General features: G+C 41.5%; 53 protein-coding genes, 2 tRNA genes and 2 pseudogenes (1 of these 57 running past the window's edge). 38 read left to right on the top strand and 19 right to left on the bottom strand.

Annotated elements, in window-relative coordinates:
- The 11 genes and pseudogenes from PSI23_RS05455 to PSI23_RS05405 form a co-directional block, all read left to right on the top strand.
- A pseudogene (locus PSI23_RS05455) lies at positions 1–226 on the top strand (hypothetical protein); the annotation flags it as partial.
- Positions 223–558 (top strand): ANR family transcriptional regulator, encoded by a 336-nt coding sequence (locus tag PSI23_RS05450; RefSeq protein ID WP_273554129.1) that lies wholly within the window; start codon positions 223–225, stop codon positions 556–558. The pseudogene PSI23_RS05455 and the gene PSI23_RS05450, both read left to right, overlap by 4 nt.
- A complete protein-coding gene (locus PSI23_RS05445) occupies positions 551–919 on the top strand; it encodes an ORF6N domain-containing protein (RefSeq protein ID WP_273554128.1) in 369 nt (122 codons plus the stop codon). The genes PSI23_RS05450 and PSI23_RS05445 overlap by 8 nt, the downstream gene beginning before the upstream one ends.
- Positions 912–1,130 (top strand): hypothetical protein, encoded by a 219-nt coding sequence (locus PSI23_RS05440; RefSeq protein ID WP_273554127.1) that lies wholly within the window; start codon positions 912–914, stop codon positions 1,128–1,130. The genes PSI23_RS05445 and PSI23_RS05440 overlap by 8 nt, the downstream gene beginning before the upstream one ends.
- Positions 1,130–1,891, top strand: a complete 762-nt coding sequence (locus PSI23_RS05435; RefSeq protein ID WP_273554126.1) for an ORF6N domain-containing protein — start codon at positions 1,130–1,132, stop codon at positions 1,889–1,891. The genes PSI23_RS05440 and PSI23_RS05435 overlap by 1 nt, the downstream gene beginning before the upstream one ends.
- Positions 1,891–2,490: a hypothetical protein gene (locus PSI23_RS05430; protein ID WP_273554125.1), complete on the top strand. Its 600-nt coding sequence runs from the start codon at positions 1,891–1,893 to the stop codon at positions 2,488–2,490. Before PSI23_RS05435 ends, PSI23_RS05430 begins: the two co-directional genes overlap by 1 nt.
- Positions 2,491–2,502: 12 nt before the next feature.
- Positions 2,503–2,847, top strand: a complete 345-nt coding sequence (locus PSI23_RS05425; RefSeq protein ID WP_273554124.1) for a hypothetical protein — start codon at positions 2,503–2,505, stop codon at positions 2,845–2,847.
- Complete coding sequence (locus PSI23_RS05420) at positions 2,844–3,077, top strand: hypothetical protein (RefSeq protein WP_273554123.1); 234 nt, start codon at positions 2,844–2,846, stop codon at positions 3,075–3,077. Before PSI23_RS05425 ends, PSI23_RS05420 begins: the two co-directional genes overlap by 4 nt.
- Positions 3,077–3,425, top strand: a pseudogene (locus PSI23_RS23155) (KilA-N domain-containing protein); the annotation flags it as partial. The gene PSI23_RS05420 and the pseudogene PSI23_RS23155, both read left to right, overlap by 1 nt.
- Positions 3,426–3,666: 241 nt before the next feature.
- Positions 3,667–3,939, top strand: a complete 273-nt coding sequence (locus tag PSI23_RS05410) for a hypothetical protein (RefSeq protein ID WP_273554121.1) — start codon at positions 3,667–3,669, stop codon at positions 3,937–3,939.
- The gene (locus PSI23_RS05405; protein WP_273554120.1) at positions 3,929–4,246 is read left to right on the top strand and encodes a hypothetical protein; all 318 of its coding nucleotides are present in this window, start codon (positions 3,929–3,931) and stop codon (positions 4,244–4,246) included. Before PSI23_RS05410 ends, PSI23_RS05405 begins: the two co-directional genes overlap by 11 nt.
- Before the next feature lie 138 nt (positions 4,247–4,384).
- Here the strand turns inward: PSI23_RS05405 and PSI23_RS05400 are convergent, their stop codons facing one another.
- The 6 genes from PSI23_RS05400 to pspA all read right to left on the bottom strand — a co-directional run bounded on the left by PSI23_RS05400 (position 4,385) and on the right by pspA (position 9,690).
- Positions 4,385–5,644 carry a tyrosine-type recombinase/integrase gene (locus PSI23_RS05400; protein WP_273554119.1) on the bottom strand — a complete coding sequence of 420 codons (1,260 nt, stop codon included), beginning with the start codon at positions 5,642–5,644 and terminating at the stop codon, positions 4,385–4,387.
- A 196-nt stretch (positions 5,645–5,840) separates the two neighbouring features.
- A complete protein-coding gene (locus PSI23_RS05395) occupies positions 5,841–6,878 on the bottom strand; it encodes a YcjF family protein (RefSeq protein WP_273554118.1) in 1,038 nt (345 codons plus the stop codon).
- Positions 6,875–8,272, bottom strand: a complete 1,398-nt coding sequence (locus tag PSI23_RS05390; RefSeq protein ID WP_273554117.1) for a YcjX family GTP-binding protein — start codon at positions 8,270–8,272, stop codon at positions 6,875–6,877. Before PSI23_RS05390 ends, PSI23_RS05395 begins: the two co-directional genes overlap by 4 nt.
- Positions 8,273–8,396: 124 nt before the next feature.
- The gene (gene pspC / locus PSI23_RS05385; RefSeq protein WP_273554116.1) at positions 8,397–8,759 is read right to left on the bottom strand and encodes an envelope stress response membrane protein PspC; all 363 of its coding nucleotides are present in this window, start codon (positions 8,757–8,759) and stop codon (positions 8,397–8,399) included.
- Positions 8,759–8,986 carry an envelope stress response membrane protein PspB gene (gene pspB, locus PSI23_RS05380; RefSeq protein ID WP_273554115.1) on the bottom strand — a complete coding sequence of 76 codons (228 nt, stop codon included), beginning with the start codon at positions 8,984–8,986 and terminating at the stop codon, positions 8,759–8,761. The genes pspC and pspB overlap by 1 nt, the downstream gene beginning before the upstream one ends.
- Positions 8,987–9,018: 32 nt before the next feature.
- Entirely contained in the window at positions 9,019–9,690 is a 672-nt protein-coding gene (gene pspA, locus PSI23_RS05375) for a phage shock protein PspA (protein ID WP_273554114.1), read from the bottom strand.
- Positions 9,691–9,908: 218 nt separating this feature from the next.
- Here pspA and pspF point away from each other — a divergent pair, with 218 nt between their 5' ends.
- From pspF to fabI, 7 genes are all read left to right on the top strand, one after another.
- Complete coding sequence (gene pspF, locus PSI23_RS05370; protein WP_273554113.1) at positions 9,909–10,913, top strand: phage shock protein operon transcriptional activator; 1,005 nt, start codon at positions 9,909–9,911, stop codon at positions 10,911–10,913.
- Between the two features lie 315 nt (positions 10,914–11,228).
- Entirely contained in the window at positions 11,229–12,947 is a 1,719-nt protein-coding gene (sapA, locus tag PSI23_RS05365; protein WP_273554112.1) for an ABC transporter substrate-binding protein SapA, read from the top strand.
- Positions 12,944–13,909: a putrescine export ABC transporter permease SapB gene (gene sapB / locus PSI23_RS05360; RefSeq protein ID WP_273554111.1), complete on the top strand. Its 966-nt coding sequence runs from the start codon at positions 12,944–12,946 to the stop codon at positions 13,907–13,909. Before sapA ends, sapB begins: the two co-directional genes overlap by 4 nt.
- Positions 13,896–14,783, top strand: coding sequence for a putrescine export ABC transporter permease SapC (sapC, locus tag PSI23_RS05355; protein WP_273554110.1), 888 nt, complete (start codon positions 13,896–13,898; stop codon positions 14,781–14,783). The genes sapB and sapC overlap by 14 nt, the downstream gene beginning before the upstream one ends.
- Positions 14,783–15,775 (top strand): putrescine export ABC transporter ATP-binding protein SapD, encoded by a 993-nt coding sequence (sapD, locus tag PSI23_RS05350; protein WP_273554109.1) that lies wholly within the window; start codon positions 14,783–14,785, stop codon positions 15,773–15,775. The genes sapC and sapD overlap by 1 nt, the downstream gene beginning before the upstream one ends.
- On the top strand, positions 15,776–16,585 hold the full coding sequence (gene sapF, locus PSI23_RS05345; RefSeq protein WP_273554108.1) for a putrescine export ABC transporter ATP-binding protein SapF: 810 nt from the start codon (positions 15,776–15,778) through the stop codon (positions 16,583–16,585).
- Positions 16,586–16,782: 197 nt separating this feature from the next.
- Positions 16,783–17,571, top strand: coding sequence for an enoyl-ACP reductase FabI (fabI, locus tag PSI23_RS05340; RefSeq protein ID WP_273554107.1), 789 nt, complete (start codon positions 16,783–16,785; stop codon positions 17,569–17,571).
- 156 nt (positions 17,572–17,727) lie between these two features.
- Here the strand turns inward: fabI and pdxY are convergent, their stop codons facing one another.
- The 4 genes from pdxY to anmK all read right to left on the bottom strand — a co-directional run bounded on the left by pdxY (position 17,728) and on the right by anmK (position 22,223).
- A complete protein-coding gene (gene pdxY, locus PSI23_RS05335) occupies positions 17,728–18,606 on the bottom strand; it encodes a pyridoxal kinase PdxY (RefSeq protein ID WP_273554106.1) in 879 nt (292 codons plus the stop codon).
- 197 nt (positions 18,607–18,803) lie between these two features.
- Positions 18,804–20,075, bottom strand: a complete 1,272-nt coding sequence (tyrS, locus tag PSI23_RS05330; protein ID WP_273554105.1) for a tyrosine--tRNA ligase — start codon at positions 20,073–20,075, stop codon at positions 18,804–18,806.
- A gap of 280 nt (positions 20,076–20,355) precedes the next feature.
- Entirely contained in the window at positions 20,356–21,009 is a 654-nt protein-coding gene (pdxH, locus tag PSI23_RS05325; protein ID WP_273554104.1) for a pyridoxamine 5'-phosphate oxidase, read from the bottom strand.
- A gap of 104 nt (positions 21,010–21,113) precedes the next feature.
- Positions 21,114–22,223, bottom strand: coding sequence for an anhydro-N-acetylmuramic acid kinase (gene anmK, locus PSI23_RS05320; protein WP_273554103.1), 1,110 nt, complete (start codon positions 22,221–22,223; stop codon positions 21,114–21,116).
- Positions 22,224–22,540: 317 nt separating this feature from the next.
- Between anmK and PSI23_RS05315 the strand changes: the two genes are divergently transcribed.
- Positions 22,541–23,014: an outer membrane lipoprotein gene (locus PSI23_RS05315; RefSeq protein WP_273554102.1), complete on the top strand. Its 474-nt coding sequence runs from the start codon at positions 22,541–22,543 to the stop codon at positions 23,012–23,014.
- Between the two features lie 82 nt (positions 23,015–23,096).
- Here the strand turns inward: PSI23_RS05315 and slyA are convergent, their stop codons facing one another.
- Both slyA and PSI23_RS05305 read right to left on the bottom strand, forming a co-directional pair.
- Positions 23,097–23,534, bottom strand: a complete 438-nt coding sequence (gene slyA, locus PSI23_RS05310) for a transcriptional regulator SlyA (RefSeq protein ID WP_069316026.1) — start codon at positions 23,532–23,534, stop codon at positions 23,097–23,099.
- 676 nt (positions 23,535–24,210) lie between these two features.
- Positions 24,211–24,450: a DUF1289 domain-containing protein gene (locus PSI23_RS05305; RefSeq protein WP_273554101.1), complete on the bottom strand. Its 240-nt coding sequence runs from the start codon at positions 24,448–24,450 to the stop codon at positions 24,211–24,213.
- Positions 24,451–24,697: 247 nt separating this feature from the next.
- Between PSI23_RS05305 and gloA the strand changes: the two genes are divergently transcribed.
- Both gloA and rnt read left to right on the top strand, forming a co-directional pair.
- On the top strand, positions 24,698–25,105 hold the full coding sequence (gene gloA / locus PSI23_RS05300; RefSeq protein WP_273554100.1) for a lactoylglutathione lyase: 408 nt from the start codon (positions 24,698–24,700) through the stop codon (positions 25,103–25,105).
- A gap of 184 nt (positions 25,106–25,289) precedes the next feature.
- Entirely contained in the window at positions 25,290–25,949 is a 660-nt protein-coding gene (rnt, locus tag PSI23_RS05295) for a ribonuclease T (RefSeq protein ID WP_273554099.1), read from the top strand.
- A 64-nt stretch (positions 25,950–26,013) separates the two neighbouring features.
- Here the strand turns inward: rnt and PSI23_RS05290 are convergent, their stop codons facing one another.
- A complete protein-coding gene (locus PSI23_RS05290; RefSeq protein ID WP_273554098.1) occupies positions 26,014–26,403 on the bottom strand; it encodes a Grx4 family monothiol glutaredoxin in 390 nt (129 codons plus the stop codon).
- A 364-nt stretch (positions 26,404–26,767) separates the two neighbouring features.
- Here PSI23_RS05290 and sodB point away from each other — a divergent pair, with 364 nt between their 5' ends.
- Together sodB and purR are read left to right on the top strand one after the other, a co-directional pair.
- A complete protein-coding gene (gene sodB / locus PSI23_RS05285) occupies positions 26,768–27,346 on the top strand; it encodes a superoxide dismutase [Fe] (RefSeq protein WP_273554097.1) in 579 nt (192 codons plus the stop codon).
- Between the two features lie 598 nt (positions 27,347–27,944).
- Positions 27,945–28,970 (top strand): HTH-type transcriptional repressor PurR, encoded by a 1,026-nt coding sequence (gene purR / locus PSI23_RS05280; RefSeq protein WP_273554096.1) that lies wholly within the window; start codon positions 27,945–27,947, stop codon positions 28,968–28,970.
- 3 nt (positions 28,971–28,973) lie between these two features.
- Here the strand turns inward: purR and punR are convergent, their stop codons facing one another.
- The gene (gene punR / locus PSI23_RS05275) at positions 28,974–29,882 is read right to left on the bottom strand and encodes a DNA-binding transcriptional activator PunR (RefSeq protein ID WP_273554095.1); all 909 of its coding nucleotides are present in this window, start codon (positions 29,880–29,882) and stop codon (positions 28,974–28,976) included.
- Between the two features lie 123 nt (positions 29,883–30,005).
- On the opposite strand from punR, the gene punC reads away from it, so the two are divergent.
- On the top strand, positions 30,006–31,178 hold the full coding sequence (punC, locus tag PSI23_RS05270) for a purine nucleoside transporter PunC (RefSeq protein WP_273554094.1): 1,173 nt from the start codon (positions 30,006–30,008) through the stop codon (positions 31,176–31,178).
- A gap of 291 nt (positions 31,179–31,469) precedes the next feature.
- Positions 31,470–32,621, top strand: a complete 1,152-nt coding sequence (cfa, locus tag PSI23_RS05265; protein ID WP_273554093.1) for a cyclopropane fatty acyl phospholipid synthase — start codon at positions 31,470–31,472, stop codon at positions 32,619–32,621.
- Positions 32,622–32,717: 96 nt separating this feature from the next.
- Here cfa and PSI23_RS05260 read toward each other — a convergent pair whose 3' ends face one another.
- Positions 32,718–33,362 (bottom strand): riboflavin synthase subunit alpha, encoded by a 645-nt coding sequence (locus tag PSI23_RS05260; protein WP_273554092.1) that lies wholly within the window; start codon positions 33,360–33,362, stop codon positions 32,718–32,720.
- A gap of 365 nt (positions 33,363–33,727) precedes the next feature.
- Here PSI23_RS05260 and PSI23_RS05255 point away from each other — a divergent pair, with 365 nt between their 5' ends.
- The 5 genes from PSI23_RS05255 (at position 33,728) to PSI23_RS05235 (ending at position 38,457) form a co-directional block, all read left to right on the top strand.
- Positions 33,728–35,101, top strand: a complete 1,374-nt coding sequence (locus PSI23_RS05255) for an MATE family efflux transporter (RefSeq protein ID WP_273554091.1) — start codon at positions 33,728–33,730, stop codon at positions 35,099–35,101.
- A gap of 170 nt (positions 35,102–35,271) precedes the next feature.
- A tRNA-Val gene (locus PSI23_RS05250) sits at positions 35,272–35,348 on the top strand.
- 33 nt (positions 35,349–35,381) lie between these two features.
- A tRNA-Val gene (locus PSI23_RS05245) sits at positions 35,382–35,458 on the top strand.
- Positions 35,459–35,974: 516 nt separating this feature from the next.
- On the top strand, positions 35,975–37,384 hold the full coding sequence (pykF, locus tag PSI23_RS05240; protein WP_273554090.1) for a pyruvate kinase PykF: 1,410 nt from the start codon (positions 35,975–35,977) through the stop codon (positions 37,382–37,384).
- 836 nt (positions 37,385–38,220) lie between these two features.
- The gene (locus tag PSI23_RS05235) at positions 38,221–38,457 is read left to right on the top strand and encodes a major outer membrane lipoprotein (RefSeq protein WP_273554089.1); all 237 of its coding nucleotides are present in this window, start codon (positions 38,221–38,223) and stop codon (positions 38,455–38,457) included.
- A gap of 127 nt (positions 38,458–38,584) precedes the next feature.
- On the opposite strand, the gene PSI23_RS05230 is transcribed toward PSI23_RS05235, so the two are convergent.
- The 3 genes from PSI23_RS05230 to ydiJ form a co-directional block, all read right to left on the bottom strand.
- Positions 38,585–39,520, bottom strand: a complete 936-nt coding sequence (locus PSI23_RS05230; RefSeq protein WP_373567283.1) for a L,D-transpeptidase family protein — start codon at positions 39,518–39,520, stop codon at positions 38,585–38,587.
- 260 nt (positions 39,521–39,780) lie between these two features.
- Complete coding sequence (locus tag PSI23_RS05225) at positions 39,781–40,194, bottom strand: hotdog fold thioesterase (RefSeq protein WP_273554088.1); 414 nt, start codon at positions 40,192–40,194, stop codon at positions 39,781–39,783.
- Entirely contained in the window at positions 40,191–43,262 is a 3,072-nt protein-coding gene (gene ydiJ / locus PSI23_RS05220) for a D-2-hydroxyglutarate dehydrogenase YdiJ (RefSeq protein WP_273554087.1), read from the bottom strand. The genes PSI23_RS05225 and ydiJ overlap by 4 nt, the downstream gene beginning before the upstream one ends.
- Before the next feature lie 215 nt (positions 43,263–43,477).
- Here ydiJ and ydiK point away from each other — a divergent pair, with 215 nt between their 5' ends.
- A complete protein-coding gene (gene ydiK, locus PSI23_RS05215; protein ID WP_273554086.1) occupies positions 43,478–44,560 on the top strand; it encodes an AI-2E family transporter YdiK in 1,083 nt (360 codons plus the stop codon).
- Positions 44,561–45,049: 489 nt separating this feature from the next.
- Here ydiK and ppsA read toward each other — a convergent pair whose 3' ends face one another.
- Positions 45,050–47,428: a phosphoenolpyruvate synthase gene (ppsA, locus tag PSI23_RS05210; protein ID WP_273554085.1), complete on the bottom strand. Its 2,379-nt coding sequence runs from the start codon at positions 47,426–47,428 to the stop codon at positions 45,050–45,052.
- Positions 47,429–47,849: 421 nt separating this feature from the next.
- Here ppsA and ppsR point away from each other — a divergent pair, with 421 nt between their 5' ends.
- The 7 genes from ppsR to PSI23_RS05175 all read left to right on the top strand — a co-directional run.
- Positions 47,850–48,713 (top strand): posphoenolpyruvate synthetase regulatory kinase/phosphorylase PpsR, encoded by an 864-nt coding sequence (gene ppsR / locus PSI23_RS05205; RefSeq protein ID WP_273554084.1) that lies wholly within the window; start codon positions 47,850–47,852, stop codon positions 48,711–48,713.
- Between the two features lie 154 nt (positions 48,714–48,867).
- Positions 48,868–49,914, top strand: a complete 1,047-nt coding sequence (locus PSI23_RS05200) for a 3-deoxy-7-phosphoheptulonate synthase (RefSeq protein ID WP_273554083.1) — start codon at positions 48,868–48,870, stop codon at positions 49,912–49,914.
- Between the two features lie 177 nt (positions 49,915–50,091).
- A complete protein-coding gene (locus tag PSI23_RS05195; protein ID WP_273554082.1) occupies positions 50,092–50,340 on the top strand; it encodes a hypothetical protein in 249 nt (82 codons plus the stop codon).
- 63 nt (positions 50,341–50,403) lie between these two features.
- A complete protein-coding gene (locus tag PSI23_RS05190; protein ID WP_273554081.1) occupies positions 50,404–52,455 on the top strand; it encodes a TonB-dependent hemoglobin/transferrin/lactoferrin family receptor in 2,052 nt (683 codons plus the stop codon).
- A 124-nt stretch (positions 52,456–52,579) separates the two neighbouring features.
- Positions 52,580–53,653: a hemin-degrading factor gene (locus PSI23_RS05185; RefSeq protein ID WP_273554080.1), complete on the top strand. Its 1,074-nt coding sequence runs from the start codon at positions 52,580–52,582 to the stop codon at positions 53,651–53,653.
- A complete protein-coding gene (locus PSI23_RS05180; protein ID WP_273554079.1) occupies positions 53,650–54,468 on the top strand; it encodes a heme/hemin ABC transporter substrate-binding protein in 819 nt (272 codons plus the stop codon). Before PSI23_RS05185 ends, PSI23_RS05180 begins: the two co-directional genes overlap by 4 nt.
- A protein-coding gene (locus PSI23_RS05175) for a FecCD family ABC transporter permease (protein WP_273554078.1) crosses the window boundary here: on the top strand, positions 54,465–54,697 show its beginning. It continues 769 nt past the right edge of the window; the window shows 233 of its 1,002 coding nt (coding positions 1–233); its start codon is at positions 54,465–54,467; its stop codon lies off the right edge, out of view. The genes PSI23_RS05180 and PSI23_RS05175 overlap by 4 nt, the downstream gene beginning before the upstream one ends.

Below are 54,697 nucleotides of genomic sequence, written 5' to 3'. Positions count from 1 at the left end.
AGTGAATAGAACTAATTGCAGGCTGGATTTAGATGAGGAAATATTGACTCTCGCTTTAATTAAGTTCTTTGAAGATGGACTTGGCGAGCATCAACATAAATCACATGAACTTATAAGTACATATGACAGCTTTTACAACAAGCACGGAAATTTAACCGCAGAAGGTAATGGGTTTATGAATGAAATATTAAAATTTATTGCGAAGAAAACGGAGCCAATAACATGAAAAATGAAACTTATTTAGACCTTGCTAGTACAGCCATCCAGAAAGAGAAAGAAGAAAAATACGACCTTGCAGCTTTATATTGGGGGAAGGCCAAAGAAGTAGCCACCAGCCTTAATACTCAATTATGGTCTGAATATCGTCAGGAGCATAACGAAAAAAGGCATTCCTTACATAACAGCTATAGCGAAGCAATGAGAACTCAGAAAGAAAACAGAAAAATAGCAGCAGTAAACAAACGAACGGCGGAGGTATTGGAAAATCACCTCGAAAATCACCCTGAAACAAATAAGTGGAAACAAAAGTTTCAACAGGCAGAGGTGAATAATGACTGAACATGAACAGGCAAAAGAATTCTTAAATAAATACCCAGTAATTGAATGGGAGGGAAAGAGAGTCGTTACGTTTGCAATGATTGAAAAATTACACAATAGAACCGAAAAAACCATAGGGGAAAATTACCGAAGACATAAAGATAAATTTAAATATGGTGTGGATACATTTTTATTGAAAGGTAAAAAAGAGTTAAATCTATTGCCCAAGGATACTGTTGATTCAAGAGCAAATCACCTACGACTTATTACAGAAAGCGGTTACTTGATATTAATCAAAATAATGAGAGATCCCTTAGCTTGGGAAACTCAGAAAGAAATCATCGCTAATTATTTTAACAGAAAGGAGTCAGGTAATGGCTAAAAAACCAAGAAGTAAAACTCAGCAAGGTTATGCGGGAATGACCATTCCTCAAGGACTCAGCTTGGAACGAAACGAGGTCGATGATTACACCAATGTATGTAAGCACCTCTCTAACTTTAAAAGAATCGGCGATCAAATCCAGATGCCATTAAACCGAAAACAGAGACGGTTAGCCAAAAAATTAAATATTGAAATTACCGAGGTGGAATAATGATCAGTAAGACTGAATTAATCACTATTAATAAAACTCAAATGCCTGTCGTGGAATATCAAGGACAACGTGTCGTGACGTTCTCAATGATTGATCAGGTTCACGCACGGCCAGAAGGAACAGCCGGACGCAACTTTCGTGAAAATCGTTCACGCCTGATTGAAGGCGAAGATTACTTCACTATTTGTAGCGACGAAATTCGTCGGCGCAAAATTTGTACAATTTCACCAATGACCAGAGGCGACATTCATTTAGTCACAGAATCGGGCTACTTGATGTTAGTTAAGTCTTTCACTGACGACTTAGCGTGGCAGGTTCAGCGTGAACTGGTTAGCAGTTATTTCCGCAAGCCACAAACAGCACTGAGCGAACTTGAAATGATTGCCAGGATCGCCAGTCATACCGCCCAGCAACAACGTCAGATTAACCACATTGGCGAACAAGTTGAGCAAGCCCATGAAGCTATCGAGCAAATCAAGCGTGGAACCATCCCTGCCGGTTGGATTGGGTTCTCTCTGGCTGCGACCGAATCAGGGCTAACCAATACCAAATGCCGCACCTTAGCTGAGCAGTGCAACGTTCCAACGCAAACCATCACCACTATGACGCCGGATGGACAACCCCGCCCCATGAAAATTGTATTCAAGGAAGATTTCATGAGCGCGTTCCGTTTGATGATGAGCGAAGCAGAGAAGCGCGGCACTCGCTGGACACATCCCAAAATGGGGATCTTTCAGGTTATCGGGTGGGAGGGTAAGTAATGAGCAAACATCACACTGAAACAACATTTGATTACGGCAAGTATGGCGTGATTGTCATCACTGAGGCAGCGAATACTGAAATCGTAGGTTATGTAGAGGCGCTGAAATCATTGGACGCGGGTCAGTATGACCGCGATTTATTGCAGGGCTTTGAGCTGGCGGCGACTATTTCTCTTGGCTGGCAGGCGGGCTTTTATGAGCCAGCCCATGAGCAACTGCTGATGTTGTGGCGGTGGCTTGTATCAGCCTCATTTGTGCAAGAGCAAATAGACAGAAACGGCACCCGTGAGGTTGATAACGGTCAGGGCGGCACTGATACCGCCGCTATTTATATTAATGGGGCGGCGGCAATCACGGTATACCCATTCGCAGAGCGCCTGATGCTGGCAACCCATATTGAGGGGATCGCCTTTGAGCAATGCGGTAGCGAAGAAGGGGCGGATATGGCGGTCAGAATGTACATGGATTTTATCAATACGCAGCCTGAGAAAGGTAACTGGTTATCCGAGAAAGGGCGTGAGGGGCTTTCTACCCTGCACGATGACTTAATCAAAGCGGTCGAGTCTGGTGAGTTTGACTCTATGCCGATCTTTCATTGAGAGGAAGTTCACATGATAACGAAAAACTTTCGCCTCAACGCACTCGCGAATACTTACGCAGCCGCTATCTACCACGATGTAACGACCCGTAACGGCGGCGCTCACTTCACGATGCAGGTCGGCAAAACAGAAATCAATGTCGCTATTGTCGATGGTGTAAAAGGTATTCGTGAGCTGGTCGATAGTTACGCACTGGAAGCACTACAGCAGAATTACCCGGCATGGGAAGTCATCGCCATTAACCTGATGGAAAAATGTGTAATCAATGGCTGTCTGACAGGCTACGGGCGTGAAATATGGCAAAGCATGATCAATGACATGGGCGACACGCTGGCAGCCAAGGGGATGTTTCAATGACTGAGGAGCACCGTCAGAGGGTGGACATTAACGACGAGCTGGTCAGAACGGTAGTCCACATTGACGACGGCAGGGATCACTCGAAGCGGCATATCCACCGCATGAGACGTAATTTTTACATTCACGAGGGCATCTGCCCTCCTTTGCCTGCCGCGCTGAAAGTGGCAGAGGTGAAGATAACGCCAATGAAGACAGCAAAAAAAGGGCGTAATAAGCGAGGTAAAAAATAATGAAAGGCAAACTATTACCTGTGGTTGTCGGTGTTGAAATTCCCCTTGATGAATTCGGGCGCTACAACCTGAACACATTACACAAGGCCAGTGGCGAGAATGAGAACAAAGCCCCCAATCAATGGCTCAGAACCAAGTACGCAAAAGAGCTGATCGCAGAACTGGAGGATAAGTTATTGAAAAACAATCAGACGGCATATTTGCAGTCTGGTCAAAAAGCCGTCGATGTAAACAATGGCGGTATATTACCGGGTACTTATGCACATGAGCTGATAGCTGTTTCTTACGCGGGATGGATTCGACCGGACTTTCAGCTCGATGTGAACCAGGCATTTATCGATTTCAAATCGGGAAAATCAAACATCGGGATTAATGCCTTGCCGTCTCTCGATCACATGGTTGGACGATTTGATGAGTTACGCCACCAGCTAGCAAAGGATGAGAAGAACGAAGCTGAGTTGCTTTCTGTGTGCAGCCAAATTATGAATGCGCGCAAAAAGACCAAAGGGAAACGCCAGAAAATGATTAGTGCACTGAAAGAGGCAGGCCAAATGGCTATTTTTGATGATGAAAACAGCGGAGAACAACAATGATCAGCATCGATAACGCACAGAATGAAATTGGGTTACCCGGTCACATTGATGATGGGCGCGAATGGGCAGAGTGGTTGTTGAAGAAGGCAGATAAGCAAAGAGAAAAGTCAGTTTTATGCCAAAAGGAGTTTGAGAAATTTATCACCGATAGCCCTCAATTTAATACCAACTTATTGGTTAAATATAAAAATGGTGAATATTTTAGCAGTTACACTAGAAAATATTTTCAACTTTTTTCAGCGGGATGGAGAGCTGGAAATGATCAGTAACTCCTTCCACCTCACCCAAATCATCGCCTCGGCTTGGGGCTATCCTGCTGACATCACCGATGCAATCTGGCAGGCAGGATACCGTAAGCCAGAACGGGGAGAAAAGGAAATTGCCGAGCTTATTATTGACGTGATGATGGGGGTGCCTGATGAGGCGCCCTACTCTGAAAGGCCAAAAAATTTGGAGGATATTCTCAGTACGGAGCTGAACAACATTATTTTTGATGCTTGGTGGCGTGATAAGGCGACACCGGCAGTAGTGGCAAAAATGATTTTGGAGAACGGGTATCAGAAAGGAGGGGAGTGATGGAGAAATCCCCTCACATCAAGACAAAGGAACTGGCAGATCGGTATGGCGTAAAGCCACATACAATAAGATTGTGGTGTGGTAATGGGAAGCAAAAAAGAGAAGGCTTCCCAAAACCCAAGTTTAAATCTGACCAGCTTAATTTTCTGCGACAGGACGTTCTTGACTGGGAGAACGGGAAACGATTTTAGTCAGCTTCTCCCACCAGCGCTCATAGGCTTCCCTCTGCTCATTGAGGTAGGTGTGCTTATCGTACACCTGCCACACTCCCGGTAATTTATGGCCTATCATGATCTCAGCTACATGAGGTGACGTTAATTCAGAAACTCCTGTGCGCATAGTTCTTCGTAGGTCGTGGATTGACCAGTAAGTATAATCAGGCAGATGAGTAGACATTTTTTTATTGAGGACAGCAACTACACCAATATGAGAACCCTGAGCAAAATGCTTGCCATCCGACACAGTAAACAAGTATTCACTCCCGTAGTTTAATTTCTTCGCCTGCTCAATTAACTCCTTAGCTGCTGGAATAATCGGTCTGATGATGGGTTTTTTAGACCTTCTACCTGTCTTATGGTTTTTAGGAGGGACAATCCAAACATCTTTTTCATAATCAAAATCGCTAACTTTAGCTTTCAATAGCTCACCAATACGACAGCCAAATAGCAGACATAATTTCACAATTAGCGCATTACGTGGGTTATATTGAGGAGAGTTGATAATCTGGAAAAGAACCACCAATACTTCTTCATTTAGTGTCTGTTCTCCCATCTCAGGTTCGATAATAATATCATCCTTCGTATCCTTTCCGTTTAAATCACTCGATATCACATCGGACAACGGAGTACTGTTAGTTATCCCTCTTCGAACAGCCCATCTGTGTGCAGTTTTAGAATATGCCAATATGCTAGCGCCAGTTGACGGTGCCTGTTTAATAACGCTTTCAATTAAAGAAAGCCAGATATGGAGTGTTACCTCATCATGAGATAATTTACCAATTTTTGGGAAAACATAAATTTCAAAAGAGCGCAATATCTGGTTGGCTTTAACCTTTGAACCTTTCATTGTTGTTTTCCACCACTCCCGTATGAGATCTTCCACAGTTACGGCACTCAGTGCAGATTCTTTGCGAACACGTTTAACTGTTTTGGGATTGCGATGCTGCTCTAATTCCCCACGATAAAAAATCACGGAATCACGAGCGTCTTTTAGGGTAGTTGCTGGATAAGTGCCAATATCTATCCTATCTCCTTTACCACCCCATCTATACCTAAACTGGAATATGATTTTTCCTTTAGGCGTAACACGAACAGACAGGCTATCCCTATCTGATTTAGTAGTGATTTTTTCTTGGGGCTTACCATTAATAGAACGGAGCCATGAATCAGTAATAGCCATATCACTTTCCTTAAAAAATAATACAGCTTTTAATGTAGTTCATGTACACGACAATGTACATTTTTCTCATGACACTAAGTGAATACCTGTGACTATTGGTGATTACAACAGATTAAGTTAAATTTTATTTTTGTTAAAAACTAAAGCATTAAACAAGAATCCATGACTATACGTGATTGTTAGTGATAAAAGGTGACTAATTTAACGTACTTGTAAGCTGAGTAAGCAACTGGTGACGAAAGTTCCCTAACTTCGGTTTATCTCCATCAATCCACGGTAAAGGGCGGCACAGTTCCATGGCTTTGATGCCTAAACGGGCTGTAAGTAACCCTGCACCGATCCCTTGGGCGGCACGTGCAGAAAGACGGGCCGCAATATCCTGTGATAACCAGTCCATACCCACTTCTCTTACTAATTCCGATGCTCCTGCAAAGGCAATATTCAGCAATACTAACCGAAATAAGCGAATGCGGCTGAAATAGCCCAATTTGATTCCATAAAGTGCTGCAATTCGATTAATAAGTCGAATATTTCTCCAGGCAATAAAGGCCATATCCACAATAGCCAATGGGCTGACAGCAATCATCAACGCTGATTCCGCAGCAGAGCGGCTGATCTCCTTCTTGGCCTGAACGTCCAAGACAGGCTGAACCAACTTACTATATAGCATGACAATTTCACGATCATTGTGGGTTTCATGCACAGCAGCCTGCCAACGCTGCAATGCCGGATGTTGTTGCCCAATTCCCGCTTGTTCTGCCAATTTTTCACAAAATTGGCGCCCTTTGCCAATACCATGGCTTTGCAATAGTGTTTTCGCAATATCTCGTTCTTCTGTACGCTGTCGTAAATGGTAAAGGTGCCGCCATTCCCTCACCACACTGCCTATTCCCGCAAAAACGATCATGCTGCCAGCAGCAGAGATCCCCAGTGCAATCCAATCATGTTGCTGCCATGCTTGATATATCCACTGAACACATTGTGCAACGACACTCACTCCCAACAAAAATACAGCACTGGAAAAAATTTTTCGCCAAAAACTACGTTTCGGTTTCAAAGCAGCATTCAATGCACCTTCAAATTCTCCTTCCTGCTCTTCCACTTCCAACTCTGGCATAATCGGATAGAACTCTTTTTCCTGCCCAGTAAATTCTTTTTTTGATTTCAGTGATGGTTCTGATGAGGTTTGTACAAAATCGCCAAAATCAATTCTCGGTTTCAAAGGTTCGGTCATGTTAATTTGTCTCCCAGTAAAAATTCCATCGCACTATCCATGCGAATATGGGGTAACGGTGTGTCAGCATTGACCTGTCTTGGTCGGAATGATTCGAAATTAAACCCTTGTTTTTGCCAGAATTCACTATTTGGCAAGCGCGCTGGTACTTCCCCCGGAAAAAACGTCAGCAATTTATTGTCTGACAAGCGATTGCCCTTGATGGCAGGAGTTTTTACGCCTTCATGAATGACAATGCCGTTCTCTGTTGCCTGAACAGATGCAAGCCCTACACAATCCATACTGATCCCCTCAAACGCCGCATTTTGCCAAGCTTCCTGTACCAATTGCTGTAAAAGAGAAACAAAATTGGCATGCTGATCTGCCGTAATATGATCAGCTTTACTGGCAGCAAACATCAATTTATCAATGCAGGGCGAGAATAAACGACGAAATAGCGTTCGCTTACCATAATGGAAACTTTGCATAAGTTGTGTCAATGCAAGCCGCATATCGTTGAATGCTTGCGGGCCACTATTCAATGGTTGCAGACAATCCACCAGAACAATTTGCCGATCAAAACGGAGAAAATGCTCTTTATAGAATCCCTTAACGATATGATCACAGTAATAAGCAAAGCGCTCACGCAACATGCCGATGTTGGTATGTTTGTCCGCTTTTGCTAATTGCAGCTCCCCGGTTTTACCGATATTCGGCCACGGAAAAAATTGCAATACCGGAGCGCCCGCCAAATCCCCCGGCAAGATAAAACGACCAGGTTGAATAAAGTGCAAACCCTGTTGTTTACATTGATGTAGGTAGTCCGTATAAGCCTGAGCAATTCTGGCAAGTAGATTTTCATCAGCAGGAGCCAATGGATCACACTGTTTGCATAATGCTAACCACGGTTCAGCCCAATTCGCTCTTTCCCCTTTCAGCAATCCATTCATATGCCATGACCACGCCAGATAATTTTGTTCCAGCATGGGTAAATCCAATAGCCATTCGCCCGGATAATCGACAATTTCTAAATAAAGGGTGGAGGTTTCTTTCAGGTAACGAAATAGGGAATCTTCAGAGCGATAACGCAAAGCCAAGCGAATTTCACTTACTCCACGTGTTGGTATCGGCCAGCAAGGGGGCGTGTCATATAATGCTGCGATATTTTCATCATAGGCAAAACGAGGTACCCCGAAATCCCGCTGTGGTACCCGTTTCACACCAAGTAGGCGACCATCGCGTTCAGCAGAAAATAGTGGCAATCTGGCTCCACTATGCACATGAAGAAGTTGGTTCACCAAAGAAGTAATAAATGCGGTTTTTCCACTGCGACTTAATCCTGTTACCGCCAGTCGCAAATGGCGGTCCATTCCACGATTAACAAGCGCTGTCAGTTCGTTTTGCAATCGTTTCATGCTTCTCCTAGATGGGAATACCGTGAATCTGTTTCATCCGGCCTGTAACATCGGCATAATTATTTATGCAATATTTAATATTATTTCCGCGGTTACTGACCAGAACTCATGTGGTTGACCACGCTCAAAGCTGGCGAAAACGGCTGCGCACATTGTAAGTTTCAGAAGTGACATAGCGTTCCATTTGACGCAAACGTGCTTCGCTTGCCTTCAATTGGTAGTCTACTCCATTCAACATTTTCTGTGCTGATGGCCCTCTGTTTTTTTCCTCTGCTAAATATCCCGCAGGCGCGGGATCCATTACAAAGGTCAAGATAATATAAGCCAATACCGTTATGCCAAATAGCCCAAAGAATAGCGATAATACCGTGATGGTGCGGATAAGCGGAGCGGGCACATCAAAATAGTCTGCCAGCCCAGCACAAACCCCTTTAACCATCCCCTGTTCTGGCAAACGGTAAAGTTTTCTGCGGTATTTATTTGACATTATGACTGTCTCCAATTTGGATGCTCTGCATCAAGGATATCTTCTAACGTTTTAATCCTTTCTTGCATACGCCTAGCATTCTCTGTCAATTGTTCTAAACGCTGAATTTCACTGTTCCCTAATTGACCCCGATTACCATTCTGGTTGCTGTAATGCAGCCATAACCAGATAGGTAAGACAAAAAGCACAAAAATGATCAGCGGGATCCCAAGAAATATATAGCCCATTATCTTTCCTTAGTTGTGCATGACATATGTCATCATTGTGAATCTTTGATATTCATTTTAGCTTTCAAGGCCGCAAGTTGTGCACTAATTTCATCATCTGCCTTCAATTCAACAAATTGCTGTTCGAGTGATTTCTGTTTACCCAGTCCAACAGCTTCTGCCTCTGCTTCCATGTGGTCTATCCGGCGCTCAAACTGTTCAAAACGCGCCATTGCCTCATCGATTTTACCACTATCCAACTGACGGCGTACTTCGCGCGAAGATGCCGCAGCTTGATGGCGCAGAGTTAGTGACTGTTGCCTTGCACGCGCTTCGGTCAATTTATTTTCCAGCTCAGTCACTTCACCTTTAATACGTTCCAGAGTTTCATCCAGAATAGATAATTCGTGTATTAGCATTTCAACTAAGCTACTGACTTTTTGTTTTTCGATCAACGCTGCACGCGCTAAATCTTCTTTGCCTTTGCCCAGTGCCAATTCAGCTTTTTCTTGCCAGCCATCAATTTGGCTTTCACCCATGCTGATACGACGCAAAAGCTGTTTTTTCTCTGCCAATGTACGGGCTGAAGTAGAGCGGATTTCCACCAGCGTGTCTTCCATTTCCTGAATCATCAAGCGAACCATTTTCTGTGGATCTTCAGCTTTATCCAGCAGAGAGGAGATATTAGCGTTCACGATATCAGCAAAACGAGAGAAAATACCCATAGTCATAAACCTCTTTCATTAGAATGTATGTGTGTTATGCCTGTGTATTGTTAAATACGGATACAAGATACACGGTAAAACACTTAACTAAATACAAGATACATGCCAACTTTCTTGTTTTACTTATCTGATTGAAATAACTTGGATAATTTTTTATTTGCTTTTTTATTGCGATAAGCTAATGTAGTTAAATTGACCAACTTTTGGCGAAAAATACCATGTCTCAGTTTATTGATAACCTATTAGGTGAAGCAAACTGTTTTATTGAAATTTTGGAACAAGTCTCCGCATTGGCAAAATTAAATAAGCCTGTTTTAGTTCTGGGAGAACGGGGGACAGGCAAAGAGTTAATTGCCTGCCGGTTACATTATCTTTCTCCGCGTTGGCAAGGCCCTTTTATTTCACTGAATTGTGCAGCACTCAATGAAAATTTGCTTGATTCAGAACTTTTTGGTCATGAGGCTGGGGCTTTCACCGGTGCCCGCTCAAAACATCAAGGCCGCTTTGAACGAGCTGATGGCGGAACCTTGTTTCTTGATGAACTCGCTACTGCTCCCATGCAAGTACAGGAAAAATTACTGCGGGTCATTGAATATGGTCACTTAGAGCGCGTAGGCGGTACTCAGTCATTACAAGTCGATGTGCGTTTGATCTGTGCAACCAACGAAGATTTACCTTCTATGGCAGTCTGTGGAAAATTCAGAGCCGATTTGCTCGATAGGCTCGCTTTTGACGTCGTTCATATTCCACCATTGCGTCAACGGCAGCCAGATATTATGTTACTGGCACAAAATTTTGCGATTCAGATGTGCCGTGAATTAAATCTGCCATTTTTTCCGGGGTTTACTGACGAGGCTAAACAACAATTACTTTCTTATCATTGGCCTGGCAATGTTCGCGAATTAAAAAACGTTATCGAACGTTCAATTTATCGGCATGGTAATAATGAAAATGAATTAAATACGATTATTATCAACCCCTTTTTACCATCACAGCAATCGATCCCATCATCCACTGACCACGGAATTATCAATTCTCCCCTTCCGGGGTTACCTCTTGATTTACGGCAGTGGCAAAACGATAGTGAAAAGAGTTTAATCATGCAGGCTTTGACAAAAAGTCAATTCAATCAGAAAAAAGCCGCTGACAAACTTAACTTGACTTATCACCAACTACGCGGACTAATCAAAAAACACCATATCAACGTTCATGATAACGATTAAACAAAAGGTCAGCCGAGCAGAGTAATCAATTAAAGGCAGATAGATAGAAAGATAAAAAAATAGCCGGCACCCGAGCCGGCTAATAAAAATACTGGAAGCAATGTGAGCAATGTCGTGCCTTTTCTGAGATTACTCACTTGATACTATAAGAGTATCTCCCTGAAAGCACGATGAGAATGATAATGTTTATCAGTTACATTTGTAAAGCACTTTATTAAGAATTCTTCTCATTATCGTGATCTGACCGTTGTTTTTGAGCAAAAAGCGTTAATTAAGTTACAATAGCCAAATTCTTTTTTATGACTGACATTTTATATGCGCTCTTTGATTTACTGGATCATATTATTGATTTCCGCCCCAACTCTGGCGGCCAAGAATGCTATTCCAGAAACTATTGCGGAATCCATTCCAGAACCGATGCCAAACAACACATCGGAAAGTCTGTCTCATATTCCAACAGCTTTACAACAGAGTGGATTTATTTATTGCGTTAATGGCAATTTGAATACGTTTAATCCACAAATAGCTATCAGTGGCTTGACCGTGGATACTCTTGCTGCGCAGATTTATAACCGCCTACTGGGAGTTGATCCCTTTAACTATAATTTGGTTCCTGAGCTAGCTACTGACTGGGAAGTCCTGGACAATGGGGCGACCTATCGCTTTTATCTACGTCATAATGTTGCCTTCCAATCAACCAATTGGTTTATACCAACCCGCGTTATGAACGCGGATGATGTCATTTTCAGTTTCCGCAGACTCTTTGATAAAACACACGATTATCATAAGATTAATGGTGGTCACTATCCCTATTTTGATAGTTTGCAATTTGGTAATTCAGTGAAGGATGTTCGAAAAATCGACGAATATACTGTTGAATTCCACCTTAATGCTCCCAATGCATCTTTTCTCTGGTACTTAGCAACACACCATGCACCTATACTATCTCAGGAATATGCTCAAAAGTTGCAGCAAATGAATAGACGGGAACAATTAGACTGGAAACCTGTTGGAACAGGCCCCTTCATGATGAAAGATTATAGGATGGGACAATTTATTCGCCTTGTTCGCCATGATAAATACTGGAAAGGCAAACCACGTATGGAACAGGTTGTGATAGATACGGGTACTGGCGGTACAGGCAGGATCTCAAAACTACTCACAGGTGAATGCGATGTACTGGCTTATCCCGATACTAACCAGCTGAACATTGTACATAATGACCCGAATCTGAGTCAGACATCACAGCCTGGCATGAATGTCGCTTATCTCGCATTTAATACCAGCAAGCCACCGTTAAATAAGTTGGAAGTTCGTCAAGCTATTGCTTATGCCATCAATAACCCACGTCTGATGCAATCCATTTACAATAAAATGGCAGAAACAGCAACCTCTATTTTGCCTAATATATCATGGGCATATGATCAGAGTATCGAAATTACCGAATACAATCCTGAAAAATCCAGCAAGATGTTAAGTGAACCGGGATTAAGTGAATTGGAATTAACATTATGGGTTCCAACAGCTTCACAAGCTTATAATCCACGTCCTCTGAAAATGGCAGAGTTAATTCAGGCAGATTTAGCAAAAGTTGGTATTAAGATATCTATTCATCCCGTCGAAGGTAGTTTTCAGGAAAATCTACAGAGGAATAAGGATTATGATATGGTACTGGCAGGCTGGTCTGCCGATAGCAATGATCCCGATAGTTTTTTCCGTCCATTACTGAGTTGTGCCGCAACTGCATCTAAAACAAACCTGAGCCGCTGGTGTAATTCAGCTTTTGATGATGCTCTTCGTCAAGCCTTGTTAAATCAACAAATTGTCTCACGCAAAGAAAATTATTTTTTTGCACAAAAAATCCTTGCGCAACAATTACCCTTGCTGCCACTGGCTTATTCAACGCATTTGCAGAGCTTTCGCAATGATATTAAAGGATTAGTATTCAGCCCGTTTGGCGTTGACGCCTTTGACAAGGTTTACCGCGCACAGGAGGCTATCGTTCCTGATGAAAATAAAAAGGGAAGCAAATGATTATTTATATCCTACGTCGTTTGTTACTTCTGATTGTGACATTATTTTTTCTTTCGTTGATTAGTTTCAGCCTGATGTATTTCACACCTAGTGGTTCCTTGAGTGGAACACCGCTGTTAGATGCCTATGTATACTATACCCATAACCTGTTTCAATGGAATTTTGGTGTTTCAAAAATTAATGAGCAACAGGTTATTGAACAACTATACACTGTTCTCCCCGCTACTATGGAGCTTTGTATCCTCTCTTTTTCCATGGCGTTGTTAATTGGCATTCCTCTTGGGATTATTGCTGGTGTCTGGCGTAATAAAAAAGCAGATATCATTATCAGCACACTTACCCTATGTGGTTTTTCCATCCCGGTTTTCTGGCTGGCTTTGCTACTGATCCTTCTTTTTTCACTTAGCTTACATTGGTTACCTGTTTCAGGGCGATTTTATCTACTCTATCCAATGGAACCTGTCACTGGTTCCGCACTGATTGATGCCTGGCTGTCAAAGGCACCTTATCGCAATGAGATGGTTATTAACGTCGTTATGCATATGATACTGCCCGTTATCACTCTGGCTGTTGTCCCTACAACAGAAGTTATCCGTTTGATGCGCAACAGCGTTGAAGAAATCTCAGGTGCAAATTATATCAAATCAGCAGCAACCCGTGGTTTATCTCGGCTAACTATCATTCGACGTCACCTATTACACAATGCCTTGCCTCCCATCATTCCTAAATTAGGATTACAATTCTCAACTATGCTCACATTAGCTATGGTGACAGAGCGAGTCTTTGACTGGCCAGGTTTAGGGCCTTGGCTCATCAACGCTATCCAACAGCAAGATTATTCCGCAATCTCAGCAGGTATCATGGTGATAGGCACGCTGGTTATTTCAGTTAATATGCTGACAGATATTATTGGAGCTATAGCTAATCCCCTGAAGCATAAGGAATGGTATGCCCTTAGATAATTTTTACCGAGAAAAGAAAATGCCATCGCCATTGAAAGTTATCTGGCGATTTTTCTATGCTGATGTATTGGCGATGACTGGTTTTTATGGGGTATTAATTTTAATTACACTGAGTTTGTTGGGAGAGTATCTCGCCCCATATCCACTTGATCTACAATTTGATAACCAGCTTACACCACCTTCATGGTCGCATTCAGGCAACGTCTCCTTTTTCCTTGGAACTGACGATCTCGGCCGTGATATTTTCAGCCGTCTATTGATTGGCACATCTTCCACATTTGGGGGAGCGTTGGTTGTCACTGCAGCGGTAGCCATTATAGGATTAATCATCGGTAGCCTTGCCGGAATGACGCGTGGATTGAAATCGGCGGTTTTAAACCATATTTTTGATACTTTACTCGCTATTCCTTCATTGTTACTGGCTATCATTGTCGTTGCTTTTGTTGGAGCTAGTCTGCACCATGCCATGATTGCAGTTTCACTGGCATTACTACCAAGAATAGTACGCACTGTTTATACAGCTGTGCATAACGAACTGGATAAAGAGTATATTATAGCAGCACGCCTAGACGGTGCTTCAAACCACCATATTTTACGTTATGCCATTTTTCCCAATATCACTGCAGTGATAGTCAGTGAGTTAACTCGTGCTCTCTCCATCGCTATTCTTGAGATTACTGCGTTGGGATTTCTCGATCTTGGTGCACAAAGACCATCTCCCGAATGGGGAGCTATGATGAAAAATTCATTGGAACTACTCTCTAATGCACCATGGACTGTTATGTTTCCCGGAGCAGCAATTATGTTCAGCGTCCTACTGGTTAACTTATTGGGTGATGGCCTCCACCGTGCTATTAACGCAGGAGTCGAATAATGCCGTTACTCGATATTCGAAACCTCACCATTGAATTCATGACGACAGAAGGTCCTGTCAAAGCCGTTGACCGAATGAGTATTTCACTAACAGAAGGTGAAATACTGGGTTTGGCTGGTGAGTCAGGTTCAGGTAAGAGTTTAATTGCCAAAGCGATTTGTGGTATTACCAAAGATAATCTTAAAGTTACTGCAGATCGTTTTCGCTTTAACGATATTGATTTATTGCGCCTGACGCTACGGCAGCGCCGTAAAGTGATTGGTCATAATATTTCAATGATTTTTCAGGAACCACAATCATGTCTCGATCCATCAGAACGTGTTGGTAAACAGATTATTCAATCTATTCCTGGATGGACGTATAAAGGTCGTTGGTGGCAGCGATTTAACTGGCGAAAGCGCCGTGCGATTGAATTGTTGCACCGCGTTGGTATTAAAGATCACTATGACATTATGCACAGTTATCCTTATGAATTAACCGAAGGTGAATGTCAAAAAGTAATGATTGCCATTGCGCTTGCCAACCAGCCACGGTTACTGATTGCCGATGAACCAACCAATGCAATGGAACCTACAACGCGGGCCCAAATATACCGTTTGCTTTCAAGCTTAAATCAGAACAACAACATGACTATCCTGTTAATCAGTCATGATCTGCAAATGATGAGTAAACTGGTTAAACGCATCAATGTTCTGTATTGTGGTCAAACCGTGGAAAATGCCACCCCGGATGAGTTGCTGCTGAAACCTTGTCATCCCTATACTCAAGCTCTAATCCGTTCAATTCCTGATTTTGGCAGCCAATTACCACACAAAAGTCGGTTGAATACGCTGTCCGGAGTTATTCCATCACTGGAACGTCTACCGGTAGGTTGCCGCTTGGGGCCACGTTGTCCTTATGCACAGAAAACCTGTATTGAAACTCCACGATTACGGGTGATCAAGAACCATGCATTCGCCTGCCATTTCCCTTTGAATATTGAGGAATTGTAATTGGTTGAGACATTATTGGAAGTTAAAAACCTGACTAAAACATTTCGCTATCAAACCGGGTTATTTCGCCGTCATCAGCTTGATGCCGTAAAACCGATAAGTTTTACCCTGCAACCGAAAAAAACACTGGCTATCATTGGTGCAAATGGTTCCGGTAAATCCACATTAGCGAGAATGCTATCCGGAGTTATCGAGCCGACTTCAGGTAAGATTTTGATTAACGGTCATAAGCTGTCTTACGGAGATTACAGCTATCGCAGCCAGCGCATTCGCATGATTTTTCAGGACCCCAGCACATCACTGAATCCTCGCCAGCGCATTGGCCAGATTCTAGATATACCGTTAATCTTGAATACGGCGTTGCCCCCCTCTGAACGGGAAAAACGCATTAACCAAACATTGCGTCAAGTTGGTTTATTGCCAGATCATGCCAATTATTATCCACACATGCTCGCCTCAGGACAGAAACAGAGTGTAGCTTTGGCGCGGGCTTTAATATTACAACCACAAATTATTGTTGCAGACGAAGCATTGGCTTCCCTTGATGTGTCAATACGCTCCCAAATAGTCAATTTGATGTTAGAATTACAAGAAAAACACGAAATTTCATATATTTACGTCACACAACATCTCGGTATGGTGAAACATATCAGTGATCAAATACTGGTGATGCATCAAGGAGAAGTTGTCGAACGTGGCAATACAGCGGAGGTTCTGGCTTCTCCACTGCATGTTATTACACGTAAATTGATAGCCAGTCATTTTGGTGAAGCCCTGTCTACTGAAGCATGGCGACAGGATATCACCTGATGTTTTTATTGGGTGTATTTTAATCACTGATCGGAACAGAATGGGAAACTCACCACATTTTCCTCCGGCGTGGTAGAATCACCCCCGTTTATTCACAATAAATACCGCAGCCATGGTTGGATATTTGTTTCCCCATGACTCTCGGTGTTTGATCACAAAGAACAATTTTGATCACAAAGAACAATAAGGATACTGCTATGGGTTTCATGACCGGCAAGCGCATTCTCATTACTGGTGTTGCCAGCAAACTGTCTATCGCTTATGGAATTGCCAAGGCAATGCACGATCAAGGAGCAGAGCTAGCTTTTACCTATCAAAATGACAAATTGAAACCTCGTGTCGAAGAATTCGCCGCATCTCTGAATTCGAATATCATTCTGCCATGTGACGTGGCTGAAGATGAAAGTATCGACGCATTGTTCGTTGAACTAGGTAAAGTATGGCCTAAATTCGATGGTTTTGTTCACTCCATCGGTTATGCACCAGCTGACCAGCTTGATGGTGATTATGTTAATGCTGTCAGCCGTGAAGGCTTTAAAATTGCACATGACATCAGTGCATACAGTTTCGTCGCAATGGCAAAAGCCTGCCGTGAGATGCTGAATCCTGGTTCTGCTCTACTCACCTTGAGCTATCTGGGCGCAGAACGTGCGATTCCTAACTATAACGTAATGGGTCTGGCGAAAGCCTCTCTGGAAGCAAACGTGCGTTATATGGCAAATGCAATGGGTGTTGAAGGTGTCCGTGTTAATGGCATCTCTGCTGGTCCAATCCGTACTCTGGCGGCTTCAGGTATCAAAGATTTCCGTAAAATGCTGGCGCATTGTGAAGCAGTTACACCTATTCGCCGCACTGTAACAACAGAAGATGTTGGTAATGCTGCTGCCTTCTTGTGCTCAGATCTGGCTGGAGGTGTTACCGGTGAGATCTTGCATGTTGATGGTGGTTTCAGCATCGCTGCTATGAACGAGTTAGAGTTAAAGTAATCGTTCGTTGACATATCGAAGATGGTCTCAGCCATAAAATTATAGCTGAGACTGTCTCTTTCTTGTTACTCTCAATTAGGTAGCACCAACATGCTAGCTAAGACTATATGCTATCCAAGACCATCGAAAGCGTAATTTTACTGATAATTTTCAGCGTCAGTCTATTCTTACCGCATGAAACTGATGTTCTGGAGTGACCATCTTATCTTGCGCAGCAATAATCTGTAATTCATATTCTTCACGCTTTTGTGTTTCCAACATTACTTCGTAGACTGCGGCAACAACATGTTCTAATGCAGCTTGCAATGCTTCATTTGTCAAAGACAAATTTTTCAACAGATTGACGAGGAACAAACCACTCGTTAAGTCACCAACACCAACTGGCTGAAGTGTTCCCGTATCAATTAATGGGCGACTAATATGCCAACTATGTTCTTTCGTCACCAAAAGCATTTCAAAACAATCTTTCTGATAGCCTGCACGACTCAAATGTTTAACCAATACAATCTTTGGACCTTTTTCACATAACTCACGAGCTGCGGATATAGCTTGTTCTACATTTTCAATTTTCCGCATGGTCAGTGTTTCAAGTTCCAATAAATTAGGCGCGATGATATCACTGGCAGGTAGTGCTTTCTCACAAAAGAATTCCGCAACACCCGGAGCAACTATACATCCTTTTTCCGGATGTCCCATTACGGGATCACAGAAATACCATGCATCAGGATTGGCTTCTTTAACCTGCTTCACGATATCAAGGATATAACTTCCCTGCTCTGGAGAACCAATATAACCACTCAAGATGGCATTACAGGATGCTAATTTATTAATTTCACCAATTCCCTGCACAATTTCAGTCAAATGTTCAGGTGGCATAACACAACCACGCCATTGAGGATATTGGGTATGGTTTGAAAATTGAACCGTATTTAATGCCCATACGTTCACTCCCATACGACGCATCGGGAAAACAGCCGCGCTGTTTCCTGCATGACCAAAAACAACATGAGACTGAATTGAAAGAACATGGTTCATGATAAGGCCTAGTTTATTATTTTTGATTTATGAATATACCCGTCGTCCTTCAAACTGCAGCTTTGTTGGCTGGGGTAATGACCGGGTAGCTGGTCATTACCTCTGGTTGCAACTTAAAATCCATAGGATATAGATGATATCTATAAAGATGCCAGATACATTAAGGGCAACAATAATGTTGCCCTTAATAATATTAATTATTTCCAATTGATAAGGCAATAATGCTTCTTACCACGACGTAATAAACTATAACGCCCAAACAAACGATCACTCTTTGCAAATACATACATAGGTTCGGATTGTTTTTCACCGTTGATGGAAACTGCATTAGAGCTGATCATGGTACGAGCCTGACCACGGGAAGGAACAAATTCAGCTGTAACTAGTGCTTGTTGCAAATCGGCATCTTTTTCAAGTTCAATTGCCGGCATTCCATCTTGTGCTAATTGGGCAAAATCATCTTCAGTCAAATCAACAATCGCACCGGAGAACAAACTTTCAGTGATGCGCTTCGCCGCTGCAAGGCCTTCTTCGCCATGCACCATACCAGTAACTTGTTCTGCCAGTACATATTGAGCACGTGGGGCTTTACCGCTATTTTTATCTTCTTCCTCTAGAGCATTAATTTCTTCAATATCCATGAAGGTAAAGAATTTCAGGAAACGGTAAGCATCTGCATCTGCTGTGTTAATCCAGAACTGGTAAAATTTGTATGGGCTGGTTTTCTTTGGATCCAACCAAACGGCACCACCTTCTGTCTTACCAAATTTAGTTCCATCTGATTTGGTGATCAATGGTACTGTTATCCCAAACACTTGTTTCTGATGTAAGCGACGAGTCAAATCGATACCTGAAGTAATGTTGCCCCATTGGTCTGAACCACCAATCTGCAATTCAACGCCATATTTTCCATTCAGGTTTGCAAAATCATATGACTGCAACAGGTTATAAGAAAACTCAGTGTATGAAATACCAACATCATCACGGTTAAGGCGTTGTTTTACCGCTTCTTTGTTGATCATCTGGTTGACAGAAAAGTGCTTACCGATATCACGCAGGAAAGTCAGCACATCCATTTTGCCAAACCACTCGTAGTTATTGGCTAACTCTGCACCATTTTCACCATTAAAACTAAGGAATGGGGAAACCTGATTGCGAATTTTTTCAACCCACTCTTTGACTGTTTCTTCTGTGTTTAATTTGCGTTCAGTTGCTTTAAAACTCGGATCGCCAATCAAACCTGTCGCCCCACCGACCAACGCAATAGGTTTGTGCCCAGCAAGTTGGAATCGTTTTAAACACAGCAAGGGAACCAGATGGCCCAAATGCAAGCTGTCAGCGGTAGGATCGAAGCCACAATAGAGAGAAACCGGACCTTGCGCCAGTCTCTCAGCTAACGCCTCTTCATCCGTTACCTGGGCAACAAGGCCCCGCTCTTGCAGTTGTTTAATCAGGTTATTGCTAGACATTAATGACTCCATCGGTTTGTATACTTTACCTATATATCCCCTTTCTTTCAGGTCGCCACTTTATTGATTACGCTACAACCTGAAATCTATTGGGTATATAAGTATCTCGTTATAAATCATGCGCTATAGCATAAAACGCCAGTAATATAAGTGCCAGTATTAAAAATGATAATTATACTCTTCACTTTGCAAATCACTGCCTTATTAGCTGTAATTTGCAGTCTATTGAGCATTACTCAATTTATGGCCTTGTATATTGAACGGTTATAGTGTTCTGTTATTAAGGAGCCAACCGATCAATATGCCATTTATCACCTTCACGCTGATATAGAAAACGATCATGGAGGCGATGAGCACCGCCCTGCCAGAATTCGACTGAATCAAATTCGACCTTAAATCCGCCCCAGAAACTGGGAAGAGGAACCTCACCATTCTGGAATTTCTGTTTCAATTCCAAAAATTTTCCTTCCAAAATGACTCTGGCAGAAATTTTTGAGGATTGCTGAGAGGCCCAAGCTGCAATCTGGCTATCTCTTGGACGACTATGAAAATATTTCACTACTTCAAGCGGAGACAAACGCTCAGCTTTGCCAAGAAAACTAACTTGTCGCTCCAATTGATACCAAGGAAAATGGAGACTGATCCGGTTATTCTGAGCCAGATGTTTTGCCTTACGGCTGCCAAGATTGGTATAAAATATCAAGCTATGGGCATCAAAATGTTTTAACAGAACAATGCGCTGATAAGGTTGTCCGTTCTCATCTACTGTAGCAATACACATTGCCGTCGGATCGCTGAGTTTCGCTTCACAAGCCTGTTTTAACCAGCACTCAAAAAGTTTAATTGGTTCTTCAGTAAGATCTTTTCGCCTTAACCCATCACGTATATATTCGCGACGCAGTTCTGCGATAGCTGTTTCATTATTTTCTGACATTTCTAATTTCTCGGTTTCTTAATGAGTATTAGCATATCATTGTTATCTGCTAGCTAACTGCCTTCTAATAATAGTTATTGATTAACTGATCATGATCCAACCAATTATCTGATAACCGGATAAATTGCGCCTAAAATCGTTTCTCTATCCGCACCAGTTACTGATGGCAAATTACCAGATAATCCAGACATTGTTCGGAATGCCAACCAAGCAAATGCCAGTGCTTCCATATCGTCACCACTCAAACCATATTTGTCTGTCGTAGCTACTTCAGTATCCGATAATAAAGTCGATAACCGATTCATCACAAGTGGATTACGTGCCCCACCACCGCATACTAAAAGACGATCACATCCACCGCTTAGCATAACTTGCTGAGCAATACTTACGGTCGTTAACTCAGCCAATGTTGCTTGAACATCCACTGGTTCAATTGCAGGAAAATCAGCTAGCTGTTTTTCCAACCACGCCATATTAAAGTATTCGCGCCCTGTACTCTTCGGTGCCGTACGTGCGAAATATGGATCAGAAAGCATTTTTTGAAGCAAAGATTCATTAACATTACCTTCACTAGCCCATAATGCATCTTTATCGTAAGGCAATTGCTTATGCCGCCATGTCCAAGCATCCATCAGCATGTTCCCCGGACCGGTATCATATCCTTTAACGGCAGAATTAGGCAGAAGTGCTGAAATATTAGCTATTCCGCCAATATTCAAAATAATACGCCTTTCTGTAGGATGGCCCAATACAGCCATATGGAATGCTGGCACCAAAGGTGCTCCCTGACCACCATAAGCCATGTCACGCCGTCTGAAATCACCGACTGTTGTAATATTAGTCAATGCTGCTACACGGTTATTGTCGCCGATTTGCATAGTAAAAGGCTTTTCACCATCCGGTTCATGCCATACGGTCTGCCCATGACATCCGATTGCTGTAATGTCATTTGCAGTCAGCCCTGCTTTATTCAACAATCCTTGAACAGCTTCCGCAAAGAGAGTTCCAAGTTCATAGTCAAATCTTCCGACCATTGATAATGTCGTCTGCTGACCTTGACAAATAGAAAGCAATTTTTGCTTAAGTTCTTGTGGGAAAGAATGATTATAACTCACTTGTTGAATCACAACCTTATCACTAATCTCTGCCAAAATAACATCAACCCCGTCCATGCTAGTGCCAGACATCACACCAATATAACGTCCTGATTTCATAAATATTCCTCTATTAAATAATGGATTACATTTAATCTTACATAAACTATAAGACACATCCTATTCGGACTATATATGTTTAATGATCATTATCAGAGATAAAATCTGAGTTTTGGAAAGCCCTTCACAAAACATGCTAAGCTTTTGGTCAGGAATTATTCCTTTGCGAGTTCATCGTGAGCATTTATTATATGCGTGGATATATATCATTAGTTGCTGGTAAAGCTATCAGTTTAGCTGCTATCAATAGCAGCCGAACGTTTGATTATAGGTCTATTATCAAATTTCCCTATCGGGCATTAAAATTAGGAGTAACTATGTTAAAACGTTTCCTGGTTGGTGCAGTTGTAGTAACCACTTTGTCTGGTTGTGCAGACATGGGAACACTCTCTAGTGACACTTATTCTATTGGTCAAGCCAAACAAGCCCAAACTGTAGCCTATGGCACCATTCTGTCAGTACGCCCCGTCACTATTAAAGGCAAACAAGCCGGTGATCCTAATGTCTTAGGTTTCATTGGGGGAGCCGTTTTGGGAGGATTGTTAGGTAATACCATTGGGGGTGGCTCTGGCCAAAGGCTTACAACAGCCGCAGGCGCTATTGCTGGTGGTCTGGCTGGTCAAGGAATCGAAGGTGCTATAGACCAAGCAAAAGGTATCGAATTAAACATTCGTACAGACAATGGAAAAAATATCATTGTAGTACAAAAATTAGACCGAACTGTATTCAGCAGAGGACAACGCGTCCAAATCGCAAACAGCGGAAGTTCTCTGACAGTGTCACCACTCTGAAATATTCCAATAACACAAGAATAAAAAATCGCGGTTTACCAGTAACTGGATCTGGACCGCGATTTTTATTACAGATTAATTTTTATATTACCTGTTTATGTAATTGGCTAATATTTTTTTCAATTTTTTTTATTACAGAAGCAAGCAGAATTAACTCATCATGAGTAATTCCCTCCAAGATTTCTTTTCTTGTCGAATCAATAACACTATCCACTTCTCTAATAAAAGTTTCCGATTCTCCGGTTAATTTGATTCTTTTTGCGCGTCGATCATTGGCACATGTGTGCCGTGTAATCAGTTTCTTTTCTTCTAATTGATCAAGCGTTCTCACCAGAGATGGTTGCTCAATACCAATAGCTTTTGCGAGCTGTATCTGTGATTGCTCTGGTGGCAGCTGACTAATATTGTATAGAGTAACCCAATGCGTCTGAGTTAATTTCAACGGTTTCAAACGATGATCAATTAAAGCGCGCCAAACACGGACTAAACGTGCCAGATCTGATCCCAATGTCAATTCCAATTACCCCTCCTTATAATTAGAGACTCATAACATCAATGAATTATCCAATCAGTTTATTCATATGAATAATGGATATGCATCCTATATCATGCTTACATTAGCAGAGTCAGAAATTTCGCTAATAACCTAATTAGTGTCGCGTTGGCTTGTTACTCAAAGTTGACATCTTCGTCGCCCTAAAGAGCGAAGTTATACGGCGCATCGAATAAAATCGCGCATTAATCCACCAACGATATAAACTGTATAAAATAATCTTCCAACTAAACTATTGTAATTTTAAATATCAATAAAAAAGATACAAGCCCCCAAAATATATACATTTACACTCGGTTAAAGTTCTATAAGAATAACCGCCATCCAAATACTAATCTATATATTTTTACATTAATATCATTTTTCTCTTACAGAAATTGACAATATTATAATAAATAACTTAAAAAACAATAAGATAACAAATTAGTCTATTTATTGTTCAATAAATAATTCTTTAATAAGAAATTTTTACTAAGATGCCTCAGCCAGCCAACAGGAGTGATATTTTGAAATGACTTATGTCAAATAAAAGAAATGTAATATAAATTATGTGCCATTTATTACTGGTAATATTACTTATTTTTTCGTTCATCCTAAACCATAATTCATATAAGTGATATTTTTTAATCAACTCAGAATAAAACTAAAATAAACCAGGTTGTTTTGGGATAATGTTTTCATTGAATCCCTTTAATCTTAATTCTCTTAGATATCTATGATGACATAACCGCAATATTTTTCTTTTTTCACTATCCGATAATTTCATCCACATAAATCGCTCTTCCCTATTACGATAACATCCTCGGCAAAAACCACGGGAATCAGATTCACAAACCCCTCGACAAGGGTTTGGAATAGCAAAAAATTCTAATTGTTCGGCCATCTCATCCTCCTGCATTTGGACTTATCAATTATTTCCAATATGAAACTATTTGTTGGTCAGTATAAACCGCAACCAATACATTTCAAAACAAAATAGTAACATTCCGAAACAAAATAAACGAACAGGACAATTTGAATTATTTTACCCATCCACGTTATAGTTAACTGGAGATGTGCAGATATGTGAGCAAAGTTTTGCAATGAAAGCTAATATTTCTCAATAAAACTATAAAGATCAAGAGGTAATCATGCGTTTACTCCATACTATGATCCGTGTTGGCAACATGCAGCGCTCGGTTGATTTCTATACTCAGGTAATGGGTATGCGTTTACTTCGCACAAGTGAAAACCCAGAGTATAAGTACTCTCTCGCATTTGTTGGTTACACCGATGAAAGCCAAGGTGCAGTCATTGAGCTAACCCACAATTGGTGTGTTGAAAACTACGAAATGGGAACCGCATTTGGGCATATCGCCTTAGGCGTTGATGATGTTGCAGCAACCTGTGAACGCATCAAACTTGCTGGAGGGAACGTGGTTCGCGAAGCAGGACCAGTTAAAGGCGGAACAACAGTCATTGCATTCGTTGAAGATCCCGATGGCTATAAGATTGAACTCATCGAAAATACAAGCGCCAGCAGTGCATTAGGCAATTAACTCTATCAATAGATACCAAGTTATAGCTAGAAATTATTCATGCATATACAAAAGGGCATATCCTATTGCCCTTTCTTATCCTGATAAGATAAGTATTACTTCTGCAAGGCACACCAAATTTTGTCATAATGTCCACCATTCTAGAGTCAAAAACAGAATCCTGAAGCTAAGAACTGAAAATCAGATGTCTAATCAAAACGATCAAAATATGCTAAGTGGACGCTTTCGTGGCTACTATCCCGTTGTCATTGATGTCGAAACCGCCGGTTTTAATGCACGTACAGATGCTTTACTTGAAATTGCTGCAATTACTTTAAAAATGGATGATGACGGTTGGCTAACACCTGCTGATACACTGCATTTCCATATCGAGCCTTTTGAAGGAGCTAACCTTGATCCTGCCGCTCTCGCTTTCACTGGCATTGATCCCACAAATCCCTTACGAGGAGCCGTCAGTGAATACACTGCCTTGCATGCTATTTTCAAAATGATCCGCAAAGGCATGAAAGACACTAACTGTAATCGCGCGATTATAGTCGCCCATAATGCCAATTTTGATCACAATTTTGTCACGGCCGCTGCTGAACGTTCTGGTTTGAAACGTAATCCATTCCACCCGTTCGCCACTTTTGATACTGCGGCACTCAGCGGATTGGTTCTTGGTCAAACAATTTTAGCCAAAGCCTGCATCACTGCGGACATTCCGTTTGACAGCAATCAAGCACATAGCGCTCTTTATGATACTGATCGAACAGCCTTGCTTTTCTGCGAACTTGTTAATCGCTGGAAACGGTTAGGTGGTTGGCCACTGCCAACCCCTGACACTGCTGACTGCGAGTCCTAAAAAAAGTAAGCCCCATACCTATAAAAAGTATGGGGCTACGAAAAGTATTCATCATTCAGATGAATTACTGCTCTTCTTCCTGCTCACGATACTTGTCAGCAGTCTCTTTGATCAACGATTGTAGTTCACCGCGCTGATACATCTCAACAAGAATGTCACAACCTCCCACCAGTTCACTATCAACCCAAAGCTGAGGAAAGGTCGGCCAATTTGCATATTTAGGCAATTGAGCACGGATATCTGGATTTTGCAGAATATCCACATAAGCAAAACGTTCACCACAAGCTGATAAAACCTGAACTGTCTGTGCAGAGAAGCCACAGCTTGGCAGTTTCGGAGAACCTTTCATATATAGCAGAATTGGGTTTTCTCTGATCTGGCGTTCGATTTTCTCAATAACCGCATCTGCTGTTGTATCAGTAACCGTGTTAGTATTCGTATTAATATTCGTCATTTTTGCTTCCTTAAAACTGCAAGCGCTATTCATCAGTATTAGATAAAGATTGATTCAGAATACCACTTTCTACTCTAATTTTTCTACCGTGAACTTTATGTGGCAAATTTTCACCATGATCTGCAACAAGTAATCACTAGATATTTTCATTCCAACTGACTGTATCTAATCCATGTTACAGTTCAGTTCTACGTCAGTTCGCAACCTAGTAGTATCTTTTCTCCTGTTATTTAGCAGAAAAGTTGTTAAGATAATTACCAAACAGCAAATATGATAATAAGCTTAAATTTGCCCTGCCCATGATTAGTATTTTATAAACCATGGTTTGCGGAGCCAAAAACCCGATATTAAAAAGGAGCATGCAATGTCTTTTGAATTACCAGCATTACCTTATGCCAAAGATGCCCTGGAACCACACATTTCTGCAGAAACTCTAGAATATCATTACGGCAAACATCACAATACTTATGTTATAAACCTGAATAATCTGATTAAAGATACCGAACTCGCCGGGAAATCACTGGAAGAAATAATCAAAACATCTGAAGGCGGCATCTTCAATAACGCTGCACAAGTTTGGAACCATACTTTCTACTGGCATAGCCTGTCACCAAATGGTGGTGGTGAACCAACCGGAAAATTAGCAGATGCTATCAACAATGCTTTCGGTTCTTTTGCTGAGTTCAAGCAGCAGTTCACTGACTCAGCCCTGAAAAACTTTGGTTCTGGTTGGACTTGGTTGGTCAAGAAAGCTGACGGTACTCTGGCTATTGTTAACACTTCTAATGCAGCAACTCCACTGACTGGTGAAGATAAACCAGTTCTGACCGTTGATGTTTGGGAACACGCATATTACATCGATTACCGTAATGCACGTCCTCAATATCTGGAGCATTTCTGGGCCCTGGTCAACTGGAAATTTGTTGAAGAAAACTTAGCTTAATAAGATTAATTCTCATGTCAGTTTGAAATAACTAGGGCAGGTTTTCTTTCATTATCTGAATTCCTAATGCTGGAGAACCCGCCCTTAAAGCGACACCTTCAAAGCAAATGGTGTTACAAATTCTTCTTTTAGATCTTGATCAGATCAGACAGAGGCTTCCCAGAAAAACAATCATGATTAATGTACTACCAGCAGCCAATAATCCCAACTTCAGATCTGTATCCATAGAACTTCCTCAATGTGAAAATTAAGACACCCCAATACTATAAGTTTTAATAACATAAGTTTTAATACCATAATTTTTAAGTGGTCATTTGCCGTATTATTTAAAAAACATACTGCAATATTTAATCCATACTCTTTATAGCATTGATTATTACTTTCACTTTTGAGCTAGATCAGACAAAATTCAAGGTTTATCGCTAAATTATTGCCAACCACCACTCTCTATATAAATATGTTGGCAAACGATTAACAAATATCTATACCCGATAGATTTCAGACCTCGGTGGAATGCAAGTAAGTGCGGTCAACCAAACGAATTTGAAAGATAAAGGGTATATAAAGTTAGACCATAAGGTCAGGAGTCCTTTTTATCATGGCAACGATCAAAGATGTGGCTAAATGCGCTGGTGTTTCGACCACAACGGTATCCCATGTTATCAATAAAACCCGTTTCGTCGCCGAAGATACAAAAGCTGCAGTTTGGGCTGCTATTAAGGAATTGAACTATTCTCCCAGTGCCGTTGCCCGTAGTTTGAAAGTTAACCATACCAAATCCATTGGATTATTGGCAACGTCAAGTGAAGCACCTTATTTTGCTGAGATCATAGAATCTGTTGAAAATAGCTGCTATAGCAAAGGTTATACATTGATTTTATGTAATTCTCATAACAACCTTGATAAACAAAAAGCTTATCTCGCGATGCTGGCGCAAAAACGCGTAGATGGTTTGCTGGTCATGTGTTCAGAGTACCCTGAACAGCTTTTAGGTATGCTGGAAGGCTATCGTAATATTCCTATGGTAGTGATGGATTGGGGAGAATCCAGAGGGGATTTTACCGATGCAATTATTGATAATGCTTTTCATGGAGGTTATTTAGCTGGACGTTATCTCATTGAGCGCGGTCATCGTGATATTGCATCCATCCCTGGGCCATTAGCAAGAAACACTGGCGGAGGGCGCCATCAAGGTTTTCTCAAGGCACTGAAGGAAGCTAATATCACTATTCGGGATGAGTGGATTGTTCAGGGTGATTTTGAACCTGAGTCCGGTTATCAAGCCATGTGCAAGATCCTTAATCAGAAACATCGCCCAACGGCTGTTTTTTGCGGTGGTGATGTCATGGCAATGGGAGCGATTTGTGCAGCCGATGAGTTGGGATTACGTGTTCCCCAAGATATCTCAATTATCGGTTATGACAATATTCGCAATGCCCGCTATTTCACGCCAGCTTTGACAACCATCCACCAACCCAAAGAACGTTTAGGGCAAATGGCTTTTTCGATGTTACTGGACAGAATCGTCAATAAACGTGAGGATGTACAAACTATTGAAGTCCACCCACGCCTTGTTGAACGGCGCTCTGTTACGGATGGACCTTTTATTGATTATCGTCGCTGACGGTTAATTTTCTTGCAGCCATTCAGCATTAAGCGTTTCGCTATCCCCTAGATAATCAAGTAACCAACTTAATGCCGGTGAATGGCTTTTTTGCGACCATGTCAAGCAGCATGGGCTATCAGGCAATGGTTGTTCAAGTTCGAGTGTAGTCAGCTTGTCTTTACGGATCAGCGGTAGTGCACGGTGCTTGGGAACCATTCCTACACACAATCCATCCATCACGCAACTTAATCCAGAATCCCAATCAGGAACAATCAATCTCCGTTGGTTATCCAAAGCCCAAGTATCACGTTTAGGCAGGCTGCGTGAAGTATCCTCGAGACATAAACTGGGGTAAGGCCGCATTTTGTCATCATCCAATTTTCCTGATATCGCTGCCAGTTCATGTCCAGGGCTGGCGACACATAGCCATGGCATGAACCCCATATCCCTGAAGCTATATTGCTCCCCAACAGGGGAAGCACGTGTTGCCCCGATAGCAACATCCACTCGTTCGTCTACCAAGGCATCCCATACGCCATTGAAAACTTCGGGATAGATAAATAATTCAATATCTGGAAAATGGCGATAAAAATCCAAAATTAGCCGAAGAGTTCGCTCTGGTTTTACTACCTGATCAACTGCAATACTAAATTGTCCCCGCCAACCATTAGCAACTTGTTGACACTGGTGCCGGGTGTGATTCATTTTTTTGATAACAGAACGAGCTTCTTTGACAAAAATAGCCCCCGCTTCAGTTAAATCAACATCACGGTGACGACGTTCAAACAAAGGCACTGCCAACCATTCTTCAAGCTGTTTGACCGTATAACTGATAGCAGAAGGCACACGGTGAAGCTCTGATGCAGCCGCACTGAAACTTCCTGTTCTGGCAATAGCATCAACGACTTCCAGAGAGTATTCAGACCACATATATCTTCCTTTCAATTTTTTTCATGGCACTGTGCAAATATTACCGCTTCACAAGTAAAAATCATGCCATATAAAATAAGCCGAATATTTATTTATCAACTACCACATCAAGTTATTCACACAATGACAACAAATAAAAACTCCATTCCATTCATGTTTTATCTCGCAGGCTTGAGTATGCTCGGCTTTTTGGCCATTGATATGTATCTACCTGCTTTTGACATAATGAAAAAAGAATTAGATACATCAACAAGTGCCATTAGTGCGAGCCTCAGTATTTTTCTTGCCGGGTTTGCTTTTGCCCAACTTTTATGGGGGCAATTGTCTGACCGTTTAGGTAGAAAACCTGTTCTTATTATCGGACTATCCCTGTTTTCCATTAGCTGTTTAGGTATGCTCTGGATAACTGATCCTATCCAGTTGCTTATATTGAGATTTATGCAGGCAGTTGGGGTTTGTTCTGCCGCAGTTACTTGGCAGGCTTTGGTTGTCGATAGGTATGATGCAGAGCGTACTAAACGTGTTTTCGCCATGATTATGCCTCTGGTCGCCCTGTCCCCCGCTCTTGCCCCTTTGTTGGGCGCATGGTTATTGACACATAGTGGCTGGAGAATCATTTTCCTTGTTTTAATGATCGTAACGCTATTACTGCTAATACCTACATTTTTTCTGAAAAATAACCATATTAATATCGAAACCAGCTCCGATACGAAAGCAGTTTCTTTCTTTACACTACTAGCTCACCCAGTTTTTAGCGGAAATGTATTGATTTATGCATCTTGCAGTGCAGGTTTTTTTGCTTGGTTAACTGGTTCACCAACAATTTTGAAAAATATGGGTTATGACTCTACCGACATTGGCCTAAGCTATATTCCCCAAACTCTGGCATTTATGATCGGTGGATATGGTTGCCGTATCTTATTGGAAAAAGTAAAAAGCGAAACAGTATTCCCATTTTTATTGGTGGGTTACGCTGTGAGCATGACTATTATTTACCTGATTTCCATATTAGGTGAACCTTCATTCATGACCATTCTTATTCCTTTTTGTGTGATGGCTGCTGTGAATGGTGCATCCTATCCAATTGCCGTGGCAAATGCCCTATCTGTTTACCCCAAGAATAGTGGCAAGGCTGCTGCATTACAAAATACCCTGCAATTGGGCCTTTGTTTTGTCGCAAGCATGATAGTTTCTATATTTATGGAATCTCCTCTTGTATCGACTGCAACAATAATGGCATTGACTTCTGTTCCAATGGCTGTCGGTTATTGGTTGCAAAAAAAAGTTACTAAATAAAATAATAATTAAGAACATTATCATCTAAAGGTTACATCATTATGTGACTTTTAGATGATTGTTTAAATACCATTTCACTCATATACTCATACAGATTCATTATTCTAAAAACTCGGAATTTGAGGTCTTTCAGAGCACTGAAGCTCTATTTAATTTCAGGATGAATAGGCAATATGTGCTCTCAATGTAATTTCCATATTATTTCCTAATAAATCTTCGAGGTTTTAACATAATAAAAATCAGCTACAAAGTGACGCCTCAAAATTCCATCACACAAATGTTGGAGAGTATATGAGTTCATCTTTCGTTGAAGGTAAAAAAACAATAACTGATTCTTGGTATAGGATCGCCCATGAATTGCTTCAGGAAACGGATATTGAGATCAATGGCAAGCGTCCTTTCGATATTCGCATTAAAAATCCTGACTTCTATAAGCGCGTATTGAAAGAAGGTTCTTTGGGTCTGGGTGAGAGTTATATGGATGGCTGGTGGGAATGTGATCGCCTTGATATTTTCTTTTATAAAATATTACGGGCAGGTCTGGAACACCATATTCCTAAAAATGCTAAAGATATTTTCAAGATAATTATATCTCGTTTATTCAATTTACAATCTCCCAAACGAGCTTGGATTGTAGGTAAAGAACATTATAATTTAGGCAATGACCTTTTTACTCGGATGCTTGATCCTCATATGCAATATTCTTGCGGGTATTGGAAAGATACCAATACACTGGAAGAAGCACAATCCCATAAGCTCCGCCTGATTTGTGAAAAACTACAATTATCCCCTGACATGACTTTATTAGATATCGGCTGTGGATGGGGAGGCTTGGCAGCTTATGCAGCAAAAAACTACGGAGTATCTGTCACAGGGGTAACGATTTCAGCTGAACAACAAAAATATGCGCAGGAACGTTGCAAGGATCTAAATGTAAAAATAATCCTTGAAGATTACCGAAACCTTAACCTTCAGTTTGATCGCGTTGTGTCTGTTGGTATGTTTGAGCACGTTGGCCCTAAAAATTATGACAATTATTTCAATATGGTGAAAAAGAACCTGACTCCTGATGGTCTGTTCCTTCTCCATACCATCGGTTCCAATGTTGATAAATCAGGAGCTGATGCCTGGATCAGCAAATATATTTTCCCCAATGGCTGCTTACCATCAATCTCTAAAATTGCCAAAGCAACTAATGGAAAGTTTGTCATGGAAGATTGGCACAACTTTGGAGCAGATTATGACCGGACACTCATGGCATGGTATGAACGATTTACGACCAGTTGGCACGAAATAGAACATAATTACAGCCCACGCTTCAAACGGATGTTCAGCTATTACCTGAATGCCTGTGCAGGCGCATTCCGATCAAGAGATATTCAGTTATGGCAGATAATATTTAGTCCACAGGGTATTGAAAAAGGATTGAGAGTACCTAGATAGTTCTCCTCAAGTAGCGTTCTCAAAGCTACAGAAATATCATTTCTGTAGCTTTGAGAACGCTACCACAAAATCAATGGCACAACTTGGAAATACTTTTTATTGTCCTTCAGTCTGTAATAATAATCTTTCCTGTTCTTTCTGAGCCATAACTCGTTCAACGGTATCTATGATTGCTTGGGTTTGTGGGTCAATCTCAATATTAACCTTTTCACCTAAACGTTTTTTGCCCAGAGTTGTGCGCTCTAATGTTTCTGGGATCAAATGAACACAAAAACGATTATTTACTACATCCCCAATTGTCAGGCTAATCCCATCAATGCCAATAAACCCTTTGTGCAGGATATATTTCATCAATGCCTTATCGTGAATTCGAAACCATATTTCATGGTTATTTTCAGAAGTGAATATTTTGGCAATTTCTGCTGTTGTAATAACATGACCGGACATCAAATGCCCACCAATTTCATCACCAAATTTAGCCGCTCTTTCCAGATTGACTAAATCACCTACCCTAATTTCGCCAAGATTGGTCAAACGCAATGTTTCTTTCATTAAATCAAAACTGATGGAATCACCATTAATCTTGGTCACAGTCAGACAGCAACCATTGTGGGAAACAGAAGCTCCCGTTTCAATTCCGGGCAATAATTCTGCCGGAAATTTAACAACATGAGTCCGAAAATGCATTTTTTCATCAATGGCAACTATCGGCGCTTTTCCCTGAACGATACCTGTAAACATGGGAACCTCTTTAATAATTTCATCTAACAGGGTAGTTTAACCCACTCACTGCGTTTAAACACTATTCCGGTTAAGCACCATTACATTTAAATACCATCTCGTTTAAACATGCACCTAAACACTAAATTGCCTAAACATCATTCTGTTTAAAACACTATTCCGGTTAAGTTTAGTTTCAGTTGAGTGTTGCTTCAATCATCCTGCCTCAATTATTGAGTATAAACATCGTGCAATGATTGGATTAATAAAATGAGTTCTATACAATATAGAAGTTTATAAGCGATATATTTTCTAATAACATCGTTTGCTCGCAAAAAATATTCCTTGTTTTTCTCATTAATTTTCAATCAAAAAAGGTGTCGTACGTGCAGAAATATTTAAATGAAGCGCGTAGTTTGCTCGCTCTAGGGATCCCCGTCATCATTGCACAGTTTTCACAAACTGCGATGGGATTCGTCGATACAGTCATGGCTGGTAAAGCCGGTGCTGTTGAGATGTCAGCTGTTGCCGTTGGCACATCAATCTGGTTGCCAACCATTCTGTTTGGTCAAGGCTTATTACTCGCTTTGACACCCATCGTGGCACACATGAATGGATCTGGTCAGAGAAAAAATGTTGCCGGTCAAATCCAACAAGGGTTCTGGCTTGCAGCCTTCCTTTCTATATTGGTCATCGCTGTATTGTATAACAGCCAATTTATTATAGAAGCACAGCATAATGTCGATCCTGTATTGGCGCAAAAAGCCACGAACTTTATCCACGCCATCATGTGGGGAGCGCCAGGTTATTTGTTCTATCAGGTCTTACGCGGTCAATGTGAAGGGTTATCGAAAACTAAACCAGCAATGATAATCGGCATTGCTGGGTTATTGGTCAATATCCCCGTTAACTATATTTTCATTTACGGTAAATTTGGTGCGCCTGCATTGGGCGGTGTAGGCTGTGGTGTCGCAACTGCCGCGGTTTACTGGGTTATGTTTCTGTTGCTACTTGTATATGTGAAACACTCTCCTTCCCAAAAGGATATCCAAACATTCAATAATTTTGCAGGCCCTGAATGGCATACGCAAAAACGTATTGCACTGCTTGGCTTACCAATCGCTTTGGCAATGTTCTTTGAGGTTACGCTGTTTGCTGTTGTCTCATTATTGGTTTCTCCACTTGGTGTAGTTGCCGTTGCAGGGCATCAGATATCACTCAATTTCAGCTCCATGATGTTTATGTTCCCGCTGTCATTGGGGATCGCTGCAACCATTCGCGTCGGTTATAACTTAGGCCAAAAATCAACTGAAGGTGCCAAAATATCCGCCTATACGGGCCTTATTGTTGGCCTAATTATTGCTTGCATAACTGCGACCTTCACAATACTGTTACGCGAACGCATTGCATTCATGTATAACGATAACGCCGAAGTCGTTATTCTCGCCTCTCACTTGATGCTGTTTGCCGCTATTTACCAGCTTTCTGATGCGGTTCAGGTCATTGGGTCGGGGGTATTGCGTGGATACAAAGATACACGTTCTATTTTCTTTATCACTTTTATTGCTTATTGGCTCTTAGGGCTGCCTAGTGGCTATATTCTGGCGTTGACTGATTATGTAACTCAACCAATGGGGCCACAGGGTTTCTGGATTGGATTCATTATTGGTTTAACTGCGGCGGCAATCATGATGGGCTACCGCATACTATGGACACAAAAGCAACCAGCTCATTATGTTCTGAAGCGTTCGAGTCGTTAATTCAATATATTTCAGTGCGTTAAGTTATCAACTCAAGGGGAAAAAGCTGCAAATTCACACTAAAAGATGTAATTGCGAGCAATTAAATAAGAATTTGCATTTTTCCCCTTGCCAGAAAGCTCTGCGCCCGTTAATATTCGTCCCCATTGTCAGCCGCGGAAATTTAGATTGCGTCCGTAGCTCAGTTGGTTAGAGCACCACCTTGACATGGTGGGGGTCGGTGGTTCGAGTCCACTCGGACGCACCAAATATTCGGTTGACAAAAAAAGTAATTTTATGTGCGTCCGTAGCTCAGTTGGTTAGAGCACCACCTTGACATGGTGGGGGTCGGTGGTTCGAGTCCACTCGGACGCACCATATCTAATTCATAACCTTAAAATCCTCTTATATTATTTTCCTAAATTTTCAAGTTTCGTATTCTGATAAATCCTATCGCTGTGAACTAATTGTTGCCCAACCTTCTGCATACTAAAAATTCAATTACATTCTGTTTGCGCAACAACTCCCTGATTTCTTTAACATGACGTCAGATTATTTCTTCCTTTCTGTATGTAAATCTTTTCAAGAGCTATTTTTTGATTCATTTCACAGAAATTAGTCTCTATAATACGCTTATGTCATAAGTTGAATGGTTTCAGCAAATTGATTTACCGAATTCAGAAAAAATTACAGATGATTAGTCGAACTAAATCCACATATCTACATTTGCCTGACTTCACGCTGAAAAACCATTTGACGCTTTCTGCTATCCGTTTTCTATTGCTATTCATTTTCCATTATGTTGCGCAACTTATAACATCAGATGATACCAGCATAAATACCAATGGTTGGCGATTCACTTTTTAATCCATTCAAACCAATAGATAGATTGTCATGAAAAAAACCAAAATTGTTTGTACTATCGGGCCAAAAACAGAATCTGAAGAGAAATTGACTGAACTACTTAATGCGGGCATGAATGTGATGCGCCTGAACTTTTCTCACGGTGACTATGAAGAGCATGGTCAGCGCATTAAAAACATTCGCGCGATTGGGGCGAAAACTGGCAAAAAATCAGCAATCTTACTGGATACCAAAGGCCCTGAAATCCGTACCATAAAACTGGAAGATGGTAATGATGTCTCCCTCACCGCGGGCCAAACTTTCACCTTTACAACAGATAAATCCGTTATCGGCAATCGAGATCGTGTCGCTGTAACTTATGCCGGACTGCCAGAAGATCTGAAGCCAGGAAACACTGTATTGGTTGATGATGGTTTGATTGCCATGACAGTTAAAGAAATTACCGCGACTGAAGTCATCTGTGAAGTATTGAACAATGGTGACTTGGGCGAAAATAAAGGCGTTAACCTGCCAAATGTTTCCATCAACTTGCCTGCACTGGCAGAGAAAGATAAACAAGATTTGATCTTCGGTTGTGAGCAAGGTGTAGATTTCATCGCAGCTTCTTTCATCCGTAAACGCTCCGATGTGCTGGAAATCCGTGAGCACCTGAAAGCTCATGGCGGCGAACATATCCAAATCATTTCCAAAATCGAAAATCAGGAAGGCCTGAATAACTTCGATGAAATTCTCGAAGCGTCTGACGGTATCATGGTTGCCCGTGGTGATCTGGGTGTTGAAATCCCAGTAGAAGAAGTTATCTTCGCGCAAAAAATGATGATCGAAAAATGTAATGCAGCTCGTAAAGTTGTTATCACTGCAACCCAAATGCTGGATTCAATGATCAAAAACCCACGCCCTACCCGCGCCGAAGCTGGTGATGTTGCCAACGCCATTTTAGACGGTACAGATGCAGTGATGCTTTCCGGGGAAAGTGCTAAAGGGAAATATCCTATCGAAGCCGTTTCCATCATGGCAACAATCTGTGTACGTACAGATCGCGTCATGAGCAGCCGAATTGAAAACACCAAAGCACAGAAACTACGCGTTACTGAAGCAGTCTGCCGTGGTGCTGTTGAAATTGCAGAAAAGCTGGAAGCTCCTCTGATTGTCGTGGCTACTTATGGTGGTAAATCTGCAAGATCTATTCGCAAGTATTTCCCTAACGCCTCAATCCTTGCTTTGACGACTAATGAAATCACTGCTCGTCAATTGCTGTTGGTCAAAGGTGTATCCACTCAGGTTGTCAAAAAAATCGCTTCTACCGATGATTTTTACCGTATTGGTAAAGAAGCTGCATTGGCAAGTGGTATGGCACACAAAGGGGATATTGTTGTTATGGTATCCGGTGCATTAGTATCAAGTGGCACAACAAACACTTCTTCTGTCCATGTGTTGTAAGATTAAATAAATCATAAGCGACAGCGCTGCCAGAATTTTGCCAATATTGTCAATCATAAAGTATTGGCAAGCATAAAAAGCAGCCCACATTTGTATTATTCAAATGTGGGCTTTTTATAATTCTATAACATGCCACCATCATGTCATGGTGAACTTTGCGACCTAGTCCCTTTCCTGCAACTTACTGTTTTATTAGCTATACCCTTCGTATTTCAAGTTGCCTCTTTGTTGGCTGCACTCACTCACCCCGGCCACATAGTATCTATGCTCCCGGGGACTCGCTCCCTTGCCGCCGCGACGCATCTTGAAATCCATTGGGTGTATGTATACTGCAACTTGAAAACAATTGTGTGTAGTTACATTCAACATATTTCCCTCTATGAAATAAGTCATAATTTTTAGAATAACAACTCAATAACTGGAAATAGTTTATTCTATTGCTCTTGATGGCATAGCTCAGTACAAAAATACTTTACTATTTTCGCCCATTTACATTTATAGCAGGGGATTCTTTATATAACAATAATCTGCATCAATTCAATAATATTGATTAAGCCATTCTTTTATCATTAAAATAATTAAACAAAAAAATTGCACTGTTGCTTATTATAATGAAAAAGTAAACATGGAATACACATCAAGCAACAATTGGCCTATTCTGGCTAAATCATCCATTCGACTACCATTTTATTGTTGATATCCAAAACTTATTGCCTTATTTTTAGATAAAGGGCGGTGAAATTTTTTTCGTAACAAAAATTAATTCTCTTTCTAAAATAGTTTGTGTAATACTTAGATGGCTACTTGGAAATTAACTTAATCTAGAGGGTAATGTGATGAATCGTACTAAAGTTGTATTTGGTGCAGTAATTCTGGCGTCTACTCTGTTAGCAGGTTGTTCTAGCGCGACTAAAGTTGAACAACTTGCCTCTCAGGTTCAAACTCTCGGTTCTAAAGTTGACCGGTTGAGCAGTGACCTCAGTTCTGTTCGTTCTGACGTACAATCAGCCAAAGATGAAGCCGCTCGTGCAAATCAGCGTCTTAATAACCAAGTTCGTTCATACAAGAAATAATCTTGTGGTAAATAGAATAAAATGGCGTACCATCGTACGCCATTTTATTTCCGCTTCCTGTATAAATCTCAAAATCTCTTAAAATTCGGGTTGATAAATCGGTCCTAGTTGATGTAATGATGGTATTTTACAGTCCGGTATTCACCTGCACCGGCATTCCTGATCGACGAATAATAGCGTGGTCGACAAGAACTTCATCTGTTCCACGATTATCAATAAATTTCATTAAGCCTTCGGAGCGTAGGATCGGCATCATCTGTGGATCATCTGTCTCTTTATTAGAAAGTGGCTGATGAACTTCCACATAGCGCTTACCATCTGGCTCTATTGCATATTTCACAGGTTCATTAATGATCTGCACTCGCGTCCCTCGTGGGACAATTCGAAATAAATCCCCAATATCATCAGGTCGCAAACGAATACATCCTGAACTAACACGCATACCAATGCCAAAATTGGCATTGGTACCATGGATCAGATATTCACCACGCCCAGCGGACAAACGTAAGGCAAAATCCCCCATTGGGTTATCCGGACCTGCGGGAACCACAGCAGGTAAAATAATTCCCCTACTGGCATAATCCTTGCGAATATTAGCGGTTGGTGTCCATGTTGGATTCTTGAGTAACTGACTAACTGATGTTGTCATGGTTGGTGTATCACGCCCAAGCTGACCTATTCCAATAGGATATACAACGACATAATTTTCTCCCTTAGGGAAATAATAGAGCCTAAGTTCAGCTAGGTTAATAACAATTCCTTGGCGAGGAGTATCCGGAAGCAGCATCTGTGATGGAATAATTAACTCAGTACCAAGTGTAAGTAAATAAGGATCAATACCAGGATTAGCTTCCAACATCGCCAATAAACCGATTTGGTATTTGGCTGCAACGGATTCCAACGAAAGCCCGTCATCGGGTACAGTATAAGTGGAATTTTCGCCAATCAGACGACTGTTAGCAGGAGGCAATGGATATTCGATAGCATGGGCGATATTAGTCAATCCACTGAACGATAACATGCCGATCAAGAACATGCCGGTAAAAGTTAAAAATCGCTTCATACGTGCTTCCTGAAAATGATACTTGAATGTTTGTGGTTAATTAATAGCCTACTTTGCAAAACTATTCTATCTCATTCACTTCAATCAAAGAGAAACCTTAACAAGATTCAACTCTTGTTGACTATTCCTAACACATTCTAAAATTTTTAACGTTTTCTACTGAATAATCTTCAAATTGTTAACAGTCTTGAAATTGCAATGCTATTCCTGCCAGCAAAATACTGGCAAGAACAAAAACACTATAAAACAAAAGGATAGAACTAAGACAAGACTGCTGTTGTCAGGCGGGATGTGCAGCATAGTTGTTTTTGATCATTATAGATATCAATCTGCCAAACCTGATGTGAACGACCAAGATGGATGGGCTTGCAAATCCCTTTAACCATACCTTCACGAACAGATCTAAGGTGGTTCGCATTAATTTCTACCCCCACCACTTTTTGTTCACCTTCCGAACAAAGATAACCTGCAAATGAACCGAGCGTTTCAGCCAATACTACAGATGCTCCACCATGCAGAATCCCGAATGGTTGTTTAGTTCGTTGATCGACTGGCATTATTCCTTCAATAAAATCATCGCCAATCTGGGTAAACTCGATTCCTACATGTTTTACCATAGATTTATCATTAAATTGATTAAGTGCATGCACATCTATATTACGCTTCCAAATCACGGCATTATCTCCAATAAGGCTTGTAATGGATGTTTAAGTGGCTTTCCTTCTATACGTTTTACCTGACTGCGACATGAATAACCTGTACTCAGACAATATTCTAGAGATAGATTCTTCAGTGCTGGTGTCCATGAAAGTTTATAAATACCAATGGATCTCTCCAGATTTTTCTTTTCATGACCATATGTGCCTGCCATACCGCAACATCCAACACTGACATTATTCAATTGATGACCAAAATGGCGAAAGATATCAGCCCACTGTTTACCACTATTAGGTAATGCCGTCACTTCTGTACAGTGTCCCAGTAAATACCAATCATGCCCGAACATTGAAATGTTGCTTTTCTCTTGTGACATTTTTTTCGGTAGGATGGTGGTTAGCCATTCATGCACCAATTGAACTTTAAAACTCCCTCTCTGTTCACCGAGAATATCGTTGTATTCATCTCGATAACACAGAACAAGCGCAGGATCGACGCCTATCATGGGAATATTCAGACGTGCGATTCGATTAAGGAAATCAGCCGTTTTACCCGCCGTTTTAGCAAATCGATTCAGGAATCCTTTAATATGCAGTGCTTTTCCATTGGGTGAAAATGGCAATAAGACGGGTTTATATCCCAACTTTTCTGCCAATTGCACAAAATCAGAGACTACTTTCGCATCGTAGTAACTTGTAAAAGGATCTTGGACAATAAGCACATGCTGTTCACGCTGAAATGGTGATAAGCCTTCCAACTGTTCCAACGTTGTTCTTGCTGCGTAATGACCAGCAATTTGCTGTTGCAATGTCGGATAGGAGAGTAACGGTAGATCAGCCATCCCAATGGTATGCTGGCTGATTTTTTGTACCCATGGTTGTTGCAGGAAAAAATTAAATACTCGCGGCGCTTTTGCCATCAATGGCGTACTGTGCTCAACACTGGCAACAATATAATCGCGCAATGGACGCAGGTAACGGCTGTGATACAGAGCTAAAAAGCGCGAGCGGAATGAAGGTACATCAATCTTGATCGGGCATTGTGTTGAACAAGCTTTACAGGCTAAACAACCTGACATTGCCTCTTTGACTTCATGTGAAAAGTCATATTCACCTCGCCACGCCTGCCAACTATTGCGAGTCTTTTCAATCAAACCCCGCAGACTCGGGCGCGCCTGATCCAGCCCATGCTCCAATAACTTGGGTTCAATTCCCTGCTCCGTCAAAAGCCGCAACCATTCTCTAACCAAAGTTGCCCTGCCTTTGGGAGAGTGTATACGATGCTGGCTGATTTTCATTGATGGGCACATTGGGCTTCTAACATCAAAATTGAAGCATAATCCATTACCATTACATTCCATCGCTCCGCGGAATGCAGTTCTTACATTGACAGGAATAGTACGATCATAAGTCCCACGTTTAGCTGCATCGACTCTCATCATTGGAGCATCTATTCCAATTGGCGGACAAATTTTTCCCGGATTTAGTCGATTAAGTGGATCAAATGCCGCTTTTATCCGACGCAACTCGTCATACAGAACCTCACCAAAAAAGGCAGGGCTATACTCTGCCCGAAACCCCTTTCCATGTTCTCCCCATAACAAACCGCCATATTTGGCCGTCAAATGAACAATTTCATCAGAAATCTGTTTCATCAAGATTTCTTGTTGAGGATCACACATATCCAGAGCGGGACGCACATGCAAAACACCTGCATCTACATGCCCAAACATCCCGTAATTCAGTTTATAGCTATCCAAAAGCTGTCGAAATTCAACGATATAATCAGCAAGATGCTGAGGAGGTACACAAGTATCCTCGACAAATGGAATTGGTTTAGCTGCACCTTTACTATTGCCTAATAATCCGACAGATTTTTTCCGCATGGCATAAATGCGCTCAATATCCATCAAGTCATAGCACGTCTGATAACCAATAATTCCCGCCTGATTTTTTTCCATCAATTCATCAAGGCGCAAACAAAGATCTTGCAATTGCTGATCAATTGTTTGTTCATCATTGCCACTGAACTCGACAATATTCAGACCTTGCATATCTTTATCAGGTATATCAGTAATCAATTCTTTCACTGAATGCCAGATGATATCTTCACGCGCTAAATTTAGTACCTTAGAGTCTACCGTCTCAACTGAGAGCGCCTTGGCTTCCACCATAAAAGGGGCGTTACGCAGGGCGGAATCAAAGGAGTCATATTTGATATTCACCAATCGTCTGACTTTAGGTAACGGCGTGATATCCAGTGTCGCCTCTGTAATGAAGGCCAGAGTACCTTCAGAACCCGTCAAAATACGAGTGAGATCAAAAAACTGCATATCGTCGCTGAATACATGACGCAAATCGTATCCAGTCAGAAATCTATTAAGTTTGGGGAATTTCTCAATGATCAATGCCCGTTGTTCACGGCAACGTTCCAATACCGTTTTATAAACACGACCAATAACACTCTCGTCTTGAGCAATCGTTTCCGCCAATGCTGTGCTCATAAGACGAGTATCTAACATTTCCCCCCCTAATAAAACAGCACGTACACCAAGTACGTGATCCGAGGTTTTACCATAAACCAGTGATCCCTGACCGGAAGCATCTGTATTGATCATACCGCCCAACGTGGCACGATTACTGGTTGAAAGTTCTGGAGAGAAAAAATAATCGAAAGGTTTTAGATATTGATTAAGTTGATCTTTGATGACACCGGCTTCAACTCTTACCCATCCCTGTTCTGGGTTGATTTCCAGAATACGATTCATATAGCGGGACATATCCACCACAATGCCATCGTTAAGTGATTGTCCATTCGTACCAGTTCCTCCGCCACGTGGAGTAAATGTCAGAGTCTTAAAGCGTTCCTCTCCCGCTACCCTTGTCAATAGTGCAACATCGGCACTGGAGCGGGGAAATACAACGGCTTGTGGCAACAGCTGATAAATACTGTTATCTGTCGCCATAGTCAGCCTATCGGCATAGCTACTGGTTGTGTCTCCAGTAAAGCCAGCTTCTTTCAGTGCAGTCAAATAGTCCTGTGTCAGTTCACTGACATGGGGGGCTTGTGATATACGTGGGATCATTGGCTAATTGCCCCTTGTTCTAATAAGTATCCACATTGCTTTATCTATAATATTATCTTGGATAGCGTAACTCAGATAATTCTCTGGCTTCTGAGCAGGGAAGCTTTAACCATATCACAATATTTATCAATTTTGAGCAACCAGTAAAATAACGTTATATTTAATTACCATTGTAACTGCCAATAGTATTTTCAATTACCACGAGAAATAATTTCATGGAAAAATCACAATCATATCAAGATATACCCAAGCTGTTATTTGTACTATTTTTCATTTTATTGCTCATTACCACCAGCTTTTGGGTCTTAAGCCCCTTTATTTTGGGATTTATTTGGGCAGGAATGGTAGTTATCGCAACTTGGCCATTATTGGAAAAATTACAGCAACGATTATGGGGAAAACGCTGGATTGCTGTTTTCATCATGACATTGCTATTGGTTTTATTATTTGTTATCCCGATAGCACTACTTGTCAGCAGCTTAGTAGAAAACAGCGCGCCATTGATTGCATGGGCAAAATCCCCTTCCCCTTTTCAACTCCCACAACTGGAGTGGCTCAATAGAGTACCTATCATTGGTGATGACTTATATCTTAAATGGCAGAATTTGGTTGCTGATGGCAGTAATATGCTTCTCAACAAAATTCCCCCTTATATCGGTAAAGCAGCAACGTGGTTTTTTACCCAAGCAGCCAATGCCGGACGCTTTCTTCTCCATCTGGCACTCATGGTAATGTTCAGTATATTACTTTATTGGAAAGGTGAGCAGGTTATGCTGAGCATTCGCCATTTTGCCATCCGACTGGCAGATAAACGAGGGGATGCCGTAGTGTTGCTGGCAGCTCGATCTATTCGAGCTGTGGCTCTTGGTGTCGTTGTAACAGCGCTGGTTCAAGCCATCGCAGGTGGAATTGGGCTGGCAATTGTCGGCATTCCTTATGCAATGCTATTAACAGTGCTGATGTTTGTATGCTGTGTTGCCCAGCTTGGGCCTTTACTTGTCCTCATTCCATCTATCGCATGGCTTTATTGGACAGGAGAAACAACCTGGGGAACCATTTTAGTTATCTGGAGCTTAATACTAACCACAATGGATGGTGTTCTACGCCCTTTCTTAATTCGTCTTGGTGCTGATTTACCTATGATATTAATTCTTACCGGTGTAATCGGCGGAATACTTTCACTGGGTGTTATCGGGCTATTTATTGGGCCTGTTGTACTGGCTGTTTCTTACAGTTTACTATTGGCATGGATGAACGAGGTTCCTAAACCCAAAGGCAAGGAGGCAGATACGGAATAAACATATCTGGGAAAAGTATGTAAGATAATAAAATAACTGCGCGGTAAAATAATACTACCGCGCAATTATTATTATGAATACATCATGTGGATTCCATCTAAAATACAAACTCATATTTCAAAATAAATAAAACCCACCGATAGAATTGTTGCAAAAAAGTTATTTTTATAAATTTTCTTTTCTAATCTCTATTTATTAAGAGGATTCTTAATGAATAAACTCATTTATTAAATTAGTATTTATTTCATCGAAACAAGTGTTTCCCAGAGTATTGCCAACTTGGACTATAACGCCATAGTTCAGGTTCAATGAAGTAATATATATTGCTGTGTGTAGTCTTTGCCTGTCAGCCCATGATAGGCTTTTTTTTTATGTATTTTATATTTTCTGTAATTAATCAACCATACTAAAAAAGATCATGTTACATAGAATATAAAAGCCTGCAAGTATTTTAACAGGCTTTTTAATTCAGGCCTGAATTAAATTCGATTAGTGATTTCCAGCTAAAGAAATCCACGTCTTCATTACTGTATCAGGATTCAACGATAAGCTATCAATTCCCTCTTTCATTAACCATTCCGCAAAATCTTCGTGATCTGAAGGGCCTTGTCCACAAATGCCGACATATTTCCCCTGACGTTTAGCTGCTTGAATTGCCATAGAAAGCAATTGTTTCACTGCATCATTACGCTCGTCAAATAATTCGGATACCACGCCAGAATCGCGATCTAATCCCAAGGCCAATTGTGTCATATCATTTGAGCCAATTGAGAAACCGTCAAAATGTTCAAGGAATTGATCTGCCAATAACGCATTCGACGGAATTTCACACATCATGATAATTTTCAGTCCATTTTCACCGCGCTTCAAGCCTTGAGAAGCCAACTCTGATATTACAGCTTCAGCCTGAGCGACTGTACGTACAAATGGAATCATCACTTCAACATTAGTTAACCCCATTACATTGCGTACTCGTTTGACTGCCTCACACTCCAAAGCAAAACATTGACGGAAGTTATCAGAGACGTAGCGTCCTGCACCACGGAAACCTAACATCGGGTTTTCTTCGTGCGGCTCATACATATCTCCACCAACTAAGTTCGCATATTCATTGGATTTGAAATCTGATAAGCGAACGATCACTCGTTTAGGCCAGAATGCTGCTGCTAGCGTTGCAATCCCTTCTGTCAATCTCCCTACATAAAACTCAACAGGATCATCATAACCAACCATCAACGATTTAATTTGTTCTTGCAACTCTGGAGTCTGTTCGGAGAATTCGAGTAGAGCGCGAGGATGCACACCGATCATTCGGTTAATGATGAACTCCAGCCGCGCCAGACCAACCCCTTCATTTGGCAAACAAGCGAAGTCAAATGCGCGATCAGGATTACCCACATTCATCATGATCTTCACATCCAGTTCTGGCAGTTTATCAATTTCGGAACTCTGGATACTGAAATCCAACTTATTCTGATAAACATAACCAGTATCACCTTCCGAACAAGAAACTGTTACCTGCTGGCCTTCTTTCAGACGCTCAGTAGCATCGCCACAACCAACAACAGCAGGAATACCCAGTTCACGAGCGATAATGGCTGCATGGCAAGTGCGCCCACCACGATTGGTGACAATGGCCGCTGCTTTTTTCATGATCGGTTCCCAATCTGGGTCAGTCATGTCAGTTACCAACACATCACCCACTTGAATGCGATCCATTTCACTAAGATTATGGATAACCTTGACCATTCCAACACCAATACGATGTCCAATCGCGCGACCTTCCACCAAAACACTGCCCTGCTCATTGAGTTGGTAGCGTTCCATTACCTGCTGATTTGAACGGACAGTTTCAGGACGGGCCTGCACAATATATAGCTTTCCATTGTGTCCATCTTTTGCCCATTCGATATCCATCGGACGACCATAATGTTTCTCGATCAATAAGGCCTGTCTGGCCAGCTCTTCCACTTCACTGTCAGCCAAAGAGAAACGATTGCACAATTCATCTGATACATCTTCCGTACGCACTTGCTTCCCATGTTCTTTGCTATCTGCATAAACCATGCGTATTTTTTTAGAACCGAGATTGCGGCGCACTATTGCAGGACGGTTATTTTTCAATGTGGGTTTATGGACATAAAACTCATCAGGGTTTACCGCTCCCTGCACGACCATCTCCCCCAGACCATAAGCTGATGTAATGAATACAACCTGATCAAAACCTGATTCTGTATCAATCGTGAACATCACCCCAGACGAGGCCAAATCAGAACGTACCATGCGTTGTACTCCCGCAGAGAGCGCAACGCCGCGATGGTCATACCCCTGATGGACACGATAAGAAATGGCGCGATCATTAAAAAGTGATGCAAAGACATGCTTGATGGCAACCATAACCGCATCAATGCCTTGCACATTCAAGAAAGTTTCTTGCTGCCCAGCAAAAGAAGCATCCGGCATATCTTCTGCTGTTGCGGAAGAGCGCACGGCAAAAGAGGCACCAGGCTCGCCTTCAGACAGTTGCAGATAGGCATCACGGATATCTGTTTCAAGTTGAGATGTAAATGGCGTATCAATCACCCACTGACGAATCTGTGCACCAGTTTTAGCCAATTGATTAACATCATCAACATTGGTTTCATCCAGCAATTGATAAATGCGCTGGTTCACACCACTTTGTTCCAGAAAATCATTAAATGCCTGTGCAGTTGTAGCAAAACCATTTGGAACAGACACGCCAAGTTCAGCCAGATTGGTGATCATCTCGCCAAGAGAGGCATTTTTACCACCGACCCGATTAACGTCATTCATACCTAATTGGTTATACCAGAGCACATTGCTTGGGGTGAGGCCACTATTGGACATCAGAAACTATCCTTTTTTTACATTCGGAGGTACAAGTCGGAAAATTAAAGCTGCTCTTCACAGCAGGAAATAGCCTAGCACATTGTCTTGCCATATATAGAAAGGTGAATCGATCAACCCAACAATATTATTTTTTTGCAGGTATAATCTGAAAAATAGAGCATACTGATGTCAATCTATACTCAATAGATTTCAAGTTGCAGCATGGCGGCAAAGGGACGAATTTTCAGGACATAACTAAAATTGTTTAGCCTAAAGTTATTTAAATTAAATCTACTTAAATTAAAGCTAGTTGGACCGACACTATTTAATTTAATTCAATGTCATGTAACTGAAAACTATGTAACTGAAGTAAGAGAACCCAGCCGACAAAGGCAGCTATTTGAAATATGAAGGGTATAACAATAAAAGAAAAGAGATAATGATAGAAACTCATACCTCCCAAGTACCTGAAAACGAGATATTGGAACGCAACGTATTTTTTATTTCTGATGGAACAGCAATCACAGCAGAAGTATTGGGCCACGCAGTGTTGTCTCAATTCCCCATTGCCATTACTTCCTATACCTTACCTTTTGTGACGAACAAAACCAGAGCCGAAGAAGTCAGAGAGCAAATAAACGCGATATATCAGCAAACCCAAATCAGGCCATTAGTTTTTTACTCCATCATTTCAGATGAAATCAAAAGCATTATTACTTGTAGCGATGGATTCTGTCAGGATATTGTTCAAACATTGGTTGCCCCATTACAGCAAGAAATCGGCTTAGAACCCAAACCAGAATTACATCGAACTCACGGTTTATCTAAAAAAAACCTGGGGCAGTACGATGCGCGCATTGCTGCCATTGATTACGCCCTCGCTCATGATGATGGTATTTCACTACGTAATCTTGAGCAGGCTCAAGTGATTATTCTTGGCGTATCCCGTTGTGGAAAAACACCAACCAGCCTCTACCTTGCAATGCAATTTGGCATTCAGGCAGCAAATTATCCTTTCACCGCAGACGATATGGATAATTTACAATTACCTGTAGCCTTGAAGTCTTTTCAGCATAAATTATTTGGTCTAACTATTAGCCCGGAAAGGCTTGCTGCTATTCGTGAAGAACGGAGGGAAAATAGTCGTTATGCTTCATTACGCCAATGTCGAGTCGAAATTGCTGAAGTTGAAGCTTTATTCCGGAAAAATAATATTAATTACCTAAATACCACCAATTATTCTGTCGAAGAGATTTCGGCTAAAATTATTGATCGAATGGGACTGAAACGTCGTATGTTCTGATCTCAGAACACAAGCATATTTGACAAAATTTATTCACAACACTTTCTCGCATAAATATCATGATTGTCTGTTGAATTTGCTGGAAGTTGAGTTATTGTGATTCCCCAGTCATTTCAGACACTGTCTCAATGTGAAGTAGAATTCGAGAAAGTATATGTACAGAACAGATGAGTTAAGAACCCACCGCATTGATAGCCTGATAACACCTAAAACGCTTACAAAGCAATATCCTATATCAGACAAGACCTTGCAAAATGTGACATTGTCACGAAAGCGTATTGAATCCATCCTGACAGGAGATGATCAACGTTTACTGGTCATTATTGGTCCCTGTTCCATTCATGATATTGATGCAGCTCTTGATTATGCCTCCCGTTTACGCACTCTACGCGAAAAATATCAGCACAATCTAGAAATTGTGATGCGAACTTATTTCGAAAAACCGAGAACAGTCGTTGGCTGGAAAGGCTTAATTTCAGATCCTATATTGGATGGCTCTTGCCAGATAAATAAAGGGATCTCCCTTGCCCGCAAGCTACTCATTGATATCAATGACTTGGGCGTTCCGACTGCTACAGAATTTCTGGACATGGTCACCGGTCAATACATTGCCGATTTAATTAGTTGGGGGGCTATCGGTGCCAGAACAACAGAGAGCCAAATTCACCGAGAAATGGCCTCGGCCTTGTCATGCCCAGTTGGCTTTAAAAATGGGACGGATGGCAATACGCTTATCGCCATTGATGCAATACGTGCAGCACAAACCAAACATATGTTTTTGTCCCCTGATAAAAACGGTCAGATGACCATTTATCAAACCAACGGGAATCCTTATGGACATATTATTATGCGTGGTGGGAAAAAACCGAATTACAGTGCCGAAGATATTGCAGCAACCTGCCATAAGTTACGTGAATTGCACTTACCTGAACGTCTGATTGTGGATTGCAGCCATGCTAATTGCCAGAAAATTCATCGTCGTCAGCTGGATATAGCCAGAAATATTGGTGAACAAGTCAAATCCGGTTCAACAGCCATTGCTGGTGTTATGGCCGAAAGCTTTTTAGTCGAGGGGACACAAAAAGTAATCAAAGGAGAGTCTTTGACATACGGACAATCGATTACTGATCCATGCCTTGGCTGGCAAGATACGGAGAAATTTATCAGTATCCTAGACGAAGCCATGAAAAATCGTTCCTGAATCCTTTCCTTATTCTGGCTCCTAACACTTGATGGAGCCAGCCACCTACAAAAACAAATCATTTAAAATCAAAATATTACTACTCAAATTCAGGTATAAAAAAAATAACTTGAAGTTAACTATCATTGAAACGATAATTATTCTCAATATTAGAATAATTATTGTTCATATTTGGTTATGGAAAAATTAGCACATTATCAACGTCGCTACACTATTCTCCTGCAGCAGCAGATTCTTCCTGATCTATCCAACGATTCTGTAAAGATCAATTGTATCGATGGTCAACAACTATCGGGAAGGCCGTATGCTATGGAAATTGGCTATCACGCAGATTTTCCGATTACATCCGACCAAATCCAGCAAATTTATGCTGAGGCAATAAGAAACCTAACAAGCTTATCTTCTGAATATCAGCGAGGTTTTTAGTTAATTGTGTTCAGTGATTTGTATTAATAAAAACACACTATTTCAGCATGGAGATTGACCTGCATGACTCTAATTAAACCACCAAACCTGAAACTGTCTACATTGAGTGTCGTCGTCCTTGCGAGTTTATCTTCTGCAAATGCAGCAACAGTACATGCCGAAAAAGATAAATCATCCAAGGATACTTTGACTGTATATGCCACTGGCAACCAGCGTGACAGTTTTGAAGCCCCCATGATGGTTACAGTCATTGAAGGTAATTCAGCCAATAATAAAATTGCAGGCAATGCGAATGATTTACTGCGTAATATCCCAGGCATCAATATCGCAGGCACTGATCGTGCCAATGGACAAGACATCAGTATGCGAGGGTACTCCCAAAAAGGTGTATTGACTCTCGTTGATGGCATTCGACAAGGAACCGATACAGGGCATATCAATGGCGTATTCCTCGATCCTGCGCTGATCAAGCAGGTTGAAGTCGTTCGTGGCCCATCCGCGCTGTTATATGGTAGTGGCGCTCTGGGTGGTGTTATTGCCTATCAAACAGTAGATGCTACTGATTTATTGGAAGAAGGTAAAAATAGTGGATTTCGCGTCTTTAGCCGTGCAGGAAGCGGTGACCATAGTTTGGGATTCGGAGGAACTGCATTTGGTAAAACAGAACAGTTTGATGGTTTAGTTGCATTTGGTACCCGTGATGTGGGTAATCTCCGCTACGGGAATGGCGTAAAAGACCAGAATGACGAAACCATTGGTAATCTATTGGCAAAAGGCTCTTGGCAGATCAATGACAGCCAAAAACTTAGCGGCAATCTGCGTTATTACCGTAATGAAGCACATGAGCCTAACAACCCTCAATCTCTAAGCAATGTTAAAAATCAACGGATAGATCGCACCACCGCACAGCGTGATGCTCAGTTGTCTTATCAATTAAATCCTGAAAAATATAGCTGGTTAAACGCTAGAGCGGATATTTATTATTCCGATATAAATATTAATAACAAAAGTAAAGACAAAGGTTTTGAAGGCCGTAAACAAGAAACTTATGGTATAAAACTTGAAAACCGCTCTCATCTGGGAACCACTGCCTTTGCTGCACATCAATTTACCTATGGTAGCGAAGTCTACAAACAAAAACAAAAGCCAAGTAGCAGTATTGTAGAAGGATTTCCTAACGCAGATATCCGCTTTGCATCTGGTTGGCTACAGGACGAAATGACTCTGCGTGATTTGCCTGTCTCGTTTATCGCAGGTACACGTTACGACAATTACAAAGCCTCAAATAGCAAATATAACGACATCAAGGCCGACAAATGGTCATCAAAAGGTGCTATTAGTATTACCCCTACAGATTGGTCAATGCTATTTGCCTCCTATTCACAGGCATTTCGTTCTCCGACCATGGGAGAAGTGTATAACGATTCGAAACATTTTTATATGCCTTCAAAAAGCGGAGGTCCCGGACTTACAAACTATTGGAAACCAAATCCAAACTTGCGCCCTGAAAGCAATGAAACTCAGGAATATGGTTTCGGACTACGTTTCGATGGACTGTTTGCCAGCAATGATGATCTGAAATTTAAAGCCAGCTATTTTGATACTAAGGCGAAAGACTACATATCATCTACTGTGACGCCTGATATGAGATTTACAACATCTTTCAATATTCCAAAAGCCAAAATTTGGGGTTGGGATGTTTCCATGACGTATGATTCTGATTGGTTCTCCTGGGCTCTCGCTTACAACCATACAACCGGCAAAAACGAAGAAAATGGAGCATCTATAGAAGCCCTCAGCCCCGACACCCTAACCAGCACTTTGGACATTCCATTATCCACAACAGGCTTTTCCATCGGGTGGATTGGTAAATTTACTCAGCATACCAAACTCAGAGGGGTAAATGGTGATAGAAACGAACGTGGTCAGAAGATCACCCAATACGCGGGTTATGGTGTCAATGACTTCTACGTCAGTTATCACGGTGATGGAACATTAAAAGGGTTAACTACCTCCGTCGTACTGGGTAACGCTTTTGATAAAGCCTATTACTCATCGCAAGGAGCGCCACAAAATGGTCGTAATGCTAAATTGTTTGTCAGCTACCAGTGGTAAATAACAAACAGACCATTACCTTGGCTCTAAGACAACGTTATTTTTAAGACAACGTTATTTTTAAGATAAAGTTATTTTTAAGACGAAGTTATTTTTAAACACCGTTTTTAAGGAGTTAACAACAGTGAATCAGTCACTTTATGAACGTTACCAACAAGCCAAAGCAGAAAACAAAGCTAAATACGCACGCGATCTGGCTGCTTACCTTAATGTCAGCGAAGGAGAATTATTACATAGCCGTGTCGGTATCGATGCCAAACGTTTGAATATTGATGCTCCTACCCTTCTTCAGGAACTGGTGGCAGTTGGTGAAACCAAGGCGATTACCCGTAATGATTTCGCCGTCCATGAACATGTTGGACGCTACGAAAATACTAAATTCAGCCCACATGTAGGTTTGATCCTCAATCCGCGTGAGCTTGATTTGCGCTTGTTCTTCGACCACTGGAACAGCATTTTCTCTTTGATTGAGCCAGCCAAGAATGGTATGCGTCACAGCATTCAATTCTTTGATCGTCAAGGCGATGCGTTGCATAAAGTTTATACCACCAGTAATACCGACATGGCTGCATGGGAGGCCCTGATCGAAAAATATCAGATCAGTGAAAACCCAGCACTGGAGATTCAGCCGGAAAAAGTGCCTGAGCATACAGAAGTCACCGAACAACTGAAAGCACAGCTAGATGAAGAGTGGCGTGCAATGACTGATGTTCATCAATTCTTCATCATGATGAAACGTCACAACCTTAACCGTCAACAGATTTTCAATGCAGTTAAAAACGATTTAGCTTATCGTGTGGATAATTCAGCACTGACCCAAATTGTTGAAACTGCTTATAAAGGTCAAAACGAAATCATGATCTTTGTTGGAAACCGTGGCTGTGTTCAGATTTTTACGGGTAAATTGGAACGCCTGATGCCTTATCAGGAAGAAAATTCTGCTCAGAAATGGCTCAACATTTTCAACCACAATTTCACTCTGCACCTGATTGAAAGTGCCATCACAGAAAGCTGGGTGACCCGTAAACCAACAGACTGTGGCTTCGTGACCAGCCTTGAGTTGTTTGATGCCAATGGCAATCAAATCGCCCAGTTGTTCGGTCAACGCGCTGAAGGCACTCCCGAACAAACTCAATGGCGTGAACAAATTGCCGCTTTACCTAAACTGCAACCAGAACAGGAAACTTGTGTAGCATGAAAAAATGGCTTCTAACATTTATGTTTGCCATCTCTTTCAATGTGTTCTCTGCTGAACGCATTGTTACAATTGGTGGCGATGTGTCTGAAATTGTTTTTGCACTTGGCGAAGGACAGCATGTTGTCGCAAGGGACAGTACCAGTCAAAATCCCAAAGCATTACTCTCTCTACCCGATATCGGGTATATGAGGGTTCTGAATTCAGAAGGGATTTTATCCATGCGCCCATCACTGGTGATCGCAAGTGAATCTGCTCAACCTTCTCTGGCACTCAAACAAGTCGAAGATTCCGGTGTAAAAGTCATTAAAGTGACCAGCAAAACCTCGTTAGAAGCCGTTCCTGAAAAAATCATGACCGTCGCCAAGGCGGTCAATCGGGAAAAACGTGGTGAAGCATTGATTGCCCAATATCGGCAACAGCTGGCTGATGTTGCTACGTCAGATATTCCCGCTAAAGTTGTTTTTGTCATGAGCCACGGAGGCATCATGCCAATGGCGGCTGGACAGCAAACAGCAGCAGATCAAATTATCCGTTCCATTGGTGCAAAAAATGCAATGCAGGGTTTCAAAGGATACCGTCCTTTATCCCAAGAAGGTGTTATTGCCAGCAAACCGGACTTACTACTGGTCAGCACTGAAGGGCTAAAAACTTTGGGTGGTATGGATAAAGTCTGGCAGCTTCCCGGATTGAACTTCACACCAGCAGGAAAGAAAAAACAGGTCGTTGTTGTTGATGAAATGGGCCTGCTTGGATTTAGTCTGCAAACCCCTGCTGTGATGAAACAAGTCCGTGATGCTGCGGAGAAAGTGCAATGAGTCGTTCTCAATCCCCTAGTCTCGGTTTGATAATGCTGGGTTTATTGTTGTTTTTTCTAGCAATTAGCTCAGCAAATATGGGGGCATTGCCACTTTCCTTTAAAACACTGTGGGAATCCTCTTTGGATGACCCACAGTGGCAGATTTGGTTAAATATTCGGTTACCACGTATTTTGCTGGCGATCCTCGTTGGAGGCGCACTGGCTATATCTGGTGCTGTGATGCAAGG

The sequence above is a fragment of the Xenorhabdus yunnanensis genome, assembly GCF_028598805.1.
Classification (GTDB): domain Bacteria; phylum Pseudomonadota; class Gammaproteobacteria; order Enterobacterales; family Enterobacteriaceae; genus Xenorhabdus; species Xenorhabdus yunnanensis.
The sequence above is the reverse complement of the archived record's forward strand: the minus strand, read 5'-3'. Positions and strand labels throughout refer to the sequence as shown.

What these genes read in the sequence shown, in the direction of transcription:
- PSI23_RS05450 (WP_273554129.1), top strand. Translation starts at nt 223, where the DNA reads ATGAAAAATGAAACTTATTTAGACCTTGCTAGTACAGCCATCCAGAAA.
- PSI23_RS05445 (WP_273554128.1), top strand. Translation starts at nt 551, where the DNA reads ATGACTGAACATGAACAGGCAAAAGAATTCTTAAATAAATACCCAGTA.
- PSI23_RS05440 (WP_273554127.1), top strand. Translation starts at nt 912, where the DNA reads ATGGCTAAAAAACCAAGAAGTAAAACTCAGCAAGGTTATGCGGGAATG.
- PSI23_RS05435 (WP_273554126.1), top strand. Translation starts at nt 1,130, where the DNA reads ATGATCAGTAAGACTGAATTAATCACTATTAATAAAACTCAAATGCCT.
- PSI23_RS05430 (WP_273554125.1), top strand. Translation starts at nt 1,891, where the DNA reads ATGAGCAAACATCACACTGAAACAACATTTGATTACGGCAAGTATGGC.
- PSI23_RS05425 (WP_273554124.1), top strand. Translation starts at nt 2,503, where the DNA reads ATGATAACGAAAAACTTTCGCCTCAACGCACTCGCGAATACTTACGCA.
- PSI23_RS05420 (WP_273554123.1), top strand. Translation starts at nt 2,844, where the DNA reads ATGACTGAGGAGCACCGTCAGAGGGTGGACATTAACGACGAGCTGGTC.
- PSI23_RS05410 (WP_273554121.1), top strand. Translation starts at nt 3,667, where the DNA reads ATGATCAGCATCGATAACGCACAGAATGAAATTGGGTTACCCGGTCAC.
- PSI23_RS05405 (WP_273554120.1), top strand. Translation starts at nt 3,929, where the DNA reads ATGATCAGTAACTCCTTCCACCTCACCCAAATCATCGCCTCGGCTTGG.
- PSI23_RS05400 (WP_273554119.1), bottom strand. Translation starts at nt 5,644, where the DNA reads ATGGCTATTACTGATTCATGGCTCCGTTCTATTAATGGTAAGCCCCAA.
- PSI23_RS05395 (WP_273554118.1), bottom strand. Translation starts at nt 6,878, where the DNA reads ATGACCGAACCTTTGAAACCGAGAATTGATTTTGGCGATTTTGTACAA.
- PSI23_RS05390 (WP_273554117.1), bottom strand. Translation starts at nt 8,272, where the DNA reads ATGAAACGATTGCAAAACGAACTGACAGCGCTTGTTAATCGTGGAATG.
- pspC (WP_273554116.1), bottom strand. Translation starts at nt 8,759, where the DNA reads ATGTCAAATAAATACCGCAGAAAACTTTACCGTTTGCCAGAACAGGGG.
- pspB (WP_273554115.1), bottom strand. Translation starts at nt 8,986, where the DNA reads ATGGGCTATATATTTCTTGGGATCCCGCTGATCATTTTTGTGCTTTTT.
- pspA (WP_273554114.1), bottom strand. Translation starts at nt 9,690, where the DNA reads ATGGGTATTTTCTCTCGTTTTGCTGATATCGTGAACGCTAATATCTCC.
- pspF (WP_273554113.1), top strand. Translation starts at nt 9,909, where the DNA reads ATGTCTCAGTTTATTGATAACCTATTAGGTGAAGCAAACTGTTTTATT.
- sapA (WP_273554112.1), top strand. Translation starts at nt 11,229, where the DNA reads ATGCGCTCTTTGATTTACTGGATCATATTATTGATTTCCGCCCCAACT.
- sapB (WP_273554111.1), top strand. Translation starts at nt 12,944, where the DNA reads ATGATTATTTATATCCTACGTCGTTTGTTACTTCTGATTGTGACATTA.
- sapC (WP_273554110.1), top strand. Translation starts at nt 13,896, where the DNA reads ATGCCCTTAGATAATTTTTACCGAGAAAAGAAAATGCCATCGCCATTG.
- sapD (WP_273554109.1), top strand. Translation starts at nt 14,783, where the DNA reads ATGCCGTTACTCGATATTCGAAACCTCACCATTGAATTCATGACGACA.
- fabI (WP_273554107.1), top strand. Translation starts at nt 16,783, where the DNA reads ATGGGTTTCATGACCGGCAAGCGCATTCTCATTACTGGTGTTGCCAGC.
- pdxY (WP_273554106.1), bottom strand. Translation starts at nt 18,606, where the DNA reads ATGAACCATGTTCTTTCAATTCAGTCTCATGTTGTTTTTGGTCATGCA.
- tyrS (WP_273554105.1), bottom strand. Translation starts at nt 20,075, where the DNA reads ATGTCTAGCAATAACCTGATTAAACAACTGCAAGAGCGGGGCCTTGTT.
- pdxH (WP_273554104.1), bottom strand. Translation starts at nt 21,009, where the DNA reads ATGTCAGAAAATAATGAAACAGCTATCGCAGAACTGCGTCGCGAATAT.
- anmK (WP_273554103.1), bottom strand. Translation starts at nt 22,223, where the DNA reads ATGAAATCAGGACGTTATATTGGTGTGATGTCTGGCACTAGCATGGAC.
- PSI23_RS05315 (WP_273554102.1), top strand. Translation starts at nt 22,541, where the DNA reads ATGTTAAAACGTTTCCTGGTTGGTGCAGTTGTAGTAACCACTTTGTCT.
- PSI23_RS05305 (WP_273554101.1), bottom strand. Translation starts at nt 24,450, where the DNA reads ATGGCCGAACAATTAGAATTTTTTGCTATTCCAAACCCTTGTCGAGGG.
- gloA (WP_273554100.1), top strand. Translation starts at nt 24,698, where the DNA reads ATGCGTTTACTCCATACTATGATCCGTGTTGGCAACATGCAGCGCTCG.
- rnt (WP_273554099.1), top strand. Translation starts at nt 25,290, where the DNA reads ATGTCTAATCAAAACGATCAAAATATGCTAAGTGGACGCTTTCGTGGC.
- PSI23_RS05290 (WP_273554098.1), bottom strand. Translation starts at nt 26,403, where the DNA reads ATGACGAATATTAATACGAATACTAACACGGTTACTGATACAACAGCA.
- sodB (WP_273554097.1), top strand. Translation starts at nt 26,768, where the DNA reads ATGTCTTTTGAATTACCAGCATTACCTTATGCCAAAGATGCCCTGGAA.
- purR (WP_273554096.1), top strand. Translation starts at nt 27,945, where the DNA reads ATGGCAACGATCAAAGATGTGGCTAAATGCGCTGGTGTTTCGACCACA.
- punR (WP_273554095.1), bottom strand. Translation starts at nt 29,882, where the DNA reads ATGTGGTCTGAATACTCTCTGGAAGTCGTTGATGCTATTGCCAGAACA.
- punC (WP_273554094.1), top strand. Translation starts at nt 30,006, where the DNA reads ATGACAACAAATAAAAACTCCATTCCATTCATGTTTTATCTCGCAGGC.
- cfa (WP_273554093.1), top strand. Translation starts at nt 31,470, where the DNA reads ATGAGTTCATCTTTCGTTGAAGGTAAAAAAACAATAACTGATTCTTGG.
- PSI23_RS05260 (WP_273554092.1), bottom strand. Translation starts at nt 33,362, where the DNA reads ATGTTTACAGGTATCGTTCAGGGAAAAGCGCCGATAGTTGCCATTGAT.
- pykF (WP_273554090.1), top strand. Translation starts at nt 35,975, where the DNA reads ATGAAAAAAACCAAAATTGTTTGTACTATCGGGCCAAAAACAGAATCT.
- PSI23_RS05235 (WP_273554089.1), top strand. Translation starts at nt 38,221, where the DNA reads ATGAATCGTACTAAAGTTGTATTTGGTGCAGTAATTCTGGCGTCTACT.
- PSI23_RS05230 (WP_373567283.1), bottom strand. Translation starts at nt 39,520, where the DNA reads ATGAAGCGATTTTTAACTTTTACCGGCATGTTCTTGATCGGCATGTTA.
- ydiJ (WP_273554087.1), bottom strand. Translation starts at nt 43,262, where the DNA reads ATGATCCCACGTATATCACAAGCCCCCCATGTCAGTGAACTGACACAG.
- ydiK (WP_273554086.1), top strand. Translation starts at nt 43,478, where the DNA reads ATGGAAAAATCACAATCATATCAAGATATACCCAAGCTGTTATTTGTA.
- ppsA (WP_273554085.1), bottom strand. Translation starts at nt 47,428, where the DNA reads ATGTCCAATAGTGGCCTCACCCCAAGCAATGTGCTCTGGTATAACCAA.
- ppsR (WP_273554084.1), top strand. Translation starts at nt 47,850, where the DNA reads ATGATAGAAACTCATACCTCCCAAGTACCTGAAAACGAGATATTGGAA.
- PSI23_RS05200 (WP_273554083.1), top strand. Translation starts at nt 48,868, where the DNA reads ATGTACAGAACAGATGAGTTAAGAACCCACCGCATTGATAGCCTGATA.
- PSI23_RS05195 (WP_273554082.1), top strand. Translation starts at nt 50,092, where the DNA reads ATGGAAAAATTAGCACATTATCAACGTCGCTACACTATTCTCCTGCAG.
- PSI23_RS05190 (WP_273554081.1), top strand. Translation starts at nt 50,404, where the DNA reads ATGACTCTAATTAAACCACCAAACCTGAAACTGTCTACATTGAGTGTC.
- PSI23_RS05180 (WP_273554079.1), top strand. Translation starts at nt 53,650, where the DNA reads ATGAAAAAATGGCTTCTAACATTTATGTTTGCCATCTCTTTCAATGTG.